Origin of the sequence: Lysinibacillus sp. FSL W8-0992 (assembly GCF_038008685.1) — a bacterium.
In the GTDB taxonomy this organism is placed as follows: Bacteria; Bacillota; Bacilli; order Bacillales_A; family Planococcaceae; genus Lysinibacillus.
In genome coordinates this window covers 4,322,816-4,380,486 of record NZ_JBBOZQ010000001.1, presented here as the reverse complement: position 1 = coordinate 4,380,486, position 57,671 = coordinate 4,322,816, and the positions used below count along the sequence as shown (strand labels likewise).

56 protein-coding genes (1 of these 56 cut by a window edge) are annotated in these 57,671 nt (G+C 37.4%); 41 read left to right on the top strand and 15 right to left on the bottom strand.

Features of this window, described 5'->3' with window-relative positions:
• Positions 1 to 647, top strand: partial view of a Cof-type HAD-IIB family hydrolase gene (locus NSQ74_RS21850; protein ID WP_340826082.1) — the 3' portion only. The gene continues 124 nt to the left of window position 1, outside the view; the window shows 647 of its 771 coding nt (coding positions 125-771); its start codon lies beyond the left edge, outside the window; the stop codon is at positions 645 to 647.
• 170 nt (positions 648 to 817) lie between these two features.
• On the opposite strand, the gene NSQ74_RS21845 is transcribed toward NSQ74_RS21850, so the two are convergent.
• A complete protein-coding gene (locus NSQ74_RS21845; protein WP_340826081.1) occupies positions 818 to 1,579 on the bottom strand; it encodes a DeoR/GlpR family DNA-binding transcription regulator in 762 nt (253 codons plus the stop codon).
• Between the two features lie 147 nt (positions 1,580 to 1,726).
• On the opposite strand from NSQ74_RS21845, the gene NSQ74_RS21840 reads away from it, so the two are divergent.
• The 5 genes from NSQ74_RS21840 to phnX are packed head-to-tail and all read left to right on the top strand — an operon-like array spanning position 1,727 to position 6,976.
• Positions 1,727 to 2,479, top strand: a complete 753-nt coding sequence (locus tag NSQ74_RS21840; RefSeq protein ID WP_340826080.1) for an ABC transporter ATP-binding protein — start codon at positions 1,727 to 1,729, stop codon at positions 2,477 to 2,479.
• The gene (locus tag NSQ74_RS21835) at positions 2,472 to 4,100 is read left to right on the top strand and encodes an ABC transporter permease subunit (RefSeq protein ID WP_340826078.1); all 1,629 of its coding nucleotides are present in this window, start codon (positions 2,472 to 2,474) and stop codon (positions 4,098 to 4,100) included. The genes NSQ74_RS21840 and NSQ74_RS21835 overlap by 8 nt, the downstream gene beginning before the upstream one ends.
• Positions 4,100 to 5,083 carry an extracellular solute-binding protein gene (locus NSQ74_RS21830; protein ID WP_340826077.1) on the top strand — a complete coding sequence of 328 codons (984 nt, stop codon included), beginning with the start codon at positions 4,100 to 4,102 and terminating at the stop codon, positions 5,081 to 5,083. The genes NSQ74_RS21835 and NSQ74_RS21830 overlap by 1 nt, the downstream gene beginning before the upstream one ends.
• A 14-nt stretch (positions 5,084 to 5,097) precedes the next feature.
• Complete coding sequence (gene phnW / locus NSQ74_RS21825; protein ID WP_340826075.1) at positions 5,098 to 6,198, top strand: 2-aminoethylphosphonate--pyruvate transaminase; 1,101 nt, start codon at positions 5,098 to 5,100, stop codon at positions 6,196 to 6,198.
• A complete protein-coding gene (phnX, locus tag NSQ74_RS21820) occupies positions 6,188 to 6,976 on the top strand; it encodes a phosphonoacetaldehyde hydrolase (RefSeq protein ID WP_340826074.1) in 789 nt (262 codons plus the stop codon). Before phnW ends, phnX begins: the two co-directional genes overlap by 11 nt.
• Positions 6,977 to 7,213: 237 nt before the next feature.
• Here the strand turns inward: phnX and def are convergent, their stop codons facing one another.
• Complete coding sequence (gene def, locus NSQ74_RS21815) at positions 7,214 to 7,771, bottom strand: peptide deformylase (protein ID WP_340826072.1); 558 nt, start codon at positions 7,769 to 7,771, stop codon at positions 7,214 to 7,216.
• A gap of 395 nt (positions 7,772 to 8,166) precedes the next feature.
• Here def and pdhA point away from each other — a divergent pair, with 395 nt between their 5' ends.
• The 7 genes from pdhA to NSQ74_RS21780 all read left to right on the top strand — a co-directional run bounded on the left by pdhA (position 8,167) and on the right by NSQ74_RS21780 (position 15,333).
• A complete protein-coding gene (gene pdhA, locus NSQ74_RS21810) occupies positions 8,167 to 9,282 on the top strand; it encodes a pyruvate dehydrogenase (acetyl-transferring) E1 component subunit alpha (RefSeq protein WP_340826071.1) in 1,116 nt (371 codons plus the stop codon).
• A gap of 3 nt (positions 9,283 to 9,285) precedes the next feature.
• The gene (locus NSQ74_RS21805) at positions 9,286 to 10,263 is read left to right on the top strand and encodes an alpha-ketoacid dehydrogenase subunit beta (RefSeq protein ID WP_173477915.1); all 978 of its coding nucleotides are present in this window, start codon (positions 9,286 to 9,288) and stop codon (positions 10,261 to 10,263) included.
• Positions 10,264 to 10,310: 47 nt separating this feature from the next.
• Positions 10,311 to 11,663 carry a dihydrolipoamide acetyltransferase family protein gene (locus NSQ74_RS21800; protein ID WP_340826069.1) on the top strand — a complete coding sequence of 451 codons (1,353 nt, stop codon included), beginning with the start codon at positions 10,311 to 10,313 and terminating at the stop codon, positions 11,661 to 11,663.
• A 4-nt stretch (positions 11,664 to 11,667) separates the two neighbouring features.
• Complete coding sequence (lpdA, locus tag NSQ74_RS21795) at positions 11,668 to 13,083, top strand: dihydrolipoyl dehydrogenase (RefSeq protein ID WP_340826068.1); 1,416 nt, start codon at positions 11,668 to 11,670, stop codon at positions 13,081 to 13,083.
• A gap of 122 nt (positions 13,084 to 13,205) precedes the next feature.
• Positions 13,206 to 13,988, top strand: coding sequence for an SDR family NAD(P)-dependent oxidoreductase (locus NSQ74_RS21790; RefSeq protein ID WP_340826066.1), 783 nt, complete (start codon positions 13,206 to 13,208; stop codon positions 13,986 to 13,988).
• A gap of 231 nt (positions 13,989 to 14,219) precedes the next feature.
• The gene (locus NSQ74_RS21785) at positions 14,220 to 14,663 is read left to right on the top strand and encodes a CidA/LrgA family protein (RefSeq protein ID WP_340826065.1); all 444 of its coding nucleotides are present in this window, start codon (positions 14,220 to 14,222) and stop codon (positions 14,661 to 14,663) included.
• The gene (locus NSQ74_RS21780; protein WP_340826064.1) at positions 14,656 to 15,333 is read left to right on the top strand and encodes an LrgB family protein; all 678 of its coding nucleotides are present in this window, start codon (positions 14,656 to 14,658) and stop codon (positions 15,331 to 15,333) included. The genes NSQ74_RS21785 and NSQ74_RS21780 overlap by 8 nt, the downstream gene beginning before the upstream one ends.
• Positions 15,334 to 15,400: 67 nt before the next feature.
• Here the strand turns inward: NSQ74_RS21780 and NSQ74_RS21775 are convergent, their stop codons facing one another.
• Positions 15,401 to 15,997, bottom strand: coding sequence for a class I SAM-dependent methyltransferase (locus NSQ74_RS21775; RefSeq protein ID WP_340826063.1), 597 nt, complete (start codon positions 15,995 to 15,997; stop codon positions 15,401 to 15,403).
• Between the two features lie 190 nt (positions 15,998 to 16,187).
• On the opposite strand from NSQ74_RS21775, the gene NSQ74_RS21770 reads away from it, so the two are divergent.
• Positions 16,188 to 16,976, top strand: coding sequence for a helix-turn-helix domain-containing protein (locus tag NSQ74_RS21770; protein ID WP_340826061.1), 789 nt, complete (start codon positions 16,188 to 16,190; stop codon positions 16,974 to 16,976).
• A gap of 321 nt (positions 16,977 to 17,297) precedes the next feature.
• Here the strand turns inward: NSQ74_RS21770 and NSQ74_RS21765 are convergent, their stop codons facing one another.
• Positions 17,298 to 18,767 carry an aminotransferase class I/II-fold pyridoxal phosphate-dependent enzyme gene (locus NSQ74_RS21765; protein ID WP_340826057.1) on the bottom strand — a complete coding sequence of 490 codons (1,470 nt, stop codon included), beginning with the start codon at positions 18,765 to 18,767 and terminating at the stop codon, positions 17,298 to 17,300.
• Between the two features lie 146 nt (positions 18,768 to 18,913).
• Between NSQ74_RS21765 and NSQ74_RS21760 the strand changes: the two genes are divergently transcribed.
• Together NSQ74_RS21760 and NSQ74_RS21755 are read left to right on the top strand one after the other, a co-directional pair.
• Complete coding sequence (locus NSQ74_RS21760; protein WP_340826055.1) at positions 18,914 to 19,873, top strand: NAD(P)H-dependent flavin oxidoreductase; 960 nt, start codon at positions 18,914 to 18,916, stop codon at positions 19,871 to 19,873.
• Between the two features lie 21 nt (positions 19,874 to 19,894).
• Entirely contained in the window at positions 19,895 to 20,182 is a 288-nt protein-coding gene (locus tag NSQ74_RS21755; protein ID WP_340826054.1) for a UPF0223 family protein, read from the top strand.
• A 530-nt stretch (positions 20,183 to 20,712) separates the two neighbouring features.
• Here the strand turns inward: NSQ74_RS21755 and NSQ74_RS21750 are convergent.
• Positions 20,713 to 21,339, bottom strand: coding sequence for a YktB family protein (locus NSQ74_RS21750; protein WP_340826052.1), 627 nt, complete (start codon positions 21,337 to 21,339; stop codon positions 20,713 to 20,715).
• A gap of 123 nt (positions 21,340 to 21,462) precedes the next feature.
• On the opposite strand from NSQ74_RS21750, the gene NSQ74_RS21745 reads away from it, so the two are divergent.
• Both NSQ74_RS21745 and NSQ74_RS21740 read left to right on the top strand, forming a co-directional pair.
• Entirely contained in the window at positions 21,463 to 21,660 is a 198-nt protein-coding gene (locus NSQ74_RS21745; RefSeq protein ID WP_340826050.1) for a hypothetical protein, read from the top strand.
• A gap of 331 nt (positions 21,661 to 21,991) precedes the next feature.
• The gene (locus tag NSQ74_RS21740; RefSeq protein ID WP_340826049.1) at positions 21,992 to 22,789 is read left to right on the top strand and encodes an inositol monophosphatase family protein; all 798 of its coding nucleotides are present in this window, start codon (positions 21,992 to 21,994) and stop codon (positions 22,787 to 22,789) included.
• Positions 22,790 to 22,845: 56 nt separating this feature from the next.
• Here the strand turns inward: NSQ74_RS21740 and NSQ74_RS21735 are convergent, their stop codons facing one another.
• Positions 22,846 to 24,144, bottom strand: a complete 1,299-nt coding sequence (locus NSQ74_RS21735) for a hypothetical protein (protein WP_340826048.1) — start codon at positions 24,142 to 24,144, stop codon at positions 22,846 to 22,848.
• A 148-nt stretch (positions 24,145 to 24,292) separates the two neighbouring features.
• Between NSQ74_RS21735 and NSQ74_RS21730 the strand changes: the two genes are divergently transcribed.
• On the top strand, positions 24,293 to 25,819 hold the full coding sequence (locus tag NSQ74_RS21730; protein ID WP_340826047.1) for an AbgT family transporter: 1,527 nt from the start codon (positions 24,293 to 24,295) through the stop codon (positions 25,817 to 25,819).
• A 13-nt stretch (positions 25,820 to 25,832) separates the two neighbouring features.
• Positions 25,833 to 27,026 (top strand): amidohydrolase, encoded by a 1,194-nt coding sequence (locus NSQ74_RS21725; RefSeq protein WP_340826046.1) that lies wholly within the window; start codon positions 25,833 to 25,835, stop codon positions 27,024 to 27,026.
• Between the two features lie 224 nt (positions 27,027 to 27,250).
• Here the strand turns inward: NSQ74_RS21725 and NSQ74_RS21720 are convergent, their stop codons facing one another.
• A complete protein-coding gene (locus tag NSQ74_RS21720) occupies positions 27,251 to 27,436 on the bottom strand; it encodes a DUF5325 family protein (protein WP_340826045.1) in 186 nt (61 codons plus the stop codon).
• Positions 27,437 to 27,579: 143 nt separating this feature from the next.
• On the opposite strand from NSQ74_RS21720, the gene typA reads away from it, so the two are divergent.
• From typA to NSQ74_RS21695, 5 genes are all read left to right on the top strand, one after another.
• Positions 27,580 to 29,421 carry a translational GTPase TypA gene (typA, locus tag NSQ74_RS21715; protein WP_340826044.1) on the top strand — a complete coding sequence of 614 codons (1,842 nt, stop codon included), beginning with the start codon at positions 27,580 to 27,582 and terminating at the stop codon, positions 29,419 to 29,421.
• Between the two features lie 33 nt (positions 29,422 to 29,454).
• Positions 29,455 to 29,853 (top strand): YlaH-like family protein, encoded by a 399-nt coding sequence (locus tag NSQ74_RS21710; RefSeq protein ID WP_340826042.1) that lies wholly within the window; start codon positions 29,455 to 29,457, stop codon positions 29,851 to 29,853.
• A 285-nt stretch (positions 29,854 to 30,138) separates the two neighbouring features.
• Positions 30,139 to 31,131 (top strand): ABC transporter substrate-binding protein, encoded by a 993-nt coding sequence (locus NSQ74_RS21705; protein WP_340826040.1) that lies wholly within the window; start codon positions 30,139 to 30,141, stop codon positions 31,129 to 31,131.
• On the top strand, positions 31,132 to 31,899 hold the full coding sequence (locus tag NSQ74_RS21700) for an ABC transporter ATP-binding protein (RefSeq protein ID WP_340826038.1): 768 nt from the start codon (positions 31,132 to 31,134) through the stop codon (positions 31,897 to 31,899).
• Positions 31,892 to 32,686: an ABC transporter permease gene (locus NSQ74_RS21695; protein ID WP_340826037.1), complete on the top strand. Its 795-nt coding sequence runs from the start codon at positions 31,892 to 31,894 to the stop codon at positions 32,684 to 32,686. Before NSQ74_RS21700 ends, NSQ74_RS21695 begins: the two co-directional genes overlap by 8 nt.
• 228 nt (positions 32,687 to 32,914) lie before the next feature.
• On the opposite strand, the gene NSQ74_RS21690 is transcribed toward NSQ74_RS21695, so the two are convergent.
• Together NSQ74_RS21690 and NSQ74_RS21685 are read right to left on the bottom strand one after the other, a co-directional pair.
• A complete protein-coding gene (locus tag NSQ74_RS21690; protein WP_173477893.1) occupies positions 32,915 to 33,118 on the bottom strand; it encodes a YlaI family protein in 204 nt (67 codons plus the stop codon).
• Positions 33,119 to 33,130: 12 nt separating this feature from the next.
• On the bottom strand, positions 33,131 to 33,631 hold the full coding sequence (locus NSQ74_RS21685; protein ID WP_340826036.1) for a peptidyl-prolyl cis-trans isomerase: 501 nt from the start codon (positions 33,629 to 33,631) through the stop codon (positions 33,131 to 33,133).
• 182 nt (positions 33,632 to 33,813) lie between these two features.
• On the opposite strand from NSQ74_RS21685, the gene NSQ74_RS21680 reads away from it, so the two are divergent.
• The 3 genes from NSQ74_RS21680 to pyc are packed head-to-tail and all read left to right on the top strand — an operon-like array spanning position 33,814 to position 38,783.
• Positions 33,814 to 34,095 (top strand): YlaN family protein, encoded by a 282-nt coding sequence (locus NSQ74_RS21680; protein ID WP_173477891.1) that lies wholly within the window; start codon positions 33,814 to 33,816, stop codon positions 34,093 to 34,095.
• Between the two features lie 60 nt (positions 34,096 to 34,155).
• Positions 34,156 to 35,337, top strand: a complete 1,182-nt coding sequence (locus NSQ74_RS21675; protein WP_340826034.1) for an FtsW/RodA/SpoVE family cell cycle protein — start codon at positions 34,156 to 34,158, stop codon at positions 35,335 to 35,337.
• An 11-nt stretch (positions 35,338 to 35,348) separates the two neighbouring features.
• Positions 35,349 to 38,783 (top strand): pyruvate carboxylase, encoded by a 3,435-nt coding sequence (gene pyc / locus NSQ74_RS21670; RefSeq protein WP_340826033.1) that lies wholly within the window; start codon positions 35,349 to 35,351, stop codon positions 38,781 to 38,783.
• A 407-nt stretch (positions 38,784 to 39,190) separates the two neighbouring features.
• Here the strand turns inward: pyc and NSQ74_RS21665 are convergent, their stop codons facing one another.
• A complete protein-coding gene (locus NSQ74_RS21665) occupies positions 39,191 to 40,114 on the bottom strand; it encodes a COX15/CtaA family protein (protein ID WP_340826032.1) in 924 nt (307 codons plus the stop codon).
• Between the two features lie 336 nt (positions 40,115 to 40,450).
• Here NSQ74_RS21665 and cyoE point away from each other — a divergent pair, with 336 nt between their 5' ends.
• From cyoE to NSQ74_RS21630, 7 genes are all read left to right on the top strand, one after another.
• A complete protein-coding gene (gene cyoE, locus NSQ74_RS21660; RefSeq protein WP_340826031.1) occupies positions 40,451 to 41,368 on the top strand; it encodes a heme o synthase in 918 nt (305 codons plus the stop codon).
• 96 nt (positions 41,369 to 41,464) lie between these two features.
• Positions 41,465 to 42,553 (top strand): cytochrome c oxidase subunit II, encoded by a 1,089-nt coding sequence (coxB, locus tag NSQ74_RS21655; protein WP_340826030.1) that lies wholly within the window; start codon positions 41,465 to 41,467, stop codon positions 42,551 to 42,553.
• A 41-nt stretch (positions 42,554 to 42,594) separates the two neighbouring features.
• Positions 42,595 to 44,478, top strand: a complete 1,884-nt coding sequence (ctaD, locus tag NSQ74_RS21650) for a cytochrome c oxidase subunit I (RefSeq protein WP_340826028.1) — start codon at positions 42,595 to 42,597, stop codon at positions 44,476 to 44,478.
• On the top strand, positions 44,478 to 45,104 hold the full coding sequence (locus NSQ74_RS21645) for a cytochrome c oxidase subunit 3 (RefSeq protein WP_340826027.1): 627 nt from the start codon (positions 44,478 to 44,480) through the stop codon (positions 45,102 to 45,104). The genes ctaD and NSQ74_RS21645 overlap by 1 nt, the downstream gene beginning before the upstream one ends.
• 1 nt (position 45,105) lies before the next feature.
• A complete protein-coding gene (locus NSQ74_RS21640; protein ID WP_340826026.1) occupies positions 45,106 to 45,450 on the top strand; it encodes a cytochrome C oxidase subunit IV family protein in 345 nt (114 codons plus the stop codon).
• Positions 45,451 to 45,776: 326 nt separating this feature from the next.
• Positions 45,777 to 46,706 carry a cytochrome c oxidase assembly factor CtaG gene (gene ctaG / locus NSQ74_RS21635; RefSeq protein ID WP_340826025.1) on the top strand — a complete coding sequence of 310 codons (930 nt, stop codon included), beginning with the start codon at positions 45,777 to 45,779 and terminating at the stop codon, positions 46,704 to 46,706.
• Positions 46,707 to 46,741: 35 nt separating this feature from the next.
• Positions 46,742 to 47,203, top strand: coding sequence for a DUF420 domain-containing protein (locus NSQ74_RS21630; protein WP_340826024.1), 462 nt, complete (start codon positions 46,742 to 46,744; stop codon positions 47,201 to 47,203).
• Positions 47,204 to 47,220: 17 nt separating this feature from the next.
• Here the strand turns inward: NSQ74_RS21630 and ytvI are convergent, their stop codons facing one another.
• Positions 47,221 to 48,294, bottom strand: a complete 1,074-nt coding sequence (gene ytvI, locus NSQ74_RS21625) for a sporulation integral membrane protein YtvI (RefSeq protein ID WP_340826023.1) — start codon at positions 48,292 to 48,294, stop codon at positions 47,221 to 47,223.
• 197 nt (positions 48,295 to 48,491) lie between these two features.
• Complete coding sequence (locus NSQ74_RS21620; RefSeq protein ID WP_173477879.1) at positions 48,492 to 48,893, bottom strand: YugN family protein; 402 nt, start codon at positions 48,891 to 48,893, stop codon at positions 48,492 to 48,494.
• Between the two features lie 147 nt (positions 48,894 to 49,040).
• Here NSQ74_RS21620 and NSQ74_RS21615 point away from each other — a divergent pair, with 147 nt between their 5' ends.
• Positions 49,041 to 50,147, top strand: a complete 1,107-nt coding sequence (locus NSQ74_RS21615; RefSeq protein ID WP_340826022.1) for a CAP domain-containing protein — start codon at positions 49,041 to 49,043, stop codon at positions 50,145 to 50,147.
• Positions 50,148 to 50,452: 305 nt separating this feature from the next.
• The gene (locus NSQ74_RS21610; RefSeq protein WP_340826021.1) at positions 50,453 to 51,925 is read left to right on the top strand and encodes a UDP-N-acetylmuramoyl-L-alanyl-D-glutamate--2,6-diaminopimelate ligase; all 1,473 of its coding nucleotides are present in this window, start codon (positions 50,453 to 50,455) and stop codon (positions 51,923 to 51,925) included.
• On the opposite strand, the gene NSQ74_RS21605 is transcribed toward NSQ74_RS21610, so the two are convergent.
• Positions 51,909 to 52,406, bottom strand: coding sequence for a PaaI family thioesterase (locus NSQ74_RS21605; RefSeq protein ID WP_340826019.1), 498 nt, complete (start codon positions 52,404 to 52,406; stop codon positions 51,909 to 51,911). The genes NSQ74_RS21610 and NSQ74_RS21605 overlap by 17 nt on opposite strands.
• An 86-nt stretch (positions 52,407 to 52,492) precedes the next feature.
• Between NSQ74_RS21605 and NSQ74_RS21600 the strand changes: the two genes are divergently transcribed.
• Both NSQ74_RS21600 and NSQ74_RS21595 read left to right on the top strand, forming a co-directional pair.
• Positions 52,493 to 52,939: a YlbF family regulator gene (locus NSQ74_RS21600; protein WP_340826018.1), complete on the top strand. Its 447-nt coding sequence runs from the start codon at positions 52,493 to 52,495 to the stop codon at positions 52,937 to 52,939.
• A 316-nt stretch (positions 52,940 to 53,255) separates the two neighbouring features.
• Positions 53,256 to 54,308, top strand: a complete 1,053-nt coding sequence (locus NSQ74_RS21595) for a tartrate dehydrogenase (protein WP_340826016.1) — start codon at positions 53,256 to 53,258, stop codon at positions 54,306 to 54,308.
• Between the two features lie 61 nt (positions 54,309 to 54,369).
• On the opposite strand, the gene NSQ74_RS21590 is transcribed toward NSQ74_RS21595, so the two are convergent.
• Positions 54,370 to 55,275: a glycerophosphodiester phosphodiesterase gene (locus NSQ74_RS21590; RefSeq protein WP_340826015.1), complete on the bottom strand. Its 906-nt coding sequence runs from the start codon at positions 55,273 to 55,275 to the stop codon at positions 54,370 to 54,372.
• A gap of 225 nt (positions 55,276 to 55,500) precedes the next feature.
• Here NSQ74_RS21590 and NSQ74_RS21585 point away from each other — a divergent pair, with 225 nt between their 5' ends.
• Positions 55,501 to 55,773 (top strand): YlbG family protein, encoded by a 273-nt coding sequence (locus NSQ74_RS21585; RefSeq protein WP_340826014.1) that lies wholly within the window; start codon positions 55,501 to 55,503, stop codon positions 55,771 to 55,773.
• Between the two features lie 2 nt (positions 55,774 to 55,775).
• On the opposite strand, the gene NSQ74_RS21580 is transcribed toward NSQ74_RS21585, so the two are convergent.
• Positions 55,776 to 56,165 carry a DUF7147 family protein gene (locus NSQ74_RS21580; RefSeq protein ID WP_340826012.1) on the bottom strand — a complete coding sequence of 130 codons (390 nt, stop codon included), beginning with the start codon at positions 56,163 to 56,165 and terminating at the stop codon, positions 55,776 to 55,778.
• A gap of 57 nt (positions 56,166 to 56,222) precedes the next feature.
• On the opposite strand from NSQ74_RS21580, the gene NSQ74_RS21575 reads away from it, so the two are divergent.
• Positions 56,223 to 57,644 (top strand): RNA polymerase II, encoded by a 1,422-nt coding sequence (locus tag NSQ74_RS21575; protein WP_340826011.1) that lies wholly within the window; start codon positions 56,223 to 56,225, stop codon positions 57,642 to 57,644.
• Positions 57,645 to 57,671 lie beyond the last annotated feature (27 nt).

Here is a 57,671-nt window from a genome sequence, read left to right as displayed (position 1 = left end):
CTGGACGTGCACCTTTTATGATTCACTCATTGTTAAAAGAGCTTGATATTAATACGTATGTGACCTTCAATGGACAATACGTTGTTTATCGTGGCGAGGTTGTCTATACAAATGGCGTTGAAAAAGATGAGTTAGCGAAAATTATTGCCTTTGGTGAAGCGCGAAACGAACCAGTTGTTTTTTTAGACGACAAGCGCATGATTGCGTCAGTTGGAGGGCATAACATGGTATCCGAAAGTCTCGATACTTTAAAATACCCATATCCAGAACTAGACTCATCTTATTATATGCAGAACGATGTTTATCAAACACTGATCTTTATGGAAGAGAAAGATGAACATTTGTATTACGAAGCTTTTCCAAATGTTCAGTTTGTGCGTTGGCATCAATATTCTTGTGATATTTTGCCTAAAGGAGGCTCGAAGGCTGCAGGAATCGAAAAAGTGCTCACAAAAATGGGTCTAACATTAGATGATGCAATTGCTTTTGGTGATGGTATTAATGATATTGAAATGTTAGAGGCTGTTGGTACGAGCATAGCGATGGGGAATGGCCATGAAAGAGTAAAGGCAGTTGCCTCACATATTACAGATCATGTAGATGCGGACGGTCTTGCAAAAGCAATGCGTTATCTGAGAATTATATAAGTGCCAGGCACCCAAACAATTCTGAATTTTACCCGTAAAATATATTTAAAAATCCAATAAGACTCCTGCGGGAACGCACGTAACGTAAGTCGCAACAACCTTTGTGTTAGCGAGGGTTGCGGCTTACGTCGTGCCTGTTAGAGTGTCAGGCACTCAAACAATTCTGAATTTTACCCAACTTCAACAATCTCCAGCTTAATTCCTGCCTCATTATACTGCTTTAGCATATCTTTAGAGAGCTTGTTATCGGTAATAATCTTGTCGACCTGATTTAACGGGCACACTTGAATCGCTACATCTTTATTAAATTTAGAAGAATCCGTTGCAACATAAACCGTTTGTGATATATTAATGAGCTGTTTCCTCGTCATCGCCTCTTCTAGACTGAAATCGGATATTCCTTTTTCAAGCGTTACGCCACTTGCGCATATAAACGCCTTATTAATATTTAGATGCTCGAATCGGAAAAGGAAATCATTAGAAGTGACCGACTTTTCTGAATGACGTATCTTTCCGCCGATAATCATTACTTCAATATTAGAGCCGATTAAATCAAATGCCACAGGTAGAGAATTCGTAACAACTGTTAGTTTTTCCTTTCCTAAAAGGAATGGCGTCATCTGATAGGTTGTTGTACCACTATCAATAAATATGCAGTCACCATCATCTACTAAAGATGCGCAAGCTTTTGCGATAGCGATTTTTTCTGTTAGTTGTTGCGTCAATCGATTGTCCATTAGCCCTTCGACAGGTTCAATATATTTTACGCCCCCATAAAACTTCTCGATTTTCTTCTCTTGTACAAGTAATTGAATATCTCTTCGGATAGTTTCCATTGATACATTAAATTCTTTTGTCAAGGTAACTAATTTCACTACCTTGTTATTGCGCACGTATTGCAAAATATGTTGCTGCCTTTCTAATGTATACATTTAATCACCTCTATTTGTTATTTACTCAAAGTAGTAATGACTTTGTCAACAGTTGGTCAGAATTTACTCAACATTTACACAAACATGTTATTTCCCTTTACAAATTGCCACTATACTGTGAGTAACAACTCAAAAGGAGTGAGCGATTTGTTGGAACTAAGAAATATTTCAAAAAGCTATAAAAATAAAAAAGTTTTAAAAGATATAAATTTAACAATTGGCTCTGGCGAAATAGTTTCTTTATTGGGGCCGAGTGGTTGTGGCAAAACAACATTACTCAACATTGTTCTAGGTCTTACAGAGCAAACGAATGGGCAACTTTTTTACAATGGACAAGATATATCGAAACAATCCATGCAGGAACGGGGATTTAATATCGTTTTCCAAGATTTCGCGTTATTCCCACATTTAAATGCTTACGACAATATCGTATATGGCTTAAAAAATAAAAAACAGCAAATGACAAAAAATGAGATACAAGAGTATGTTGATTTTTTAGAACTAGCCCCACATTTACATAAGAAGATTCACGAATTATCAGGTGGGCAGAAACAACGTGTATCAATTGCTAGAACACTCGTGATGCAACCGAAAATATTATTACTAGATGAACCATTAAGTGCGCTTGACGGGGTAATCAAGGAATCGATTAAAGAGCGCATTAAGTCGATTGCACGGCAATTTAATCTAACGACAATTATCGTGACCCATGATCCTGAAGAGGCGCTTACGTTATCAGATAAAGTACTAATTATTAATGAGGGCACTGTTTCACAATATGGTACACCTCATGAAATATTAAAAACACCAAAAAATCAATTTATCGAAGACTTTATCTTAAGGCAACTTCACATTAAACGTCATAACATTTACCAACTGTTTGGAGAATCCTATGCTTAAAACTAATAAAATGGTGAAAATTTTGTTTATCCCTGTTGCCTTCTTTTTTCTCTTCTTTTTAATTGTGCCTTTGCTTTATATGTTTTGGCAGTCCTTGAAAAAAGGCAATAGCATAACGTTACAAAACTATGTAGAAGCATTACAGAGTGTTGAAATTCGTGAAGCGTTTCTCAATAGTTTTCAAGTGTCATTTGTAGCTGCTATTATCACGACTTGTTTAGCGTTTGCATTGGCTTATGCATTACATTTTACGATGATGAATCGGCATGTAAAAAAACTTGTGCATGTAGGAATAACATTGCCGATGTTGTTGCCGACAATCACCTATGGTTTTGTACTGATTTATACATTTGGCAATCAAGGCATTATTACAAAATTAGTAGGTCAGCCTATAGTGACTATTTATGGATTTAATGGATTGTTAATTGGATATGTACTTTACACATTACCTGTTGCCTTTATTTTAATGCAAAATTCGATGCAATACATTGATAAACGGTTTTTGCTCGTTTCCATGCTGATGCATGATAGACCGTCACGTCGATTTTACCATACCGTACTTCGTCCAATGCTAGGAACAATTGGTGGAGCTTTTATATTAACGTTTATTTTAAGCTTTACCGACTTTGGAATACCAGCGTCGGTAGGTGGAAGTTATAAAGTGATCGCTACAGAGCTTTATCAAGCAATGCTTGGCTCTATCGTGCGATTTGAGCAAGGATCGGTAATTTCTGTATTGATGCTTGTGCCTGCTGTACTTGGGATCGTGATACTAAGTTTGCTAGATCGATTTAATTTTCAATACAAGCATGCTAGTCAAAGTGAGCTAGTAGTACATCGTCTGCGCGATAGTACATTTACAGTGCTTTCATTACTATGTGTGAGTTCGATTTTTATCATCTTCTCGACAATGTTCATCGTGCCATTTACAAAAGGGTATCCATATGACTTTAGCTTCACATTGGAACATATACGAAATGTTTTAGCAGAAAAAAACTTAACTAGAGTTTATTTGAATTCACTCATCGTTGCTTTCTTTACAGCCGTTTTAGGTGTTTGTATAGCATTTGTCTCAGCGCTTCTAAACGTCAGAACGCCACTGAAAGGCAGGAAAACGATAGATATTATGTCAATGGTTACGAACACCGTGCCTGGGATGGTTCTTGGTCTTTCTTATTTATTTTTCTTTAATGGAAGTTCGTTAAAGGGGACCTTCTTCATTATTATTGCCTATACTGTCGTTCATTTTTTTACAACACCGTATTTGATGGCGAAAAACTCTTTGCAAAAAATGGACCCTACATGGGAAGTAACGGGGGAATTGCTAAAAGACTCCTGGATTCAAACAGTGGTACGCGTTATTTTACCAAATATCCGTCCTACTATTTTTCAAATGTTTAGCTACTATTTTTTAAATGCCATGGTGACTGTTAGTGGGGTAATTTTCCTTGTCAGTACGAAAACAATGCTTGTCTCCACGCGCATAAAAGAACTTCAGCATTTTGCGAAGTATACAGATATTTTTGTTCTCTCCATTTTTATTTTATGCACAAACCTCATTGTGAAATTAGGTTGTGATTATATAACAACAACTAAAGAAAAGGTTAAGGAGATGGAATGATGAAAAAGTCAACAATCATGATGTTAGGTACTGTTAGTTCTGCAATTGTATTAGCTGCATGTGGTAGTGCAGAGGCTGATGCAAACAAACAAGTAATCATTTATTCGAATGCAGATGATGAAGCAATTGAGGTAATGCAAGCGACATTAGATAAGGAAGGCTATGAAGGCAAGTATATCATCCAATCTTTTGGGACATCTGAATTAGGTGGAAAAATGATGGCAGAAGGTACTGATATTGAAGCGGATGTTGTAACGATGGCTTCGTATTTTATAGAAAGTGCTCAAACATCTAAATCCATGTTTGTTGACCTACCCTCTGACTTAAAGCCAAAGGATGGTGGATCAACCTATGCACTTCCGATTTTAGGGAATGTAGGATCAATTTTTATTAATACAGATTTATTGGCACAAAAAGGACTACCTGTCCCGAAAACAATAAAGGATTTAACGAACCCTGAATTTAAAGATTTAGTTTCATTTCCTAATATTCTAGACTCATCTACAGGTTGGTTATTAGTACAAGCGATTATGAATGAATACGGAGAAAAAGAAGGGAAACAAGTATTAGCGGATTTAATTAAAAACGCAGGTCCTCATATTGAAAGCTCTGGCTCTGGTCCTATTAAGAAGGTAAAAACAGGTGAAGTGGCAGCTGGGTTTGGGTTACGGATTCAAGCAATTGATGCAAAAAATGAAGGCTTACCAATTGATTATATTGACCCTACTGAAGGCAACTTTACGTTAACAGAATCTGTTGCTGTTGTAGATAAAGAGGGCGATGAAGCGTTGGCAATTGAAATGGCAAAGGTAATAGCGACAGAGGCACGAGCAGATTTGTTGAAACAATACCCGGTAGCGCTTTACGAAGGTGAGCAAGTAGATGATGAATATGTACCACAGTATTTGAAAAAGTGGGATACAACTTTAACTGTCGATTTATTAGAAAAACATCAAGCATTCTTTAAAGAAGCACAACAATAAAGGGGCATAACGACATGAATAACTACAAATTATTAACACCAGGTCCATTAACAACAACAGATGCAGTAAAAAAGGAGATGCTAATGGATCGCTGTACATGGGATGACGACTATAAGCAAGTTACACAAACAATACGTAAAAAGTTAGTAGAACTAGCGCAAGTAGATGAAACAAATTATTCAGCAGTACTAATGCAAGGAAGTGGTAGCTTCGTTGTTGAGTCTGTACTAACAACTACTATCGGTGATGCAGATAAAGTTCTTATTTTAACAAATGGTGCTTATGGGGAACGGATAGTCGAAATGGCGAAAGTACTTCAGTTACAGCATATCGTTTATAGTGTCCCGTATAATGAACAACCATCACCGTTAGAGGTGCGAAATATACTAGAAAATGATGCTGCTATTACACATGTCGCTGTTGTACATTGTGAGACGACAACAGGGATATTAAATCCCATTGATGAAATAGGAGAAGTCGTTCATTCGTTCAATAAAACATTTATTGTAGATGCGATGAGTAGCTTTGGTGGTGTGCCGATGGATTTGTCAAACGGTCAAATTGACTTTTTAATTAGTAGTGCTAACAAATGTATTCAAGGCGTTCCTGGTTTTGGTTTTGTCATCGCGAAAATTGAAGCGTTAGAAAAATGTAAAGGAACGGCCAAAAGCGTTGCATTGGATTTATACAATCAATGGGAAGTGATGAAAGTAGATGGGAAATGGCGTTTTACATCACCGACACATGTTGTAGCAGCTTTTGCCAAGGCACTTGAGGAACTAGCTGAAGAAGGTGGAATTGAGGCGCGCTACAAACGCTATGCTAAAAACAATCTAATGCTGCGTGAAAGATTGTCGCAATGTGGATTTAAGGCTTATATTTCTGAGGAAGTTCAATCACCTATTATTACAACGTTTTTATATCCATATGAAGCATTTTCTTTCGATCATTTCTATCATGAGATGAAAAAAGCTGGCTTTGTTATTTATCCAGGGAAATTAACTGAATTCGATACATTCCGAATTGGGAATATAGGGGATGTTCACGAGGAAGATATTAATACATTATGCAATGTTATTGAAAACTATATGGCGGTGAAAAATAATGAAAATTGAAGCGGTAATTTTAGATTGGGCAGGTACGGCGGTTGACTTCGGATGTTTTGCTCCAGTAAATGTATTTCTTACAATTTTTGAAGATGCAGGTGTAACGGTGACGCTGGAAGAAGCGCGTAAACCTATGGGAATGTTAAAAATTGATCATATTCGAACAATGCTTGAAATGACTAGAATAAGTGAGGCTTGGGAACAAGTGTATGGACGAGCATATACAGAACAAGATGTACAAGCGTTATATTCACAGTTTGAAACGAAGTTAATGGAATCACTAGCTATGTACACCGATCCAATCCCACATGTAATAGAAACGGTTAATCATTTAAAACAGGCAGGCATAAGTATCGGCTCTACAACAGGCTATACGAAATCAATGATGGAAGTAGTGACGCATCACGCTGCGGAAAAAGGATATAAGCCTGATTATTTAGTGACACCAACTGATGTAGGAGATAAAGGGCGTCCGTATCCTTATATGATTTTTAGAAATATCGAGGAACTTGGCATTCAAGCAACGAAAAAAGTAGTAAAAGTAGGGGATACTACTTCGGATATGCAAGAGGCATTAAATGCAGGGGTTTGGGCTGTAGGTGTCATCATCGGTAGTTCAGAAATGGGTTTAACAGAACAGGAGTTTATGCGTTTATCTGCTGAAGAGCGAGCGGATGCTATCGAAAGAACAAAAGCTGTTTTTGAACAAGCAGGTGCGCATTATACCATTCAAACAATGCAAGAACTGCCTGCACTAATTGAAACAATTAATGCACGATTAGTTTAAAATAAAGCTCTTAAAGCGAAAAAGTGTTAGATTGACTGTCATCAATCTAACACTTTTTGCAATAAATAAAACTTTGCAGAGAGCAATAGTTGATGGTAGCGGAGGCGGCGACTCCTGCGGGAACAGCACACAATGTAAGACGCAACAATCCCGCGCGTTAGCGAGGGTTGCGGCTTACGGTGTGCCCGCGGAAAGCGTCCGCCGTAGCGGACATCAACCAATAGCCACTAGCTTGTCTTAGTCGCGTTCGTACGGTACAGCGTTTGGAATTTCAGCAAACGGATTTTTTTCATTGATACGATCATAAAACATGACGCCATTTAAATGGTCTAATTCGTGCTGGAATGCAATAGCTGGTAAGCCTGATAGGCGCATTTTTTTCTCTTCACCGTCGATTGTTTTAAATTTCACTGTAATGCGTGCATGACGAGGCACGTAACCAGGTACATTACGATCAACAGATAAGCAGCCTTCGCCCGTTGGCAGGTAGGTATTTTCAACAGAGTGGCTAACAATTTTAGGATTGATAGCAACAAAGCTAAGTTGTTCGCCGTTTTCGTCTTTCAAATGAAGAGCGAACATTCGATGTAGGCTGTTTACTTGATTAGCAGCTAAACCGATGCCACTACGCAAATCATACTTATCAGCTATTTCAGGATCTTGGCTGTTAATTAAAAATTGAAGCATATCTGTAGCAAGCTGTTTTATTTCATCAGTTAAAGGGAATAGAACTTCCTCTGTTTTTGTGCGGAGAGTCGGATGGCCTTCGCGAATAATATCATCCATTAAAATCATGAGTAAATCTTCCTTTCAATCTTTGTATTACCTTACTTATAAGTATACATCACCTATCAAAACATGCACATGAAAAAAGACTTTATTTGAATAAGCTTAAAAATATTTTATGTTGCTATTAGATTATAGAGAACTGGGGTATTCTACTATTGGTAATTATGTATTGAAACGTAATGTTTGTGCGCTTGATGAATGTTGTTGTAATACAGATTTTTGAGGTTAGTAACACAGTATAGGACAGTCTGTAATAATCGTTTTTGTAGAAAAATTCTTTGGTATTAGGCGTAATATATGATTGACCGACAGTATTTTATTCAGTATACTGAGTGCTAAGAATAAGTTGTACTAGTTTAAAAGTGATTTATTTTAATACAGTTGAAAGGGAGATGTGACAAATGAGCAAGAAAAACAATAATATTTTTGATCCAAAACAAACGCTAACTGAAATCGAAGAAAAGTTTGAAATGTTTCAAATTTTGAACGAAGAAGGCGAAATTATAAATGAAGAGGCAGATCCGAAATTATCAGATGAAGAGTTAGTTGAGTTAATGACGCGTATGGTATATACACGTATTTTAGATCAACGTTCCATTTCTCTTAACCGTCAAGGTCGCTTAGGCTTCTATGCACCAACAGCAGGTCAGGAAGCATCACAACTTGCTTCTCATTTTGCATTAGAAAAAGAAGATTGGATTTTACCGGGTTACCGTGATGTACCACAAATAGTGTGGCATGGTTTACCGTTAGATAAAGCATTTTTATTCTCACGTGGTCACTTCTTAGGGAATCAAGTTCCTGAAGGCGTAAACGTACTAGCTCCACAAATCATTATTGGTGCTCAATATATCCAAGCTGCTGGGGTGGCACTTGGTATTAAAAAACGAGGTAAAAAAGCAGTAGCAATTACTTATACAGGTGATGGTGGTTCATCACAAGGCGATTTCTACGAAGGTTTAAACTTTGCTGGTGCATTTAAAGCGCCTGCAATTTTCATCGTACAAAATAACCAATTCGCGATTTCAACACCACGTGAATTACAAACAGCTGCAAAAACAATTGCACAAAAAGGTATTGCAGCAGGTATTCCAAGTGTTTTAGTTGATGGTATGGATGCGCTTGCAGTTTATGTTGCAACTCGTGATGCACGTGAACGCGCAATTAATGGTGAAGGTCCAACTTTCATTGAAACAATGTGTTACCGTTATGGCCCACATACTATGGCTGGGGATGATCCAACACGTTACCGTACATCAGATACAGATAACGAATGGGCTCAAAAAGATCCTCTAGTTCGTTTCCGTAAATACTTAGAGGGTAAAGGTTTATGGGATGAGAAAAAAGAAGAGGCTGTTATCGAGCGCGCGAAAGAAGAAATTAAAGACGCAATCAAAAAAGCTGATGCTGCACCTAAACAAAAAGTTACAGAGTTAATGGAAAATATGTATAAAGGCGAAATGCCATCTAATTTAAAAGAACAGTATGAAATCTACAAAGAGAAGGAGTCGAAATAACCTATGGCACAAATGACGATGATTCAAGCAATTACAGATGCTCTTCGCACAGAATTAAAGAATGATGAAAATGTTCTTTTATTCGGAGAAGATATAGGCGTCAACGGTGGGGTTTTCCGAGCAACTGAAGGCCTACAAAAAGAATTTGGTGTTGACCGTGTATTTGATACACCATTAGCAGAGTCAGGTATCGGTGGGTTAGCGATCGGTCTTTCTCTTCAAGGTTTCCGTCCAGTTCCAGAAATTCAATTTTTCGGTTTCGTATATGAAGTAATGGATTCTATCAGTGGGCAATTAGCACGTTTAAGCTACCGTAGCGGTGGTGTGTATAATGCACCTGTAACAATTCGTTCTCCATTCGGCGGCGGTGTGCATACACCAGAAATGCACTCTGACAGCTTAGAGAGTTTAATGACAGCTCAACCAGGTTTAACAGTAGTTGTACCATCAACACCTTACGATGCTAAAGGTTTACTTATTTCTTCTATTCGAAATGATAATCCAGTTATTTTCTTAGAGCATTTAAAATTATATCGCTCATTCCGTGAAGAAGTACCTGAGGAAGCATACGAAATTCCACTAGGTAAGGCTGATGTAAAACGTGAAGGTAAAGATTTAACAATTGTTGCATATGGCTTAATGGTACACGAAAGCTTAAAGGCTGCAGAAGAACTAGAAAAAGAAGGACATTCTGTAGAAGTTATTGATTTACGTACAATTCAACCAATTGATATTGAAACAATCATTGCGTCAGTTGAGAAAACAGGCCGAGCAATCGTTGTTCAAGAGGCACAAAAACAAGCAGGTATTGCTGCGAATGTTGTCGCTGAAATTACAGAACGTGCAATTTTGAGCTTAGAAGCTCCTGTTCTTCGTGTAGCAGCACCGGATACAGTGTACCCATTCCCACAAGCTGAAGGTGTTTGGTTACCGAATTTTAAAGATGTAATGGAAACAGCGAAAAAAGTTTTAACATTCTAATGTAACTTGCATATTTGAAGAAGAGCAAAGAGAAAGGATGGGTACACATGGCATTTGAATTCAGATTACCGGATATTGGCGAGGGTATTCACGAAGGCGAAATTGTAAAATGGTTCGTTAAAGCTGGGGATACAGTAAAAGAAGACGATATCCTTTGTGAAGTACAAAATGATAAAGCAGTCGTAGAAATTCCTTCACCTGTTGAAGGCAAAGTAGAGGAAATATTAGTAGCAGAAGGTACAGTTGCTGTTGTTGGCGATGTATTAATTCGTTTAGATGCTCCTGGTTATGAAGATTTGAAGCTAAAAGGTGACGATCATGCGGAAGCGAAGACAGAGGCACAAGTGCAGTCAACTGCTGAAGCTGGTCAAGATGTAGCAAAAGCGCCTGCTGCTAAGGAAGAAGCTCCAAAAGCTTCAGCAACAGCGGAGGTAGCAGTAAAGCAAGAAACAACTGATAGTACGAAACGCATCATCGCTATGCCTTCAGTTCGCAAATTTGCTCGAGACAATGATGTTAATATTCATGAAGTATCGGGTACTGGCAAAAATGGTCGTATTTTAAAAGAAGATATTGAGAATTTCTTAAATGGTGGTGGAGCAGTACAGTCTGAAGAAGCTGAAGCTCCAGTTGCAAATGAGGAAGCAGTTGCTCAACAAGAAACTGCACCAGCTGCACCTGTTGTTCTTGAAGGCGACTTCCCAGAAACACGTGAAAAAATGTCTGGCATTCGTAAAGCAATTGCTAAAGCAATGGTGCATTCAAAACAAACTGCACCACACGTTACACTAATGGATGAAGTTGATGTAACAGCTCTTGTAGCACATCGCAAAAAATTCAAAGATATCGCAGCTGAAAAAGGTGTGAAATTGACGTATTTACCATACGTAGTGAAAGCACTTATTTCAACTTTACGTGAATTCCCAGAATTTAACCGCTCATTAGATGATGCAACACAAGAAATCGTTCAAAAGCATTACTACAATATTGGTATTGCGGCGGATACTGAAAAAGGCTTGCTAGTTCCAGTTATTAAGCATGCTGATCGCAAATCGGTATTTGCGGTTTCAAATGAAATTAATGACTTAGCAACAAAAGCACGTGATGGTAAACTTGCACCACATGAAATGAAAGGTGCATCAATGTCTATTACGAATATCGGTTCTGCAGGTGGTCAATGGTTTACTCCAGTAATTAACCACCCTGAAGTAGCTATTTTAGGTATTGGTCGAATTGCAGAAAAACCTGTAATAAAAAATGGTGAAATTGTAGCTGCACCTGTGTTAGCATTATCATTGAGCTTTGATCATCGCATGATCGATGGAGCCACTGCGCAAAATGCTTTAAATCACTTAAAGCGTTTGTTAAGTGAGCCAGAATTATTATTAATGGAGGCGTAACAAAATGGTAGTAGGAGATTTCCCAATCGAAACAGATACTCTTGTCATTGGTTCAGGTCCTGGAGGATATGTAGCAGCAATTCGTGCAGCTCAAACTGGCCAAAAAGTAACAATCGTTGAAAAAAATGTACTTGGTGGTGTGTGCTTAAACGTAGGTTGTATTCCATCAAAAGCGTTAATTTCAGTTGGTCACCGCTTTGAGCATGCTAAACATTCAGATGACATGGGTATCATCGCTTCTGATGTGAAACTAGACTTTTCAAAAGCACAAGCTTTTAAAGACAGCGTTGTTAAAAAATTAACTGGCGGTGTTGAAGGCTTACTTAAAGGTAATAAAGTTGAAATTGTACAAGGTGAAGCATATTTCGTTGACGCTAATTCAGTGCGTATCATCAATGGTGAATCTGCTCAAACTTACACATTTAACAATGTGATTATCGCAACAGGTTCTCGTCCAGTTGAAATTCCAACTTTTAAATTCTCTGATCGTGTCCTAAACTCTACTGGCGCACTTTCTTTACAAGAAGTACCTGGTAAATTAGTTGTTATCGGCGGAGGCTACATCGGAACAGAACTAGGCTCAGCTTATGCAAACCTAGGTTCACAAGTAACAATTATCGAAGGCGGCAAAGACATTTTAGCTGGTTTCGAAAAACAAATGACACAAATCGTGAAAAAAGGCCTTAAAAAGAAAGGCGTTGAAATTGAAGTAAACGCATCTGCAAAAGGCGTTGAAGAAACAGAAAACGGCGTAGTTGTAACATATGAAGTTGGCGGAGAAGAGAAAAAAGTCGAAGCTGATTACGTATTAGTAACTGTTGGTCGTCGTCCAAATACAGATGAAATGGGTCTTGAAGGTGTTGGAATTGAATTCGGCGAACGTGGTCTAATTAATGTTGACAAACAATGCCGTACAAACATTCCAAACATCTATGCAATTGGTGACATCGTAGCGGGTCCACAGCTTGCACATAAAGCTTCTTATGAAGGTAAAGTTGCTGCTGAAGCAATCGCTGGCGAGAAATCAATCGTAGATTATTTAGCTGTTCCTGCTGTATGCTTCACTGATCCAGAAATGGCGACAGTGGGCTATAACGAAGATCAAGCTAAAGCTGAAGGTATTGAATATACTGCAGCAAAATTCCCATTCGCAGCAAATGGTCGTGCTCTTGCATTGAACCAAACAGAAGGTTTTGTGAAACTAGTTGCGCGTAAAGAAGATGGCTTATTAATCGGTGCTCAAATCGTAGGTGCAGGTGCATCTGATATGATCGCTGAAATGGGCTTAGCAATCGAAGGCGGCATGACTGCTGAAGATATCGCGTTAACAATTCATGCTCACCCAACATTAGGTGAAATTACGATGGAAGCTGCTGAAGTATTACTAGGCAACCCAATCCATATTGTAGCAAAAAAATAATTTAACACAGATACACGACTATAAAGCGTATGCGCTTTATAGTCGTTTTTTTGTATAATTCTACTAATTTTGATACAGTAAAACTATTGAATGACTATTCGAAAAAATAGGGGTGGGACGAAATGGAATTAGGCTTAAAAGGAAAAGTGGCGATTATTACTGGGTCAAGTAAAGGTATAGGCTATTATACGGCGATGCAGCTAGTGAAAGAAGGCGCGAAGGTAGTTATAAGTGCACGTGGCGAAAAACAGCTACAAGTGGCCGCTGGATGCATTAAAAACGAAACGGGCGAAGATGTGTTATTTGTTCCAACGGATATCACAAAGGAGAAAGATTGTAAGAGACTAATAGAGCGTACAATAGAGCATTTTGGGCGTATTGATATTGTTATTAATAATGCAGGTACAGCGTCAGCACATCCATTTGAAACGGTTAGCAGTGAAGTGTGGCAATCTGATATTGACTTAAAAGTATTTGGTGCTATTAATTGTTCCAAATATGCAGTTCCACATATGCGAAAGGTTGGCGGTGGAGCAATTGTTAATGTAACGGCAGTTATGGCTAAAACGCCACCAGCAAGTTCACTTCCTACAACAGTTAGCCGTGCAGCTGGACTAGCTTTAACGAAAGCGATGAGCAAGGACTTAGGGAAAGATAATATCCGTGTGAATTCAGTGTGTATTGGCTTAATTCGAAGTGATCAAATTGAGAAGCTATGGAAAAAAGAAGCATCAGAGTTAACTTGGGAAGACTATTCGCAAAAAGTCGGTCAAACGATACCACTTGGCCGCGTAGGGGAAACACAAGAAGCTGCCAATGTCATTACTTTTTTAGTATCAGATGCAGCGAGTTATGTGACAGGTACTGCTGTTAATATAGACGGCGGTTCAGGACACGCCTTATAGTTTAACGACAAATACCGATAAGCAAAATGCTCTAACATATTTACGTTTTTCATCCCATTAAGTAACATAAAAATGCAGAAAAAACTGTGCTATTAAGACGATATTGAATGAAAAGGAGCAACCTATTAAGTTTTAGGTTGACTCCTTTTTCTATTGTTTTTCTAAAATTATAATAGACAGAAAATTCCTGCAGTTGTAGAATAAGCGTAATAGGGGGTGAAAAGAGGCGAAATGTTGAACGAAAAATTTACTATGATATTAATGCGTGCTGTCCGTATTATTGTTCAAATTGGGATTCTCAATATTTTTTATTATATTGGTGTGGGCATTGTTTCGTACTTGCATATTCCGCTTCCTGGAAGTGTAATTGGATTACTGTTATTAGCACTTTTACTCAATTTTAAAATAATTAAAGTAGAATACATTCAAGATGGTGCTGGTTTTTTAATTGGCGTTTTAACATTGTTTTTTATTCCAGCAACGGTTGGTATTATTGATTATCCAGAATTAATGTCCACAACAGGTCTGTTCATTATTTTAGCTGTAATTGCCAGTACACTAATTTCCATTTATTTAACAGGAGTGCTGACCCAACTGATTGAAAAAAGAGAATTAGCGAAGAAAGAAAAAGAAGTAAATGTTGAAGACGGGAAGGGAGAATTATCTGTTGATTGAACTTATAGTTGTACTTGGTACGATAGGGCTGTTCGTTTTATTTACAAAGCTTTATCAACGGTTCCCACATCCTATAATGATTCCTTTAGTGACAACAACTATTGTCAGTGCTGTTATTTTAGTTGTCTTTAATATTCCGTATTCAACCTATATGGTAGGTGGGGAATGGCTTCAAAAAATGCTCGGTCCAGCTGTTGTTGCACTTGCATATCCACTTTATAATCAAAGAGCCATTATTATGAAATATAAGTACTCCATTCTTTCGGGAATAATGCTAGCAATGGTTACCGGATTACTTACAATTTTTATATTGTTAAAATGGATCGGTGTAAAGGATAGTTGGATGCTAACAGCCTTGCCTAAATCTTTAACAACACCTGTAGGTATGCAAGTAAGTGAAACGATTGGCGGAATTCCTCCTTTAACAGCAGTTTTTGTTATGATTGCAGGTTTTGTTGGAGCTATTATTGGACCGTTAGTTATCAAATATGGAAAAATTGATTCTGCTGTTAGTAGAGGTGTAGCGATAGGAAGCGCCTCGCATGGTGTAGGACTTGTTAAACTTAGAGAGTATGGTGAACAAGAATTATCAGTTGGCTCGCTTTCTATGGGGTTAACAGCGATTATAGGAGCGTTTCTATGTCCGCTCTTTGTTTATCTATTTATGTAATAAAAGGCCCTTTACAAGATATAACGTGTGCTTGTAAAGGGATGGGTCTTTTCGAAATGTAGCTTGTCTAATCTTTTTCAATTATTAATTGAATGGTATGTGCTAGACCAGTGTGTAAGCTACCTTCATTTCGTGTTTGTTCGCCTGTAAAGAAATGAATAATTTTATAGGGCTGACACCAAGTAAGAACAGAAATAGGATTATATAATAAATTTAAATTCTGTGGGCCTCCTGTGGCATATGGTAGTTGATATGTGGAGTATAATTCCATCATAATGCGGCCGCCAGGTTTAACAGAATGAACTATACGTTTAAAAACGGCATGCTGCTGTTCTACAGGAAAATGACCAAAAACCATGACTGCGGCATCAAATTTTTCTATTGGTAATTCATCTTGCAGTAAATCTACAAGTTGAGTATTAACAGTAACACAATGCTTTCTTGCTAGCTGTGCCGTTTTCTCAAGACCGCTTTTAGCATAATCGAATGCAGTTACTGTATGCCCTTTAGATGCTAAAAAAACCGCATTTCTACCTTCGCCTTCAGCATAGGCTGCTACATTTACATACCCCTTTAAATAATCTACATAGTTTTCTATAAATGCATTTGGTTGTTCACCATAAACATATTCTGCCGTTTTAAAACGTTCATCCCATGTATTCATTCAATTCACTCCCTTTTTAAATATTGTAAGTAATGTCCAATACTTAATCTAATTTTTCGCTTCGTAATATAGAAATTGCGCCAAATAACATAGTTGCAACTTGAAGTTGACAAAGTGCACTCCCTGAAAAATGGAATTAGTAGAATTGTTTTAATAAAATTTAATTAATAACAGAAAGGGGAGTCAAGATATGACATTTAGTGAAAAACTTTTTAAATTAAGAAAAGAGAAAGGTTTATCACAAGAGGCACTAGCTGAAAAATTAAATACTACTAGGCAAGCTATTAGTAAGTGGGAAAATGGTCAAGGTTTTCCTGAAACAGAGAAACTTTTAATGCTTGGTAATGTTTTCGAAGTGTCAATAGATTACTTGCTAAAAGATACTATTGAACATAGCCATGAAGATAGCAATGGTTATTATGTAAGTAAAGAAATGGCGGAAGGTTATGTATTATCTCAACGTAAAATTTCCAAATATTTCGCTATAGGTTTTAGTCTACTTATCATATCCACTATACCTTATTTCCTTTTTAAACAAGATCCATTAATTTATACCATTCTCATTACGATTATTGTTGTTCTTGGAATCGGAATGATTACAGCGGGCTTTATAGAGGAAGATCGGTATTCAATTCTTAAAAGAGAAGCATTAGTATTTGACCAAAATTATTTAAAAGAATTGAGCATAAGATACGAAGAGGTTAAGAAAAAAAATACGGTGATTATGGTAGTGGGAGTTTGCTTAATTGTAGCAGGTGGTATTTCCTTTTTATTAGTAAAAAAAGAATTTGTAGCACCAGAAGTTTTAATGCCTTATTATCCATTGTTAATTGCTTTCATTGCAGTTGGTGTTTACATGTTAATTCGTATATTATCAATTATCGATTCTTATCGAATACTGGTGAAAAATAAGGAACATATTCAACGCTTAAGTAATACAGTGCTGCATAAATTGAGAAAAAAATTAAATAACTTCTAACCATTACAGTGAACAGGTTTAGTAAACATAATTAGGATTTATGAAGAACTGGTAACTGAATACTATGAGACATTAAAAAGCTACCTCTTCTATAGTTACAAGGGGTCAGAGTGTCGACAAAAGGTATCAAGAAATTTAACTTGATACCTTTTATCTCGTTGATTGGAGTGGGAGCGGCGTCTCCTGCTTAGTGCGCATAAACCGCGCGCTAGCAAGAGTTGCAGCTTACAGTGTGCTGAGCGGAAAGCTGTAGCACGTAACTGAAATCAACAACACTTAAGACTGTATTTAGAAGAGGTAGCTTTGAAGTTTTAAATTATTTTAAATAATCGCTCTGCGTTCTTTAATAACACGAATCGTTTTTAATGTTGTATCTTCTGGTCCTTGAACTGGTAAACCAGCTTCAATATTCATTTGAATGTAATGAATATTTTCTTGCGTAATTATTTCCCCGGGAATAAAAATTGGAATTCCAGGTGGATAAACCATTATGAATTCAGCGCAAATACAATTATCCGCATCTGCAAGAGGTACTACCTCTGTATCTGCATAAAATGCATCACGAGGTGACATTGCAAGTGCTGGGATTTCAGGTACATTGACTACTGCTTCTGTAATGGCAGCTTCTGAATCGAAAGCTTTTGACATACGACTTAATGCATTAATAAGAAGATTAATTTCTTTTTTTGTATCTGCTAATGTCACTAAACATAAAATGTTATATAAGTCTGATAATTCCACTTCGATATTCGCATTGTGACGAAGCCATTCCTCAGCTTGATGGCCTGAAATACCTAAGTCTTTTACACTAATTAATAGCTTCAATGGATCCATATCAAATGTTGCTGATGAGTGAAGTTTTTCCTTACCAGCACATTTTAAATGTGGAATTTGGTTAATGCGTTTACGTGCATCTTTTGCTAAACGAAGTGCATCACCAATTAAATCATAGCCATGAATTGCTAGCTGACGACGTGCTGTGTCAAGCGATGCAAGTAATGGGTAGGATGTTGATGTTGTTGTGAGCATCGAGAAGACTGCTTGTACACGTTTTGCGGAAACTAGTCCCTCACGTACATTTAAAATTGAAGTTTGCGTCATAGAGCCTCCAAGCTTATGTACGCTTGTTGCAGCCATATCTGCGCCAGCCTCCATTGCAGAGTAGGGTAGCTCGTCATGGAATTTAATGTGTACCCCATGCGCTTCATCGACAACGACTGGTATATTACGACGATGGACAATTTCGACAATGCGTTTTAAATCCGCTGAGAAGCCGTAATATGTTGGATTAATGACTAGAACAGCCTTAGCGTCTGGATAAGCATTTAATGCCTTTTCAACCGCTTCCGCTGAAATACCATGAGAAATGCCATATTCGCTATCTACTTCAGGATGAATAAAAATAGGAATGGCACCAGCAAAAACAATCGCTGACATAATGGATTTATGAACATTCCGTGGTACTAGAATTTTATCACCTGGACCGACGACGGTCAGGATCATCGTCATAATGGCGCCACTAGTACCTTGTACGGAAAAGAATGTATGATCAGCACCAAAAGCTTCTGCAGCAAGTGCTTGTGCATCCTTGATTGCACCTTTTGGTGAATGTAAGTCGTCTAGTGGAGCAATGTTAATTAAATCGATTGATAAAACGTTGTCGCCGACGAATTCTCGGAAAGCAGGATCCATACCGTGCCCTTTCTTATGGCCTGGAATATGGAACTGAATTGGATGTCTGTTCCGATGTTTTAGTAATACGTCGAACAATGGAGTCTCTAATTGTGACAACGCAGGTACCACCTCACTTTTATAATATCTAAGAAAACAAATGAATTATAGCACCTAACGACATGAAAAAATAGACTTTAATTAAAAAAATAAAGGGATTTTTTCATGATTACGAGAAGTTAGTATGGTACGAAAGGAGAGATTCGATGAATTGGGAGACACGTATCACCGAACTTTTAAAAATAAAATATCCAATTATTCAAGGGGGATTAGCTTATTTAGCTTATGCAGATTTAGCAGCCGCGGTGTCGAATGCTGGCGGTCTAGGGCAAATAACTGCTATGAGCTTACGAGATCCAGACTTATTGCGTGCAGAAATCCATAAAGTAAGAACATTAACTGATAATCCATTTGGAGTGAATTTTGCTATCGGAATGCATGGCACAGGCTATGAGGATATGGTGCGAGTAGCTGTTGAAGAAAATGTACCCGTTGTCACAATGACAGGTGGAAATCCAGCTCCGATATTTGATTTACTTGAAGGAACAAATATAAAAAAACTTGTACTTGTTGCAGCTCGTAGACAAGCTCAGAAAGCGGAAGAGCTAGGTGCAGATGCAGTAATGGTAGTGGGACAAGAAGGTGGTGGACATCTTGGTCGTGACGATGTCGGGACTATGGTGCTTGTACCACAAGTTGTAGATAGTGTGAAAATTCCTGTGATTGCGTCTGGTGGTATTGGTGACGGTCGTGGCTGGATGGCAGCACATGCACTCGGTGCAGAAGGCATTGAAATGGGGACACGCTTTATTGCTACAAAGGAATGTGTAGATGCATCACAAGCATATAAAGAGGCGTTACTCATTAGTTCAGAGGCAGATACAACTGTTATTAAGCGTTCTATTGGGGCACCAGCAAGAGCGTTACGCAGTAATTTCACAGAGAAAATTTTAGAAATAGAGCGTGAGACACCTACTTATGAAGCATTGAAAGATTATATTAGTGGGAGTGCTAATAAGCGTTTTATTTATGATGGAGAAAAGGATGCAGGCATTGGTTGGGCAGGACAAGTTACAGGAATGATTCAAGATATTCCAACAGTGGACGAGCTCATTACACGAATGGTTGCAGAAGCGGAAAGTATCCGGGTAAAATGGGGACAGTAATGTAAAGGTGGTAAAGTCCAAATGGAATATTCTTATCCGTTTTCAATTGATTGGTCGACTGAAGAGATTGTTGATGTTGTTAAATTTTTTGAAGGCATCGAGCTTGCTTATGAAAAGGGCATTAAACGTGAAGTGATGATGGCAAAATATCGTCGCTTTAAAGAAATTGTTCCTTCACAAGCTGAGGAAAAAACAATTTTCCGAGAATTTGAAGAAGCAAGTGGCTATGTAAGCTATCCAGTTGTGAAACAAGCAAAAGAGGCAGCTGATGGAACGTTAATTAAAGTAGTTCCAAAGCAACGACGTTAAAATCGTCGCGGCCAAAAGTGAGAATGGTGTGCTAGGATATTTCCTAGCATGCCTTTTTAGTTAAGAAAAAACCCGCAAAGCTTTCTGTAGGAACCGTTATTAACGATAATACAACTAACTATGCAAAAACTCTGCTTAGCCTGTGCCTACGAAAAGCGAAGCGGATTTCTTATAGCATTTTTATTTGAAATTTTATTAAATCACTATGTGAAATATTGTGTTAATTAATGAAAATTTGCATAAACTACAGCAATATCGATTTCTGTAACAAAATGTTCACGGACGATCGTTCAATACCTCGTCCACACGCTCAATGCGATAGAACTAATGTCAAATGATATAAAAATTATCATACCCTCAATATGCATCGTCAATACATCTTAAGCTGTGCTGAGCATTTCCTCAAAAGACCTACATTAAGACCTCGTCCATATGTGTAAAACCTTATAAAATTCGGGTTTCACAATCTTTCGATTATACTTGTTCAAGTAAGATTTTTATTCCACATTTTTATGATGAGACTCGACAAATTATTTTCCTTGAATAATTTTATAAATAGGAAGTAATGTTTGGAATGTTTCTTCTGTCAGTTGTTGGAACTGTTTAACAGACATTTTTATCGCTTCTTCTTTTGGAATATGACGTCCAACTAAAAATTCCCCTTTTTTAACATCACGTAGACGTATAAGCAATTCTTCTAATTGTTCTTCTTTAGCGTCTTGTAAGGAAATCGCAGCAGGCGACATATGATCCCCAGAAACAATAAATTCATCCGGAAGCTGTTGTAACAAGGTTTTGTTGGCTAGCAAACGCTCTGCCATTAAATTTTTTTGCGGTGCTTCATAAATAATAGCCAAGACGATGAATAAATGTGTGCTCCAAAGACCAATCTGAAAGTGAGGCAACGCTTTATAACCTCTTTTATAAGGAGCGAATGCAACCCAACTGTCATTTGGTGGATTAACCGTTCTGCGGGCGTGTTTTGCTACATGGGGATAAAATTCTTCCCCTAGGTGGCTGGAAAAGAAGGCGGAGAAGTTTTCTCCTAGTTTATTGAATTTTGGTCGTACACAGGATTCTAAAGCATCCATCCGTTGTTCTAAACCGTTTATTTGAAAAACATTAAAGTCTTTATTAGTCCATTTTAAGGTAGACATTTTTAGTAACTCCTTTCGATTATAAGGTTTATTTTATTAAAAAAATGGGAAAAAATCTTATAACAAGAACTTTATCGAATAGTATAAGGTTTTGTAAAAAAATAAAAAAGGGAAGTGACTTTTATGAAACAAGTCGTAAAAATTATACGTAAAGTTGACATTGAAAAGCAATATGAACGCATTCTACAATTAGAAATTGATTATGAATTAGCCTCACTATTTTCAGCGATGAATGAGAAAGATGAGGGTGAAATAGCGAAAAGTAAAAAGCGACTAGTCGAAATACAGATGGAGCTGGAAAGTTTGCACGCCTATGCGTAAAAAAAAATTAACCCCCATATAAAATCACTTGCTGAATATTCTGACAGCAGGTGATTTTTGTTGTTATAAAGGTTAAAATAGACAATATATCATAATAGAATTTATTGTTTTCATTTTTTAGTGCGTGACATTGCACATTAAATGGTCTGAAAGGTGTAATATAATACATAACTCACGCTTTCTGTTAATGGGTATACTATTTTGATGACTAGAAACGGGTTAATGTATGTATTGTGTAGCGTACAGTAGCTATGTCGCTCGAATGGTAAGGACTAGCAAAATACGTTGTGCAAGAGCGTGAATGTTTTCTATATTCGAGGGGTGGGTTTTTATGGATTTAAAGCAAATCGATCAATACGCGAAAAGTATCATTGTTGAAGCAGCTAAACGTATTCGTAATGCATTTTCATATAATTTAGTGATCGAGACAAAATCGAATGCGAATGACCTTGTTACAAATATAGACCGAGAAACAGAATTATTTTTTATTGAAAAAATTAAATCTTTTGACCCTACCCATAAAATTTTAGGCGAAGAGGGAATGGGAGAAAAAGTCGAATCGTTAGATGGTGTTGTATGGATTATTGATCCGATTGATGGAACAATGAATTTTGTAAAGCAACATCGTCACTTTATGATTTCTATTGGCATATTTATTGATGGTGTAGGGAAACTTGGTTACATATATGACGTAATGCGTGAAGACTTATTCAATGCAGTTGCTGGAGAAGGTGCTTGGTATAATGCATCACCGCTGCGCAAATTACAGCCTGTGAAAATTGAAGAATCTGTTATTGGCATTAATGCACATTGGGTAGCACCAAATCGACATATACATCATGAAAAAGTAATAGAATTAGTTCGAAAAGTGCGAGGTACGCGTTCTTATGGCTCCGCTGCAATGGAAATTGCCTTTGTTGTCAGTGGGAAACTAGATGCCTATGTGTCGATGCGACTATCTCCTTGGGACATCGCTGGAGGAATAATCATTGCACAAGAAGTTGGAGCTATCACAACAAATTTACATGGGGAAGGCTTTGATTTCCTGCATCAGGATACATTTATTATTGCTAACCCTGCCATTCATCAAGAATTATTAGGAAAATATATTGTGCCTTATGATGTATAGCTTTTACATAAAAAACTGTTTAGGAATATTTTCCTAAACAGTTTTTTATGTAAAAGCTAATATAAATTGAGTTGATAGTATTTTTTTGGACGTCCCCGTGTAGTTGAAGTAAGACTTGGTAATTCGACCGCTAAATTCTTTTCATGGAGTTGTTTTAAAATGCGGTTTGCAGAGCGCACAGTGATGCCTAAATGTGTGCTTAACAGTTCCCCGTTGACGATAGTTGTTGCTAATTTTTCCATAACAGCCTCGATTTTTTGCAATTGCAATAAAGGGATATCATGGGCAGCGCTTAATTTTTTTAAGCACTGCTGTTTTTCATTATCAAACTGCAATAAAGCTCCGTATAGTAACGGACCAATTTCTTTTGCATTTTCAATAATATAGCCCTGTGTTTCCTTTGAAGAACAGAGTGTTGCAGCCTTTTTTGCGAAATTCTGACTTTCGATTAGAGAGTTACCAATACCCCATCCTATTTTTACAGGAAATAGTAATTTTTCATCTAAAAAATCTACGAGTTGACAACGTGTATAATCATTGGTTGTCATTAAAAATTGCTTATAGGTTGTGATGATGGCGATATAAGAAGCTTCCCGATGCACTATAAAGGTGCTGTCATACAGTTGCTTAAAATCTAAAATGGCTTTGTATAAAGCAATTTGCCGATACTCCAATTCATCTATATTGGATTTATCTATCGGAATTAAAATATGTACAACGACTACTTTATTTTGCTCAAGTTGGCGAAGGTGTAGCTGATTTACCAACTGATCCAATGTTAATTGCATGGCATGGAGTGATGGATGAAAAGCGATAAACGGTATATTTTGGTGTGCCAATCGCTCCCGCATCTCAGCAATACGAGTAAAACTTAAATCTACTTTATTGTCGCGATGTAACTGAATATGCCAGTTCCCAACTTTATCTATAATATCGTTGCTTGCGTACTCATTCATAGTTTGACTAAAAAGATAAGGCTGTCTTCCCATTGACCATTCATGAATGCCGAGATAGTCGTTTTCCTCATAACAAAAATCAATGGCAATTCGATTCATAGCAATTTTATTCTCATAAAATAACTCTGTTAAAGCACGGTAAAAATCACGTTCTGAAATATCAAAATAGAGCATAGGTATACCCATGTTTGGAAAATTTGTTTGTGTAAAAAAGTATGGAATTTGCCCGCTAAAAAGTGCACCGTCTCCAGCTGTTAAATGTTGCTCTATCAGTGTATATAAATGTTCATAATCTGTGTAGGAATGGTAATGGAATTCGCAAAAAGATGGTTTAATTTTTTCAAGTTGCTGTACCCATGAGAGGGATAATTTAGCAGTGAAAACATTAATTTTATACATAGTATTATCTCCTTAATTTTAAATTAAATATTGAAAATATTCTAAAAATATGGTTTCTTTGTATTAAGGACACATGCTATCAATGTCTTAAAATAGTGTTAGATTGAATAGCATAAGTCGAATTTTAAAAATAGAAGGAGAGGGATTTATGCAAAAAAAATCAGACACTCTAAAGAAATCTTGGATTGATAAACTGCTAGATAACATTGAAAGGGCAGGTAATAAATTGCCTGATCCAATTACGCTATTTATTATTTTAGCAGGTATTGTGCTTGTTTTATCATGGATATTATCCATTTTTGGTATTTCAGCGGTTCAACCTGGCACTGAAAATGTCATACAAGTAAAAAATCTGTTGAGTCAAGAAGGTCTTATATTAATTTTAACGCAAATGGTATCGACATTTACAGGTTTTGCTCCTTTGGGATTAGTAATCGTAACAATGATTGGTATTGGTTTAGCAGAGCAAACAGGACTTATTTCAGCTGTTATGAAAAAGCTTGTAATGTCAGCTCCTACAAAATTAATTGTGCCATTTATTATTTTCACAGGTTTAGTTGGTAATCTAGCTGCTGATGCAGCATTCATCATTTTACCGCCAATTGCAGCAATGATTTTTATGAGCATTGGCCGAAATCCACTTGCAGGTTTAATTATTACATATGCAGCCGTAGCTGGGGGCTTTAGTGCCAATATTTTAATTAGTTCACTAGATGTATTATTACTAGGAATTACTGAATCCGCAGCGCATATTGCAGACCCAGAATATACTGGACGAGCAACAATGAACTATTACTTTTTAATTGCTTCGACGTTTTTATTAATCGTCATTGGTACATGGGTTGCGAAAAAGTTTACAGAGCCTCGCTTTGGCATATTTGAAGGCAAGGTTGAAAAGTTAGAGCCACTAACCGCTTTAGAAAAACGTGGTTTATTATGGGCAGGTATTGTTACAGTCATTTATATTGTAGTAATTGCATTTACGGTCATTCCGTCGAACGGTCTTTTACGCGATCCTGAAACAGGTGGCTTTTTAAATTCACCGTTCATGTCAGGCATTGTACCGATTATGTTATTTTTCTTCCTTTTACCTGGTCTTGCCTATGGTATTGCGGCAAAAGAAGTGAAAAATGACAAGGAAGTTGCTGAGAAAATCTTTAAATCAATTTCTGATATGGCTCCATTTATTGTCTTAGCATTTGCTGCTTCACAAATGATTGCCTTTTTCAACTGGAGTAATATCGGTGCCATATTAGCTATTAAAGGTGCAGAACTTTTACAAGCATTAAATTTTACAGGTTTACCGATGATGATAGGATTTGTATTAATTTGTGCGTTCGTTAACTTATTAATCGCCAGTGCATCTGCAAAATGGGCATTACTTGCACCAATTTTCGTACCAATGTTCCTATACTTAGGCTATTCCCCGGCTGTAACGCAGATGGCATATCGTGTAGGGGACTCAATTACAAACCCAATTACACCGATGCTACCGTATTTCGCCATTTTGCTCTCATTTGCCAAGCGCTACGATAAAAATATCGGAATTGGTACACTCATTTCAGCGTTACTACCGTTTTCTGTGTTCTTTGCAATCGGATGGATTCTACTGTTTGCCATTTGGTTCTTACTTGGTTTACCACTTGGACCTGGAGATTATATATACTTAAAATAAGGAGTGTTAATCTATGACAGTTTTACAGCAAGAGCAACTAATTGATTTATTAAAACAATATGAAGAGGAAATGATACAGCTTCGTCGTCATTTCCATGAAAATCCTGAACTTTCGTTTGAAGAAGTTGAAACACCGAAAACTATTGCGGCATTTCATCGCGCATTAGGACATGACGTACGCGAAGGTGTTGGTGGCAATGGTGTTGTGGCGAAATTAGTAGGCGGTAAGCCAGGAAAAACAGTAGCATTACGTGCAGATTTCGACGCTTTAGCTATTACAGAAGAAACAGCTTTGCCTTTCCAATCAAAAATTAAAGGGCGTATGCATGCTTGTGGACATGATGGACATACAGCTTCATTATTAATTTTAGCGAAGGCATTTAATCAAATGAAAGACAACTTAGCTGGAACAATTGTGTTTATTCATCAACATGCAGAGGAACTTGCACCAGGTGGAGCGAAATCAATGATTGCGGATGGTTGTTTAGAAGGTGTGGATGTTATTTTTGGTACACATTTATGGGCACCAACAGAACTTGGAAGGGTGCAGACAGCAATCGGCCCATTTATGGCTGCGGCTGATGGTATCTACATTAAGATTAAAGGAAAGGGTGGTCATGGCTCAAACCCGAGCGATACGAAGGATTCAATCTTGCTTGCAGCGCAATTTATTACAAACTTACAACAGCTTGTGTCTCGTCGTATAAATCCATTGCGTCCGGCGGTAGTATCGGTAGGTCATATTGAGGCATTAAATCCTTTTAATGTAATTGCAGACCAAGTCTACATGAAAGGAACTGTACGTACTTTCCATGAGGAGGAGCGCGATTTACTAGAACGTGAAATTGAGGAGCTATTAAAGGCAACATGTTATTTAACAAAGGCGGACTATGAATATGAGTATCGTCGTGGTTACCCACCAGTTGTTAATCATGCTATAGAAACAGAACATGTAATGGCATCTGCAAGAAAAGTAACAGATGTGACGGCGGTTGAATTTGTAGATCCAACTATGGGTGGTGAGGATTTTGCATACTATATAGAGGAAATTCCAGGGGCATTTTTCTTTACGGGAGCAAAAAATCCAGAATGGGAGGAAGTATATCCCCACCATCATCCAAAATTCGATATTGATGAACGCTCATTGCGCATTGCAGCAAATGTTTTAGGCCAAGCAACTTTAGATTACCTAGCAAAAGACCATTAAAGAAAAGTGTCACTTGTTTGATTGAATGCTGAGGAGATAGTTGCAAAGCGTTAAATAATATTTTTGAGCAATAGGAATTATAAACAAACACGAGTCATTGTCTACAATGGACAATGACTCGTGTTTTCTACAGTATGGAAGGAGTTGCCCAATAAAGTACAGCTCCTACTGTGATAATGTGTCATTTTGGACACATAAATGTTGTTAGTAAGCGAATACTAACATTAAAGTAAGCCTTGTTCTCGCAGTTTACGCTTCATTTTAAATGCTGTCATGAAAATGACACAAGTAGCGACAATGCCTGCTATTACACCAAATGTATTACTTGCTGCTACTGAATACCCGATAGAACACATTGCTAGTACAGCTGCTAGTGCATAAATGGCCATTACGATTTTTCCACGATTCATAATCGAGCGCCCCCTAATTTATAATAAATTTGTGATTGAAAATATTTTTTTAGAATGATAGAAATTCTAATAAGGACATTTACATCCTTCTTGTGCTATAATATCACAGTTAAACATTCGAAAAAAGAATATGGAGTGGAATAATGACAAACTTACGTCAAGATCTTCGCAATATCGCAATTATCGCCCACGTTGACCATGGTAAAACTACTTTAGTCGACCAATTATTAAAACAATCAGGTACATTCCGTTCAAACGAACGTGTTGAAGAACGTGCAATGGACTCTAATGATATTGAACGTGAACGCGGTATTACGATTTTAGCTAAAAATACAGCAGTAAACTATGAAGGAACTCGTATCAACATCCTTGATACGCCTGGACACGCTGACTTCGGTGGTGAGGTAGAACGTATTTTAAAAATGGTAGACGGCGTTTTACTAGTTGTCGATGCGTATGAGGGTTGTATGCCACAAACACGTTTCGTACTTAAAAAAGCATTAGAACAACGTTTAACACCAATCGTTGTAGTTAACAAAGTAGACAAAGATTCTGCTCGTCCACTAGAAGTAGTAGATGAAGTGCTTGAATTATTCATCGAGCTAGGTGCAGATGACGATCAATTAGACTTCCCAGTTGTTTATGCTTCAGGTGTAAATGGTACAGCTTCGTTAGACGCTGATCCATCTAAACAAGAAGAAAATATGAAATGTCTATTTGAAAAAATCATTGAGGCGATTCCAGCACCAGTTGATAACTCAGAAGACCCATTACAATTCCAAGTAGCTTTACTTGACTATAATGACTTCGTTGGACGTATCGGTATTGGCCGTGTATTCCGCGGTACAATTTCTGTAGGTCAACAAGTTGCACTGATGAAATTAGACGGTACAGTGAAAAACTTCCGTGTAACAAAAATCTTTGGTTTCTTCGGTTTAAAACGTGAAGAAGTAGAGACAGCAAAAGCTGGTGACTTAATCGCCGTTTCAGGTATGGAAGATATCAACGTAGGTGAAACAGTTTGTCCAGTTGAACACCAAGAAGCGCTTACGCCTTTACGTATCGATGAGCCAACTTTACAAATGACTTTCTTAGTAAACAATTCTCCATTTGCAGGTCGTGAAGGGAAATGGGTTACTTCTCGTAAAGTAGAAGAGCGTTTACGTGCTCAATTACAAACGGACGTTTCTTTACGCGTTGAAGATACGGATTCTCCAGATGCTTGGACAGTTTCAGGTCGTGGTGAGCTTCACTTATCTATCCTGATTGAAAACATGCGTCGTGAAGGTTTCGAATTACAAGTATCAAAACCTCAAGTAATCGTGCGTGAAATCGATGGTGTGAAATGTGAACCATTCGAACGCGTTCAAATCGATGTACCTGAAGAAAATGTTGGTTCTATTATTGAATCTATTGGTACACGTAAAGGTGAAATGCTTGATATGGTTAACAACGGCAGTGGTCAAGTTCGTTTAACGTTCTTAGTACCAGCTCGTGGATTAATCGGTTATACAACTGAATTTATGTCGATGACAAAAGGTTTCGGTATTATCAACCATACGTTTGATTGCTACCAACCATTATTACCAGGAAAAATTGGTGGTCGTCACCAAGGCGTACTCGTTTCAATGGAAACTGGTAAATCAACAACTTATGGTATGATGCAAATTGAAGACCGTGGTACACTGTTCTTAGAGCCAGGTACAGATATTTACGAAGGTATGATTGTTGGAGAAAATACTCGTGACGCTGATATCACTGTAAATATTACAAAAATGAAACAAAAAACAAACATCCGTTCAGCAAATAAAGACCAAACGAATGTTATTAAAAAACCACGTATTTTATCTCTAGAAGAAGCTCTTGAATACTTAGGTGATGATGAGTACTTAGAAATCACACCAGAATCTATTCGCCTTCGTAAAAAAATTCTAGATAAAAACGAACGTGAGAAAGCAGCGAAAAAATTAAAAAACGCTGAATAATAATTTTCCGCTGAAATGAAAGGAAGAGGAGTCTTGGATATAAAGTCCGCTTTATTGGGTGAACTAAATGTTATTCAAGTTGCTACACCTGTAAATGCGGAGGAAACAACAAAGGTTTATGAAAGAATGGCTGGTATAACAAGATTTTTATATGAAAATTTACCGAGCTATGAAGTTGCAGGCTATGTTGTATTCCTTCTAGTGTTTGCACTTTCTGCAATAGTCTATAAATTAGGCTTTGCAAAAAAGTTAAAGCTATCTCAAAATATTGTCATTTATGTGTTCCTATTTTTGGGATGTATTATGTTGACATTTTTCGCGTTATTCCTACCTATGATTGAAGGCCTCATCGTAGCGGCGTTAATTTTAATTGTATACAAAACACGTATGTGGCGAGAAAAAAGAGAAGAGCAACAAGCTGCCAATCAATGAGAGTAGCTTGGCTCCTTTACCGTAAACAGTCTTAGCATTTATTTGCTAAGGCTGTTTTCTTTTTCTATCGTTAATAAAATAGTTCGATTGTTGTTTGCTAGTTTCAAATAAAGGGCAGAAAACGATTTGGACAAATATGCGTGTTTGAATAGATTCTTCATTATAGCGCATTCGAAAAGGGTTTATTTTCCATTATATTTTTATTAAATATGGTAGGCACCGAAATCTTTGTATGTGAATAAGTTAGTCTCGATAGGCTATTTATCAAATCAAGGAGGAAATGGAATGCGTTGGCTTAAAAAAGGTTTGTTATTTAGTGGTATTGCTTTGTTGCTCCTTTCGTTGGCAGCGTGTAATAAAGCTGAGCTAGAAAAAGTAAAAGTCGGAGAAGTGACGCGCTCGATTTTCTATGCGCCGCAATATGTAGCGCTTGAAAAAGGGTACTTTGAAGAAGAAGGCCTTTCCGTAGAGCTACAAACTATTGCTGGTGGCGATAAAACGATGACAGCGTTACTATCTGATGGTATTGATATTGCTTTGGTTGGATCTGAGACATCTATTTATGTCACTGCTCAAGGTGCCAATGATCCGATTCAAAATTTTGCGCAATTAACACAGACAGATGGCACATTTTTAGTAGCACGTGAAAAGATGGAGAATTTTTCATGGGATGATTTAAAAGGATCTACATTTTTAGGGCAACGTAAAGGTGGAATGCCACAAATGGCTGGCGAATTTGTCCTAAAAAAGCATAGTATTGATCCTACGAAAGATTTGACACTTATTCAAAATATTGATTTTGCGAATATTGCTACAGCTTTTGCTTCTGGGACTGGGGATTATGTACAGCTATTTGAACCGACAGCAAGTGTATTTGAAAAAGAAGGTAAGGGCTATATTGTTGCATCATTTGGTACAGAATCAGGTCATTTACCATATACATCCTTCATGGCAAAAAGTAGTTATTTAAAGGATGATGCTAAAACAGTGCAAGGTTTTACAAATGCGCTGAAAAAAGCACAAGATTTTGTACAGGAAAAAAGTTCAGCAGAAGTGGCAAAAATAATTCAACCATACTTTGAAAATGTAGACGTTTCTTTAATTGAAACAGTAGTAGAGCGCTATAAATCACAAGGCTCCTACGCAACAGATCCGATTTTGGATGAAGAAGAGTGGGATAATTTACAAACAATAATGGAGGAAGCAGGTGAACTTCCTCAACGAGTAAAATATGAAGACCTTGTAAATACGAAGTTTGCAAAAAAGGCTGCGGAGTAAATGGATTTTTTAAAACTAGAACATATTCACCATAGTTATTACTCCAGTACGCAGGCGAAGGAAGTTTTACGTGACATTAACCTAAATATTCGTGAAGGTGAATTTGTTTCCTTTATAGGGCCAAGTGGCTGTGGGAAAACGACTTTATTGTCTATTATTGCTGGGTTGTTTCCTGCAACAGAGGGCAAGGTATTTATTGATGGGGAAATCATCGCACCACACAATCAATCGCTTATTGGCTATATGCTTCAGCAGGATTATTTATTTCCGTGGAAAACGATTGAGGATAACGTCACAATTGGTTTGAAAATAATGCAGCGGGATAAAAAGACGCATAAAGTAACTGCAAATGCGCTCTTACAAGAAGTTGGTTTACCTCATGTCGGAAGTTATTATCCGAGAGAATTGTCAGGAGGAATGCGTCAACGCGTTGCACTAGCAAGGACATTGGCAGTTAATCCGAAAATTTTACTGCTAGATGAGCCGTTCTCAGCACTTGATTATCAATCTAAATTAAAGCTTGAGGACTTAGTTGTCGAAACATTAAAGGCCTATCAAAAAACCGCGATTCTTGTCACACATGATATTGGTGAGGCAATTGCGATGAGTGAACGAGTTTTTCTCTTCTCAGCCAATCCTGGTACGTTACACAAAGTGTTTGAAATACCTTCTGCGTTACAACAGCTATCCCCGTTCGATGTAAGGCAGCATCCAGCATATACAGAAGTATTCCAAACGATTTGGAAGGAGCTGGAGAGCCTTGGATAACACATTGTTTAAACAGTATCAACAATTGCTAAAAAAGGAAAAACGCTTTGTTCGATTATATCAAATAATTATTTTGATCGTCTTTTTTGGAGGGTGGGAGTTACTATCAAGGCTTGAATGGATTGATCGTTTAATCTTTAGCTCGCCCACAAATGTATGGCATACCTTCATTGAAAAAGTAAGTGACGGCACGCTAACATTACATGTTGGTGTGACGTTAATGGAAACAGTTATCGGCTTTATTGCAGGTACATTATTAGGGACTTTGATTGCAACTCTTCTATGGTGGTCTCCGATGTTATCAAAAATACTTGATCCATATCTAGTTATTTTAAATGCAATGCCGAAAGTAGCGTTAGGACCGATTTTAATTGTAGCGCTTGGCCCAGGATATTTTTCGATTATAGCAATGGGTGCACTAATTTCAATCATTATTACAACAATTGTAGTTTACACCGCCTTTAAAGGTGTTGACCCAAATTATAGTAAAGTATTGCAAACTTTTGGAGCGACTCGTTGGCAAACTTTCAAAGAGGTTATTTTGCCCGCGTCATTTCCAACAATTATTTCGACTTTAAAAGTGAATGTTGGATTATCGTGGGTAGGTGTTATTGTCGGTGAGTTTTTAGTTGCTTCAAAGGGACTTGGCTATTTAATCATTTATGGTTTCCAAGTATTTAACTTTAATCTTGTCCTTATGTCACTGCTCATTATCGCTTTCTTTGCGACAATCATGTATCAAGTTGTCGAATTGATCGAAAAAGTGATTATTAAAAATAATGGATAATTAAAAAACGCAAAACCTGTTTTCATAAGGTTTTGCGTTTTGTGCTGTTGATTTCCACTTCAGGCGTGCGCTTTCCGCGGGCACAGCGTAAGCCGCAACCGTCGCCAGTGCGCGGATTGTTGCGTCTTACGTAGTGTGCGTTCCCGCAGGAGTCTAAGTGGATTTTTACTTGTTATTAAAATACCGTACAGGCAAAGAATTCAGAATTGTTTGAGTGCCTGGCACTTATTAAAATTCTTTATCCATTTGTGGTGAGGTACGATAAAAACGGAAGTTACCCGTTTCAATTCTCGTCACCGTATTTTCTTTAATACGATCGTGGCATGTGTCGCACATATACGTATGAATTGGGCGATTACGTAGTTTTTTTGCTAACGGTAAATCATCATCTAACTGGTTAATAGTATCGCAAATGACACATTTTACGCGCATCGCATTCCCTCCCTATTCCGCACGAACGGCTAATACATTTTTGATAGGGTTGTCAACATTTGAACCGTCTCCAAATAATATATGGACAGGGCCATCTTCGGATAAAGGTTTGCCATCCTGGCTGTATTTAAAAATTAATGTCTGTGCTTCTGCAATTGTAAATGCATGTTCTTCGCTGTCTTTGCATTCAATGACGATTTTTGTCGCCTCTGGTTTAAGTTCAGCATTTTTCAAGAAATGACTTAATTCGATACCGAATGTACCTGTTTCCATCCCTTTACGATCGAATTTTCGTTCTGATTTTAAAGTTGGTGGGAAAGTAGCACCTTCCATAATTTCGCGTGACCAGTGAGCACCGACTTCACGCATATATTTTGTATCCGCATCTTCCTCTACTTCTCTTGCTTGGAAGTACGTATTTAAGTCTAGTTTACGATCGTCAAAAATCCAAACAGTTGGATCTAATGTAAGCTGATACGAAACTGCACCCTTGATAGGAATAATTGTTTCCATAATAGAAATCCTCCTCAAATCTTGTATATCCATGAATTAGTATAACGCTAATGCAAGGAGATAATAAAGAAATATAATTTGGATTCTTTATTTTCCTACGAAGACACTTGCATTTTTATCGACTAAAAGATAAACTTTATTAAGATAGAATCGAAGAAATATCAGATAATGGGGGCGTCCTCATGGATACGAAATCACAAACTTCCTTTCAAGAGAAGGCTTTGGAGCTTTTAGTAGCTGATGCAGATAAAATTGCTCGCCTCATTCGAGTACAAATGGATCATTTAACGATGCCACAATGCCCTTTATATGAAGAAGTATTAGATACACAAATGTTCGGCCTTTCACGTGAAATTGACTTTGCTGTGAAGCTTGGACTTATTGAACGCGATAAAGGCAAAGCAATTCTCGATTCACTCGAGAAAGAACTTTCTGTACTACATGACGCGTATACAGACAAATAAAAAGAAAAAACTCAAACGCTGCTTGCGATTTGAGTTTTTTTACTAGAACGAGGTTTTCCAATGAAACAATACTTAAAACGATATGCTCAAAATTTTGATTATCCATTATTTTTTACTGTCTTGTTGTTAAGTTTATTTGGGTTAGTGATGATTTATAGTTCGAGTATGATGGTTGCAATTGTACAAAAGGAACAAGCACCTGATTATTTTTATCAAAAACAACTAATTAATTTAGCTGTCGCGTCTTTAGGTTTTTTGGTAGCAGCATTTTTCCCTTATAAGCATTATGCAAATAAGAATATTATGTTGTTACTTACGATAGTATTAATCGTTCTCTTTACATGGGTAAAAGTAGCGGGTAATGGTGCAGAGCAAGTAGGATCTCAAAGTTGGATTCATGTACCGGGATTCGGGAATTTTCAGCCTTCTGAATATGCGAAACTATTTATAATTTTATATTTTGCTGCAGCATTTTATCGAAAATCCCAAAAATATACATTTGAAAAGCTACAACCAACAGAAATTTTTTATCCAATTTTCCTATGGATTCTTGTTGTTGCTGGTGTGGCATTTGAAACAGATTTAGGTGCTGTCATTATTTTATGTGGCATTGCAGTATCCGTTGTAGCGGCAAGTGGTATTCCTTTTAAAACGTTTTGGAAGTTTTTTGGCGTATTAGGTGCATTTGGTGCAGCCATTCTTGGTATGCTTTGGCTCTTTAAGGGCGAACTATTAAAAGGGAACCGTAAAGGACGTATCGAGTCTTATTTTAATCCGTTTGATTATGAAAACGGGGTAGGTCACCAAGTTGTCAATAGTTATTATGCAATTGGCGGTGGTGGTTTAGAAGGTCGAGGGCTCGGTCAATCTATTCAAAAATTAGGGTATCTACCTGAACCACAAACCGATTTTATTATGGCAATAGTTATGGAGGAACTTGGTATATGGGGCGTGTTAATCGTCTTAGGTGGTTTAGGATTTATAGTATATAAAGGTTTTTCTATCGCATTACAAACAAAAGATCCGCTAGCACGTATGATAGCGGCAGGTATTGCTAGCTGGATAGCTTGGCAATCGTTTATTAATCTTGGGGGTGTAACCGGGTTAATCCCGTTAACCGGTGTCACGCTGCCTTTCATTAGTTATGGCGGGACATCTATAATTTTGCTATCTTTAGCTATGGGAATATTGGTCAATGTTTCCATGTTCGAAAGGGTAGAAAGAAAGAAATCACAAACATAAGGGGGATACCTATGGAATCAATCAACAAAATCCTTGTAGCCAATCGGGGAGAAATTGCAATTCGAATTTTCCGTGCGTGTACGGAGCTCAACATTAACACTGTCGCTATATATTCACGTGAAGACAGTGGGGCATTCCATCGCTTTAAAGCAGATGAGGCTTATTTAGTAGGGGCAGGCAAGAAGCCCATCGATGCGTATTTAGATATTGAGGGCATCATTGCAATCGCTAAGGATGCAGGCGTTGATGCGATTCATCCAGGGTATGGTTTTTTATCAGAAAACGTGGATTTTGCACGTCGTTGTGAGGAAGAAGGAATTTTATTCATTGGCCCAACTTCGCAGCATTTAGATATGTTTGGTGATAAGGTAAAAGCACGTGAACAAGCTATTAACGCAAATATCCCTGTCATTCCAGGTACGGATGGTCCAGTTGCTTCTGTAGAAGAAGTACAAGCTTTTGGTGAACAATATGGTTATCCGCTTATGATTAAAGCCTCTTTAGGTGGCGGTGGACGTGGAATGCGTGTTGTACAAACAAAGGATGACGTTGCGTCTGCTTATGAACGTGCCAAATCAGAGGCAAAAGCAGCCTTTGGTTCGGACGAGGTTTATGTAGAAAAATGCATTCTCCGACCAAAGCATATTGAAGTTCAAATTATAGGCGATAAAATGGGCAATATTGTGCATTTATATGAGCGTGATTGCTCTATTCAACGCCGTCATCAGAAGGTTGTAGAAATTGCACCATCGAATTCGATTTCAGAAAATTTAAGAAATAAAATTTGTGATGCTGCGGTTCAGCTAATGGAAAATGTCTCGTACATAAATGCAGGGACAGTGGAATTTTTAGTTGCAGGCGATGATTTCTATTTCATCGAGGTTAACCCTCGCATTCAAGTAGAACATACTATTACGGAAATGATTACAGGTATCGATATTGTACATGCTCAAATTAAAGTAGCTGCGGGCTACGGCTTGCATAGCGAGGAAATTCATATTCCACAACAAGCGGATATTCCGATGATTGGTTATGCAATCCAATCGCGTGTTACAACAGAAGACCCAGCTAATGACTTTATGCCGGATACAGGAAAGTTAATGGTATATCGTTCAAGTGGTGGTTTTGGCGTTCGTTTAGATGCGGGTAATGGCTTCCAAGGTGCCGTTGTAACACCGTACTATGATTCGTTGCTCGTAAAAATTTCAACTTCCGGTATGACGTTTAAAGAAGCCGCTGCGAAAATGGACCGAAACTTAAAAGAATTCCGTATTCGAGGGGTAAAAACAAATATTCCGTTTTTAAATAATGTAGTAACACATAAAAATTTTATAGAAGGCACGTTTGATACAAGCTTTATCGATACAACGCCTGAATTGTTTAACTTCCCTGTGCGCCAAGACCGCGGAACAAAACTGCTAAGCTATATCGGTAATGTGACGTTAAATGGTTTCCCAGGGGTGGAAAATAAGGCGAAGCCAATTTTTGCTCAGCCTATTAAGCCACTAGTAGACTTGAATGGACAGCCACTGTCAGGTACAAAACAAATTTTAGATGAACATGGTGCAGATGGGCTGACAAAATGGATTTTAGAACAGCAAGATGTATTATTAACGGATACAACGTTCCGTGATGCACATCAATCCTTACTGGCCACACGTGTACGTTCTCAAGATATGTACCAAATTGCAGATGAAACAGCACGTATGATGCATAACTTCTTCTCGCTAGAAATGTGGGGAGGCGCAACATTTGATGTAGCATACCGCTTTTTAAAAGAAGATCCATGGGAGCGTTTAGCGAAGCTACGTGCGCAAATACCAAATGTACTATTCCAAATGTTGCTACGTGGGGCAAACGCTGTAGGTTATACAAACTATCCAGATAATTTAATTCGTGAGTTTATCGCAGAGTCAGCTGCATCTGGCATTGATGTATTCCGAATTTTCGATAGCTTAAACTGGATTAAAGGTATGGAAGTAGCGATTGATGCGGCAAGAGATGCAGGAAAAATTGCTGAAGCTGCGATTTGCTACACAGGAGATATTTTAGATGATGGACGTGCGAAATACTCTGTGCAGTACTACAAAGATATGGCGAAGTCTTTAGAGGCGTCAGGAGCCCATATTTTAGCGATTAAGGATATGGCTGGGCTATTGAAGCCGGAAGCTGCATATCGCTTAATTTCGGAGTTAAAAGAAGCGACAAGCCTACCTATTCATTTGCACACGCATGATACAAGTGGCAATGGTATTTATTTATATGCAAAAGCGATTGAAGCAGGGGTAGATATTTTAGATACAGCACTCGGCGCAATGGCAGGCTTAACGTCACAGCCAAGTGCAAACTCACTGTACTATGCGATGAAGGGTAGCCAACGTGAAATTCGTGCCGATATTGAATCGCTTGAAAAGCTTTCATATTACTGGGAGGATGTTCGTAAATACTATAAAGATTTCGAAAGCGGCATGATCAGTCCGCATTCTGAAATTTATGTCCATGAAATGCCAGGTGGACAGTACAGTAACTTACAGCAGCAAGCTAAGGCTGTTGGACTTGGCGATCGTTGGGATGAAGTAAAACGTATGTACTCACGTGTAAACTTATTATTTGGAGACATCGTGAAAGTAACACCATCATCGAAGGTGGTTGGTGATATGGCTTTATTCATGGTGCAAAATGATTTGAATGAAGAAACGGTTATTTCAAGAGGGCAAACAATTGATTTCCCAGATTCAGTTATCGAATTATTCCAAGGATATATAGGGCAACCACACGGCGGCTTCCCTGAGGAGCTTCAAAAAGTAGTATTGAAAGAGCGTGAGCCAATTACTGTTCGTCCAGGTGAGCTGTTACAGCCAGTTAACTTTGAACAGCTAGAGGAAGTATTGGCGGACAAATTAAATCGTCCTGTTACGAAGAAGGACATACTTGCCTATGCACTGTACCCGAAAGTATTTGAAGAGTATGCTAAAACTGTAGAATCGTTTGGGAATATTTCAGTTTTAGACACACCTACGTTCTTATACGGATTAAAGCTAGGCGAAGAAATTGAAGTAGAAATTGAAAAAGGTAAAACGTTAATTATTAAACTTGTATCGATTGGTGAGCCACAGCATGATGGTACACGTGTTATGTACTTCGAGTTAAATGGTCAATCACGAGAGCTTGTCATTCAAGATATGACAGTAGAAGTGGATGGCAGTATAGCACTGAAGGCTGACCCAAGCAATCCAAATCAAATCGGGGCGACAATGCCAGGTACTGTTCTGAAGGTCGTAGTATCAAAGGGCAGTCCAGTAAAACGTGGTGACCACTTGTTAATTACCGAAGCCATGAAAATGGAAACAACTGTACAAGCACCAAAAGACGGTATAGTGAAAGAGGTCTATGCAATTGCGGGCGATGCCATTTCAACAGGCGATTTATTAATTGAAATTGAATAATTAATGATAGAAGAAGGTTATTAGTTTGCTGCTATTGCATACTAATAACCTTTTTTCTTATAAAAAAGAATAGTAGGAAGTGCTCAAGAAATAATATAGTACAAAACCCTATAAAAATAGTTTTAATAGTAAAAAATATTTCACTATTATAATAGTAGAAATTCACTTTTTTTGACTTAAGGTATAAGCGGTTTATTGTTTGCTGATGCTGTTGTTGTATTATGTCCAATTTCTTATCGAAGATTTTATAATCGAAGTAAACATTTAGTCTTTTCCTTCGTATCAAAAAAGTAATATAAATTAGCTGTTTCTTAGCAAAGTTCGTGCATGTGGGTTATTTAATTTTGGATGAGGAGTAAGTGGGGTAAATGAAAAAAGACTCGACAGAGCCGAATCCTTTTCTAAAATTATTTATTTTTTTCATTATAATTGCTACGTGCTACAAGCATAATCATGTAACAAAGGAGACCAAATAAAAGTGAAATGAACAATGAATGCAATAAAGCTACTGTTAAATTCAATCTAGTAAGGACTACTGACATACCAGCTAAAACTTGTAATATAACTATGATGAAAGCGGTAATCCAGCCATAATAAATAACACGTTGTTGTTTGTATTCTTTTATAGCGTGCCAAGTTATGTATGTAATCCAAATGAAAATAATGATAGCTGCAAGTCGATGTCCCATTTGTACCCATTCGTACATATTGTTTGGTGAGGCAAACGGTGTTTCGTTGTAGCAAAATGGCCAGTCTGGGCATACTAAACTAGAATCTGTATGTCGAACGAGTGCCCCTGTATAAACGACCAAATAAGAATAAATTGTGACAGCAATTGTATGCCAACGTAGTTTTTTCCCAATAAATACGTTATCTGCATCAAACTTTCGATCAACTTCAAATACAATCATAGAAAGAATAAGAACGGCAGCAAAAGAAATAAGTGAGATTCCAAAGTGAAGTGCTAGAATGAAGTCTCCTTGTCCCCATAATACTTGAGCTGCTCCAATTAGTGCCTGTGCGATTAAGAAGAACATCGATAAAAAACCTAAAAATTTTACTTCACGAATATGCCCAAGTTTCCGCCATGTCCAAATTGTTAAGACAAGAATTGAAATTGATACGACTCCTGTTACAAGACGATGCGAGAATTCGATTAATACTTCTGTTGTAATTTCTTTTGGGATAAGAGATCCATTACAATCTGGCCAGTTTCTACCGCAGCCTAAACCACTATCTGTTTTAGTAACGAGTGCCCCGCCTAGTAAAATAAGGAGCATTCCCACTGTAGCGGCAACAGCAAACCACTTCATATACCTGTTGTGTTGCATAAAATGAGTCACCTACTTTATCTATCAATATTACATGAAAGTAATGTTTCTGCTACTAGATGATATCTAAAATACGTTTAAAAAACAACTTGTAAGGAGTAGGTAGTTTTAGATGTTGATTCCATTTCACAAATTGTTCATAATTTCGTGCTTTAACCTTCACAATTCATTTTAGAAAATGATTTACTATAGATATGTTGTTTTTAATTATATTTCTAGACAAAGCTAATTTTTACAACTTCATCTAAATTTCACTAAACGTCTAGAAATCAATCGCAAATTTCGCTATAGTTATTGTTAGCGGAATATGCTTACAAAAATGAAAGGAGAGGTAACATGTCAAACGGTCGTACGTTTTCAGCTACTAGAAATACTGATCCAGGAACTTCATCCGTTGTAAAAGATTTCTTAGCACTGATAAAAATTGGAATCGTTAACTCGAATCTTGTCACAACGTTTACAGGGATGTGGCTAGCATTTCAATTTACTGGTAGACATTTCTTGCAAGAGCTTGATGTTATAGTTTGTATCATGCTTGGTGCTGCATTAATTATTGGCGGTTCTGGTGCAATGAATAATTTCATTGATCGAGATATTGACCCAATAATGAAACGCACAAAGTCAAGACCAACAGTGACAGGTAGATTTAAGCTGAACTTTGTATTGACTATTGCCCTCTCATTTTTAATTGTAGGTGAAATTTTGTTATTTACGGCATCATTTGCGGCCGGCATGTGGGGACTAGTTGGAATATTCGCTTATGTTGTTCTATATTCAATGTGGTCAAAGAGGAAGCATGTTAGTAACACGATTGTTGGAAGTATTTCTGGGGCGATTCCACCTGTAATTGGTTTTGCAGCAGTTGAACCTGCACTTGGCCCAGGAGCACTTGCCCTATTTCTTATCATGTTTGTATGGCAGCCACCGCATTTTTATGCGCTTGCTATGAAACGTACTGAAGAATATCGTGCAGCTAATATTCCAATGCTACCAGTTGTAAAAGGTTTTAAACGAACGAAGTACTCAATGTTTTTCTGGATTCTTTTATTATTACCGCTACCGTTCCTTTTACCTGAGCTTGGAGTTGGATTCTTAGTGCTTGCGACTACTTTGAACGTAGGCTGGTTATTACTAGCTTTAAAGGGCTTTACCACAAAAGACGATATGAAGTGGGCAAATAAAATGTTTATTTATTCATTGAATCATATGACCATACTATTTGTGGCTATCATAATATTTGCGGTATTCAGCTAATTTGGAATTCTTTCTTTCACAAGAATTCATATAGATAGAACCAATGTCCTAGGTACACATGAAAATACAACAAAGAAAGAGGGGTTTAATTAAGCTATGATGAAAGGGCTTAAAAAGTGGCGTCTTTTTTCACTTCTAGCAGTGATGATGGTTTTCCTTTCTGGTTGTGGTGAAGAGTATATTTCTGCACTGAAACCGTCTGGTCAAGTAGGTAAAGAACAATTCAACCTATTAATGTTGGCTACTGGAATTATGACGTTAGTTGTAGTAATAGTATCTGTAATCTATTTACTTGCATTCTTAAAATTCCGCCGATCAAAAGTAGGCGAAAACGTTATTCCTAAGCAAGTGGAAGGTAGTCACACACTTGAAGTAATTTGGACAGTTATTCCAATTATTTTATTATTAATCTTAGCTGTACCGGTTGTTACTGCTACTTATAAATTTGCAGATGTTGCTGCAATGGACGAAGTAGATGCTGAAGGTAATAAAACTGCCCTAACAGTAAATGTAACTGCAAAACTATACTGGTGGGAGTTTGAATATCCAAACCAAGGGATTGTAACAGCACAAGAATTAGTTGTACCAACAGGTCAAAAAGTTTACTTTAACTTAAAAGCTGCTGATGTTAAGCACTCATTCTGGATTCCCGCGATTGGCGGTAAAATGGATACTAACGTAGAGAACTTAAACAAATTCTATTTAGTATTCGATAAAGAATCAGCAGATCTTAAAGATGGCGTATTCTATGGTAAATGTGCTGAGCTATGTGGCCCTTCACACGCACTAATGGACTTTAAGGTAAAAACAGTTAGCCCAGATGCATTCGATGCTTGGGTAGCTAGCATGAAAGCAACTGAAGGACAAACTGCTTCAAAAGATTCAACTGATCTTGGTGAAGCTACATTTGCTAACAGCTGTTTAGCTTGTCACGCTGTATCTGGCGTAGGTGGTACTGGTGGAGTAGGTCCTAACTTAACTACATTCGGTGACCGTAACCGTGTTGCAGGTTTCTTAGAACATACTGAAGAAAACGTACAAGCATGGATTAAAAACCCAGGTGATTTTAAACCAGGTAACTTAATGATGAATCCAGATGGTACTGCACCAATCTATGGCGATTTATCTGAAGAAGAAATTCAAGCTCTTGCAACTTACATCATGGGCTTATCAGTAGAGAAATAATTTTTCGTTTTATGTAACAAACTTTGAGGGAGGTAAAAGTTGTGAGCTCATATACACAGAAAAAGGGCTTTGGAGCAGCTGTCTGGGATTACATTACAACTGTTGACCATAAAAAGTTAGCTGTAATGTATTTATTAGCCGGTACATTGTTCTTCGCTATCGCTGGTTTTGAAGCGTTATTAATGCGTATTCAGTTAATGAAACCAAATAACGATTTCGTTTCAGCTGGTTTTTTCAATGAATTATTAACGATGCACGGAACGACAATGTTATTCCTTGCCGCGACTCCATTACTATTCGCATTTATGAACATGCTTGTACCATTACAAATTGGTGCACGTGACGTTGCATTCCCGTTCCTTAACTCTTTAGGGTTCTGGTTGTTCTTCCTAGGTGCTGTATTCCTTCACCTATCATTCTTTATGGGTGGCGCACCTGATGCGGGCTGGACATCTTATGCATCATTATCTTTATATTCTCCAGGACATGGTATCGACTTCTATGTACTTGGTTTACAAATTTCAGGGGCGGGTACGTTAATTTCAGGTCTTAACTTTATCGTAACGATTATTACTATGCGTGCTCCTGGTATGACATTTATGCGTATGCCATTATTCACTTGGACTGCTCTAGTATCAAGTGCATTAATCTTATTCGCATTCCCTCCATTAACTATTGGTTTATTAATGATGTTATTTGACCGTATGTTCGGTGGTAACTTCTTTGACCATACAATGGGTGGTAACACAGTAATTTGGGAACACTTATTCTGGATCTTCGGACACCCAGAAGTTTATATTTTAGTATTACCTGCTTTCGGTTTATTCTCGGAGATTATCCCAGCATTCTCTCGTAAGCGTCTATTCGGATACTCTTCAATGGTATTCGCAACAATTTTAATTGGTTTCCTAGGCTTCATGGTTTGGGCTCACCACATGTTCACAACTGGTCTTGGACCAACTGCGAACGCAATTTTCGCTGTTGCAACAATGGCAATTGCCGTTCCAACAGGTATGAAAGTATTCAACTGGATCTTAACTATTTGGGGCGGATCTATTAAAGTTACTACACCAATGCTTTATGCACTTGGTTTTATCCCGTCATTCGTTGCGGGTGGTGTTACTGGGGTAATGCAAGCATCTGCTCCACTTGACTACCAATTACACGATTCTTACTTTATCGTTGCTCACTTCCACTACGTAATCGTAGGTGGTATCGTAACTGCTTTATTCGGTTCAGCGCACTTCTACTGGCCAATTTTCTTCAACCGTATGTTAAACGAAGCGCTTGGTAAATTGACTTTCTGGGTATTCTTTATCGGATTCCATTTAACATTCTTCGTACAACACTTCTTAGGTTTAATGGGTATGCCACGTCGCGTATTCACTTACATGGAAGGTCAAGGTTGGGATCAGTTCAACTATATTTCTACAATCGGTGCATTGATGATGGGTGTAGGGGTTATCTTAATGGTAATTAACTGCTTAATGTCTATCAAAGGTAAACCGGCAGGTCGCGATCCATGGGGCGATGGACGTACTTTAGAATGGTCAATTCCACAACCAATTCCATTCTATAACTTCCGTCAAACACCACTTGTTCGTGGTCTAGATCCATGGTGGATTGAAAAGCAAGAAGGTAATAAAGATGTTACATTTGCTGAGCCATTAGGTGATATTCATATGCCAAACAACTCTGCAATACCATTCGTTATTTCTTTAGGTATGTTTATTGCAGCATTCGGTGCTCTTTATAATCCAGATGCAGATAAACCATGGTCAATTTATGTATTAATTATTGGTCTTGCTATTACATTTGGTGCTATGATTTTCCGTTCTGTTAAGGACGATCACGGCTTCCACTTACACAAAGAAGACATTATTGAAATTGAAGAACAACTTTACGGTAAAGGAGGAAATAAATAATGGATATCAATACTAAATTTACTCCTCATACTTGGCCAGATCATCCTGAACAAGCAACGATGGAAGGTAAAAATAAAGTCGTTGGTTTCTGGATTTTCCTTGCCTGTGAAGTTGTACTTTTCGCAAGTTTATTTGCAACTTACTTAGCACTTAAGAACAAAGGGCCAGCTGGCATGGAGTTCACAACACAAGGTTTATTTGAATTACCGTTAGCATTTGCAATGACGATGTTACTATTAACGTCTTCACTGACTTCTGTTTATGCGATTTACCATATGCGTAACTTTAATTACAAAGGTATGCAAACTTGGTTAGCAATCACGTTACTTTTAGGTCTTGGCTTCCTTGCCCTAGAAATTTATGAGTTCCAACACTATGTGCACCTTGGTTTCACTTTTAACCAATCTGCATTCGCAACTTCGTTCTATACGCTAGTAGGTACACACGGTTTCCACGTAACTTTAGGTTTAGTATGGATTACAACATTACTTATCCGTAACGCTAAACGTGGACTTAACTTGTACAATGCGCCTAAATTCTTTGTGGCTGCATTATACTGGCACTTTATCGACGTTGTTTGGGTATTTATCTTTACAGTAGTATACTTGATGGGAGTGATCGGATAATATGTCATCACATGATACACCTGTAGTTGCTAAGTCTCAAGCGCAATTCGAATATGATCGTCATCATAATGCCGTTCATATGCGTAAACAAGTAATCAACTTTGCGATCATGATTTTCTTTACGTTTATCGCGTTCGCTGTAGTTGCAGCTGGTTTTTCTAAATACTTAATAGCACCATTTGTTCTATTGCTAGCTGGCGTTCAAGTTGTTCTTCAACTTTATGCTTTCATGCACTTAGAAGATAAAAAAACACACTTCGGTGGTGTTATTGCATTCTTTATGTGGATGGGTGTATTAATCGCATTTACATTCTTCTTAGCATTTTTAACAATTATTTGGTGGTAATCACCAAAAGGCATGTTCTCTGCTCTTCGCAGAGACGTGCTTTTTTTGTTTTGCTAATAGAATGTAGTACTGGTAAATTGTTCACCGTTCGTTCATTGCAGTATAGCTGTAAGCGTTTTATAATAGGGATACTGAGTTTTATTGTCTCTGTCTAATCGTGCCCGTTTTTATAGTGCTAGCGTTTTAAAAAAAACACGATATTCGCTAGAGGCGTAACTTTATTTTGTAAATGTTTGTTTCTAAGATAAGTAAAACATTTTGGCGTGCATCACTCGCTTAAGGCGTTAGGAATGTATGCTGGAAAAAGTTAAAGGAGCGCGTATTGTATGCCACTTAGTATATTTGGTTTCCAAGCTTTATGGAGCCCGTATTTAATAGGAGTTCTCGTTTTTATAACAGCGATTTACTTTTTAGTGACAACGAAATGGCGTAAAGATTTTAAAGTAAGTGAGCCATTGAAAAAAAGTGAAGCAATTTATTTTGTATTGGCAATGATTACGATTTATATTATTAAAGGATCTCCGATTGATTTAATGGCCCATATTATGTTTACGATGCATATGGTGCAAATGGCTATTCTTTTATTACTTGTGCCAATTTTCTTAATTAAGGGTATTCCATGGTGGGTGTGGAAAGTTGCAATTGAAGCGCCTGTTGTCAAACCTTTATTTAAAGTGTTAACATTACCAGTGGTTGCGATATTTGTTTTTATAGGTTTATTTTCTATCTACCATTTACCATCAGTATTAGACTACATTAAATTAAACGAAACATTACACGGTACTTATACATTTGTATTATTTGTTTCTGCTGTTTTAATGTACTGGCCTCTAATTCAAAAAATACCAGATAGTGCTGAAATGAAACCTTTGCATAAATTAGCGTATATTATTGCCAATGCGGTTTTAATTACTCCTGCATGTGCTTTAATCATTTTTGCGCCTAATGCTATGTATGAAACATATACGAGTGGTGAAGCTTGGCTCAAAGCAATGGAGCTATGTGTACCAGCCTCAACATTATCGGGCTTGTCTTTATCTGGACCAGAGTTATTTACAGATATGACGCCTGTTGCGGATCAGCAACTTGGTGGTGTTCTTATGAAAATATTACAAGAGATTATTTTTGGTGTTTTAATCGGCGCTATCTTTACAAAATGGTACCGTTCTGAGCAAAAGGACCCTGATAAAATTACTGCCGATGCATTAAAAGCACACCAACAGAAATGGGAAAGAGAACATCAACATCAGCTGTAATAATTGAAATTTATTTTGTATAAGGAGTTTTGTGAATGGAATTGCAAATTTTGCCTACTATTAGTACATCATTTATTGTAATAAGTGCTGTACTTGTAGCAATTGGTTGGGGCTTAATTATAAAGGGAAAAGTAGAAGCACATAAAAAGGTTATGTTAGCTGCTGGTGTTGCTGCACTTTGCTTCTTTATCATCTACGCTTCACGTACGGTCTTTATTGGTAATACAGCTTTTGGTGGCGGTGAGGATTTAAAACCTTACTATACATTCTTTTTAATATTCCACATTACATTAGCAACAGCTGGAGCCGTATTTGGACTAGTTAGTATTATATCAGGTTTAAAAACAAACATTAAGCTTCATAAGCGAATTGGACCAATCACTAGTATTATCTGGTTCTTTGTAGCAGTAACAGGTGTTATGGTGTACATGTTATTGTATATACTATTTGAGCCAGGTGAAACAACATCTGTTATTAAAGCGATTTTAGGATTTTAACACAAAAATCTCCCTCCTTACTCTTGAGAAGGTGGGAGATTTTTTATAGAAGACTGATTAAATAAAGAAAGAGCAACGACAACGAGTAATGGGCCGATTAAAATACCGAGAAAACCAAATACTTTAAAGCCGATAAACATCGCGATAAAAGTGGAGAGCGAAGAAAGACCAATTTTATCACCAATAATTTTAGGCTCAATCATACGGCGTATTAAGAAAAGTACGACTGTCAGCACAACTAAGGCAATAGCAAAGACATAATCACCAGTAAATGCTTTGTAAATTGCCCACGGGAACAGTAAAATAAATGAGTCTAAAAAGGGAATAACATCTAATAGTACAATTAGAAGTGCTAATATAAACGGAAAAGGCGTTTTTAATAAAAAAAACGATATTAAGGCTACGGCAAATATACAAATTCCAACAAGTAATTGCGCTTTAATAAAGCCAAATAATGCAACTTTAACACGCTCTCCGATAAAAAGTATTTTTTGATGGTAATGAAAAGGGATAGGTGCCATTAGTCTCTTGTTAATCGATGGTAAATCTAAAAGAAGCATGTATAACACAATCCAATAAACGAAAATATCAAACAAAAGTGATGGTAAATGGGAAAGTAACGACGACCAATCATTAATATTTGTTAAAGAAAGTGCAAATTTTTCAATGGAGGATAACCCTCGTTCAATTATTAATTGAATTTGTGTCACAAGATCAAGTGGCAAATGATACGTATAATTAGCTAGCTTAGATTGAATTTGAATCCATAGTGCTGATAATTGGTTGAGATAATCTGGAATATGAATAATAAATGACGAAAACTGTTTCCAGCTTATATAACCTAAGAGAATACATAGTAGTAATGTTATGCAAAAAAAGAAAACTAAAAAAATGGAGACAATGATTTTACGCTTTTTTCGAAAGCGTTCGCTCATTCGAATAATAAGAGGCTCTAATAATAGTGCGGTTACATAGGCAAGAAGGATAGGAAAAGATAAGGATAAAAACCATAGTATAATTAATCCTATGGCGATGACAATTATAGGATGACGAAAAAAGGGTCTTTTAAAAAATTGTATCAAGTATCTCACCTACATCATTTGAAAGATACCGTTAGTATGAGGAGAAATAATTTTTTTACTCAAAATAAAAAAGACTGGACCACCAGTCTTTTCTTGATAATTATACATATAAATTCTGTAAACATGAATTTGTTGTTGCATTAATACCATTGTTTTGGTCATTACTATGCAAAGACATTGGCTTTACGTTGTTGCTAAAGCGCTAATTACGCGTTAACAGTTTCCAACGCTTTTTTGTTAGAAGGAGACTCAACTACGAATGCTTCTAAGTCTAATCTTACTTTTTTTAAGATTTCATCACATTTTTTTACAAGATGAGCTGGGAAAACTTCATCGTCACCATACTCAACACCATGTGGATAGTAGTATTTACCAAGAGCTGGTTTCATTAATGTTAAGACAGCATCATGTGCTCCAACATCACCAGATTGCGCATATGCGAATACGCGTAGGTAGTAACGGCCTTCACGAGTATCGAAACGACGGTCAAAAGTCATGCGTTCGTAATCCCAAGCACCATCACATTCTAAACCATTATTTTTCATAATGTTTTCAATCAGTTCTTGGTCAGCTGTTAAATTCTCAAGGTTAGTATTCTCAAAATACATCTAATAATCCTCCTTTAGCTTTTCGTACATAGTATACGCTCATTTTTATAATAGAGCATATTCGACATTGTTGCAATGACAACATTGTGTCAACACGTTTACAATTGATATAATAACTTACAATAATGGGGAAGAAAGGAGTCGTTTATGAAAGCTTTATTTCGCATTTTAATTGCCTGTGCAACGATTGCGTTTATCGGCTTTATGTTCTTTAATACGCCTAAAGAAAATGAGCCACTTGAAGGTCCAAATGCCAATTCAAATATTATTCCGAAAACAGAGCTGGAGCAACCAGAAGTTGGAGCGATGACACGTCCGCAAAGTGGTATGTCGACATTAATTGGCCAAGGAATTCAAGTTGTCTTAGAACAATATGGTGAACCGGCAAGGAAAGAGCCTTCATCATTTGGTTACGAATGGTGGGTTTATAAAACAAGTGTGTCAACATTTTTTATGCTTGGCGTGCAAAACGATATAGTGACACAAGTATACATAGCGGGTGATAAGCTAGATGCTACACCTTTTAAAATAGGTCAGAAGCGGGACGATATTTACCGAATGACGATTATAGATTATGAAGTAGCTGCCAATGTGGGGGAAAATATTTTCATTTTCTCTATGAGTGAGGAAGATATGCAGACTAGGCTACTAATAAAATTTGATGGACTATTTGCACAGCTTTATATTGATAGAGAAACGAGTGCACTACAAGGTGTTCGCTTTACGGATAGTGAGACGCTCGTACTACATCAGCCTTATGAAATGATTTATCAAGGTGAGCTTGTTAGTCCGACGCCGCCATCCTCGTTTTTACAACAAGATATTAATGAAGCAAGTACTGCACAGCTTGATGATTTAATTAATGTCACGCGCGTTCATCATGATTTAGCTCCATTGGAACTTGATGCAAAACTAGAAGAAGTAGCAAAATTGCACAGTGAAGATATGAAAGTGCAAAATTTTTCAGGTCATGAATCACCAACAAATGGCGATTTAAAGAAACGTTTAGACACACATGAAATTGCTTATAGTGATGCGAATGAAAACCTCGCGACAGCATACTTTGATGCGATTGAGGCAATGCATGGCTGGCTCAATTCACCTGAACATCGCAAAGTAATTTTAAACGATAAATTTTCTGCTGTAGGATCAGGTGTCTTTTTAAATTACTATACTCAAATTTTCGTGGAGCCATCGAAGCAAAAAGATGATAGTGAGGAATCTGTTGAGGATACAGAAGAAGCAGTTCAATAAGTGCCAGTCACTCAAACAATTCTGAACTTTGCGAGTAGGATATTTACGATTAAGAAGCCTATATTATTTTAGGTAACTCTATAATTTAATCAGTCTCAAAAGATTGTCTTGATTAATTCAAGACAATATTTTTTTGTCTAAAACAGGAAAAATCAAATGGCTAATATTTTTCGTATTGGTGAATGGCTTGCAACTTTCGACGTTTACAATAGCCTACTTAAATGGCATTTGGAGGCTCCTGCATTTTTCGTCACACCGTTACAAAAGCCGTCATATGATAGAGAACTGAAAGGAGGAATGAGACATTGCAATTAGCTGAGCTATTGAAAGATTGGCCATGTAGTGTAACTGGTGGATCCATTCGTACAATAATTACCGGTGTAGAGGATTATGCACAATCGGTGAAACCTGGAGATATTTTCATTGTCCGAAAAGGAAAAAAGACATCTGGCAGTCGCTTTGTAAAAGAAGCACTGGCAAGAGGAGCTGCCGCTGTAGTATCCGAGGAAAGTATTGCAATACCATTCAGCGATCAGAATATTCCTTTCGTTTGGGTACCGAATACCGCTTTGTTTTTATCTTATGCAAGTGCAAAACTAGCTGCTTTTCCGGCTGAAGCATTATCGGTTATTGCCATAACGGGAACTAATGGAAAAACAACGGTAAGTCATTTTGTAAGCCAATTACTAAAAGCTTTACATAAAAATGTAGCAGTTATTGGAACAGTAGGCTTCTTCGTTAATGGGCAAAAACAACAAACAGAATATGAGCAGTTAACAACATTACAAGCAAAAGAGCTGCATCCTATTTTAAAACAATGTGTTCGTCAAGGTGTTACACATGTTGTTTTAGAAGCTTCCTCAATGGGATTGCAACAGCATAGACTTGATCATTGCGATATTGATTGTGGGGTATTTTTAAATTTATCAGAGGATCATTTGGAAGACCATGGGGGACTAGAAGCGTATAAACGTGCTAAAAAGAGGTTAGCGGATTTATCAAAAAAAATTGTGTTAAATGGAGACGATAATTTTTGCCGCTCCGTTGGTATTTACGACAAGAAAAAATCATGCTCATTCGGCTTTGACAATCACAATGATTTACATATCCAAATTGTGAGTGAAACTATTGGAAAAACCGTACTATGTTTGCAAACGACAACGAGTGAGCACATTATTGCCATTCCTTTTGTTGGTAAGTATCATGTGCAAAATGCAGTAGCTGCATTAATGGCTGTGTGGCGTTTAGGTTTCACTATTGATGAACTAGTGGAGCATATGTGGGGACTTAAATTACCAGAAGGTAGACTGGAGCGAATAGAAAACCTACTTGGTATTGATGTGTATGTAGATTATGCACATACGGCAGAGGCATTGCAGGCAGTGTTACAAACTTTTGATAGTAAGAAGACCATCTACCTAGTGTTTAGCTGCGGTGGCAATAGAGATAAGGCAAAACGTTTTGCCATGGGTGCTGTGGCAAGCAAGTATGCAGATGTTATTTTCTTAACGACTGATAACCCTCGTGATGAGGATCCTATATTAATTAATGAAAGTATTATTGCTGGTTTCTCAGAGCAGCAATATTATGAAATTTTTTTAGACCGGAAAGTTGCGATTCATCAGGCATTGGCAAAAGCGCAAAAAGGAGATATTGTGCTTGTTGCCGGAAAAGGGCATGAACAAACACAACAAATAAAAAATCAAAAATTCCCTTTTTCCGATCAACAATGTATTAAAGATTATTTTGCCTCTGTTATGACTAACGACGCTGAATAACAAAGAACGAAGCGGTGGCAATTGCCAGTTTACGACCAGTTTCATCCTCAATGTCACATTCCATTACAAGTGTTTGACGTCCCTTATGAACAAAACGTCCTCGTGCAACTAATTCTTTATTGGTCGTGGTTGCTATATAGGAGACGTTAATATTTGTTGTTACAACATTAAAGCCTGCTGGAACAGAACGCGATGCGAGTCCGCCCATTGCGGCATCAGCAATTGTTGCAATAATCCCTCCATGTGGCACTTTAATGGTATTGTGAATAACGGGCGTAATAGGTATCCGTACCTCACTACTGTCTGGCTCGAAGTTGCCCACCATATGTAAAGCGGCATTGATATAACGGCGATGTATGCCTTGTTGTTTACCGTGAATACCATTTAGCAAGTGTAGTAAAACTTCCTCATCCTCCGCTGTACTATGTTGTAAAATAGTAGCGAGTAATTCTTCAATTTGTCCTTTAGTTGATGTTGCCAATTTTAAAACTCCCTCTTTTAGAAATATCAATAATGTAAAATTACCACAAAATCTGTTATGATGGGTATTAGATTGGGGGAATTAAAATGATGATAACCTCTGAATGGGCAATCATTTTGGATGAGGCCGATGCGCTTTGCGAAATGATTCTTTCCTCCGAGCCTGCGAATGCGCTAAGGGTAGCGTATAATGCTGTATATAGCGATAGTGAGCTAGTTGAAGCTATTTATGCATTTGGTCGCATGAAGGAGCAATACGAAGATGTACAACGTTTCGGAAAATATCATCCGGATTATCATACAATTATGAAATCGATTCGTCAGCAAAAGCGCTCACTCGATTTAAATGAAAAAATTTCAGCATTAAAGTTAGCTGAAAATGATTTTCAAGATTTACTAGATGAGATAAGCTTACTTATAGGTAAAACTGTATCAGAAGCAGTAAAAGTACCAGTAAGTAATCCATTTTTCGCATCCAATTCTTCATGTGGAAGCGGTTGTGGCTCAGGTGGCTCTTGCTCCTGTTCTGCATAATAGAAGTAGTGTCAAAACGACACTGCTTCATGTAAAGACACAATACCTCTCGAGGTGTTGTGTCTTTTTTTGTGAAAATTCATAACCTAGGAGCAAATTATTTTATATGTAGATGTGATTGGAGTGGAAGGTGCGACACTCCTGTAGCTGAAAAATTAGTTGAAGCCGTGCCTACGGAAAGGGAGCACCTGAATGGAAATCATCGTGTCATATTCTCTACAGGTAGAAGCATGTCAAAAAACACTGCTTCTATTTTTTTTGCAATAAAAATTATATAGTAAATATGTAAGTAAAGTTGGGAAAAGGGGGCAATGAAATGAATACATATCGAATTGCTGTTATTCCAGGAGATGGTATTGGAAAAGAAGTAGTACCAGCAGCGATAGAAGTTTTAGACAAGGTTGCACAATTAGATGGAAGCTTTACATTTGAATGGACAACATTTCCATGGGGCTGTGATTATTATTTAGAAACAGGTAAAATGATGCCTGATAATGGCATCGAACTATTAAAGGGCTATGATCAAATCTTTTTAGGGGCAGTAGGAATGCCTGATCTAGTACCCGATCACATTTCCTTGTGGGGGTTATTAATTAAAATTCGTCGTGAAATGAAGCAGTCTATTAATGTACGTCCAGCGAAGCTGCTACAAGGCTTAGCATCACCATTACGTAATCCGAATGGCTTTGACTTTGTTGTTGTACGTGAAAACTCAGAAGGGGAGTATTCAGAGAGTGGTGGTCGTATTCATAGCGGACAGGATGAAATTGCCATTCAAAATGCAATCTTTACTAGAAAAGCGACCGAACGTGCGATGCGATATGCCTTTGATATGGCTAAAACCCGTCGTCAGCATGTTACTAGTGCAACAAAATCGAATGGTTTAACTTACAGCATGCCATTTTGGGATGAGGTATTTGAAGAAGTTGGTAAAGACTATGAAGCAATTGGACAAGCGACCAACCATATTGATGCGTTAGCAGCTTTCCTAGTGATGAAACCAGAAAATTTTGATGTAATCGTTGCTTCCAATTTATTTGGAGATATTTTAACAGATTTAGGTGGAGCTATTATGGGAAGTATCGGTATTGCTCCAGCAGCTAACTTAAATATTGAACGCGAATATCCTTCTATGTTTGAACCAGTTCATGGCTCCGCGCCAGATATTGCTGGAAAAGGAATTGCTAATCCGCTTGGGCAAATATGGACAGGCAAAATGATGCTTGATTTTTTAGGCTATCAAGAGCTAGGTTCAACGGTGCTAAATGCAATGGAGGCTTCATTGGCGCAAGGTATAAAAACCGGAGACTTAGGGGGAACTGCCACATTACGGGAGGTAACTGATGCAATTTTAGCTCAATTATCTTAATGGCGTTTTATAAAAGATAAAGGTAAGAGCATTTACAATAGTTGCTCTTACCTTTATGTCTTCAATCATGTTCTTGTAGTAATTCAACTGCAACATCAGGTCGATCGGTAATAATACCTTTTGCGCCGTTATTAATTAATTTATTCATCGTAACAGAATCGTTGATTGTCCAATAATGGACAGGGATATTCAAGTTACTTAAAAACTGAATAAATTTCGGTGAATCGAGTGATACGACACCTGATTTTGGAGGAATTTGAAATACGTCTACTTTTGGATGATATAAATGTCCGAATTGACTTGAGAATGAAGCAAATGCTTTGCGCACATCTGATTCACCAGCTCCAAGCGCAACTTGATTTTGTGCATATAAATTAAAACGGTCAATTTGTTCACCATAAAAGCTAGTGACAACGACATGATCCTCTGCATTAAGTTCTTCTATTAATCGCCATAGTTTAGAAGGCATTAAACTACCTTCATACGTATCTGGTGCATCTTTAATATCAATATTGATTAACATATTTGGATAGCTTTCTAGTAATTCACGTAGTGTAACAACGTCAACTTTTTTATCCCGATAAGGAAATTCACCTGCTAAATCTTCAAATTGATAGCCATGATTCAATGCGTTTATTTCTGCTAATGTCATTTCTGATACTGACCCATAACCATCAGTAGTACGTTCTACGGTAGCATCATGGTAAACGATAATTTCTTCGTCTTTTGTTAAGCGAATGTCTATTTCAAAGCCGTCTACACCTAACTGTGCAGATTTTTCAAAAGCAAGCATTGTATGCTCAGGTTCTAAATGTGCTCCGCCACGATGTGCGAGAATGATCGGGCGATCAAATTGTAATGCTTGTTTCCCTTCACGCTGTTGAGGTTTGGAAATAGCTTTACTACCTGCCCAAGCAGCTGCACTGGCTGCTGCTATTGCAATAGCTATCTTCGTTTTCTTACCCATATTCGTCCTCCTTAACAATCAAATTAATATAAAAGGTGCTGGCGAATTCACTTGCAATGTTCAAGCTAAAGCACTTTTATCTAGCATGAGAGAAAGTAAATCTGTCGATAAACGCGCTATGCTTTACCATTATAACGGAAAAATGAGCGTTCTGTCAGCTAAACTCTGTTGCTATCATTTTCCGGTCTATGGTATGCTTTTATGTAAGAAATGAGGGGAAACTATATGAACGAACGACAAGGGCTAATCGTTTACGTCCATCAATTAAAACATGCGAAATCACTTCGAAAATATGGTCATGTTCATTACATTTCTCGTAAGCAAAAGTACGTAGTATTATATTGCAATCGAGAGGACATTGAAATGATGTCAATAAAATTACAACGCCTTCCATTTGTGAAAGACGTTGTAGAATCTTATCGTCCCTTCGTTAAAACTGAGTTCGAAAATGCAAAGCCAGATAAAGCGAAGGAATACGACTATAAAGCGGGGCTATAACATTAGTTTAATGCTGGAATATAGTGATGAAGTCTCATTATTCCAATTAAGTATTGATAAAATAGTTTTGGCTCCGAAAATATAGAAGAGTGCTTTATTTCTACAACAACCGCTTTTCGACCTAGTTGTTCAATACTTTCTTCGAACATAATTTGACGCTTGGAAGGCTTTTCTTCATGGAATGGGATGCCTTCGCGACAAATATAAATCGGCATGAATTTACTTTCTCCGACTGGTTTTAAAGCGATAGCTAAAGAAGCTACCTTTTTATCTTCTTTTGTAGATGTTAGTATAAAGGCTTGGTGAAAGCGACCTTGATTCGTTTTAATAAGTTCAAGTAGTTCATAAACATCGCCATAGCCTTCTCCTAATTCTATAAATTGTTGTGGCATTTAATATTGCACATCCTTTCCAATACACATAGTATCATGCTGCGGGAGGTCAAGCACATGAAATTTGCAGTCAGTTTTTTTTCAATTTTAGTATTAGTCGTATCTGGTGTGTTGTTTTTCCAATATCAGGCCTATTCTTCTGATTTAGAGACAGGAAATGGTGCATTCCATTATTCACAGGAAATTGAGATTGTCTATCGTGAAAATAGTCTAGATATTCGTCACCATTTTAAAAACTTGCCAAATCAAAAGGTGAAAATAAAATGGCCAGAGGATGCAACAAACCCAACGTGTTTTATCGATAACGAAAATAGTTGTAATCGTTTATCAGAGGAAGTTTCCTATTTTGAAAAAGGCGAAACTAAATCACAATCCGTTTCATACATAATCCCAATCGAGGGTGGCTTAAAAGATAAAATGCTGCTTCAAAATGTCTTTGCCACTTTAACGAATGGAGAGGTATCGTATTCTGTCATACATATTTCAACAGATAGTAAAACTGTCGGACAATGGATAACAGGTTTACCTTTAGTAGGTCAGCAACAATTATCGCTTGTTAACTATACGATGTTTAGCGGCAATGGCACGGCGAGTGATTTATATTGGCAAGCTGGTGATTTAAAGGCGCAAGAGCAAACTCCTGTCTTAACAATTTATGCACAGCAGGCAATTTCAAAAGATTTCTTAAAATCACTCGAAAATTTAAAGTTCTTAAATGATGAGCATATAGCGATTGTTCAGGAGAAAAACCCTGTTGCCCAACATGACGAACGATTATTATTTTTACCAACGCTAACAGCACAAGCGGTTGAGCAGGAAGTGATTCTTTCGCAAATTCATTCACAATATACTTTTGAAAATTCACCGGCATGGTTGGCTGAAGTTGTGGCATCCTATTTAGTGAAGGATACGATAGGCTCAGAGAAGACAAAAGAAATTGTGCAAACATTAAAAGACTACATGACAGCAAGCCAACAGTTAGCATGGCAGGAAGCTATGGATAACCTTGGACAAGAACCAATCTCTCCGGTGACAATGGATAAGCTACTTTCAACAGTGTTAAATGGGAAAACTTCTTATTTCCAATTAAATGCAACACTAGAAAATGGTACGTATCCGTTATTAATGGAAGACGAGCGTAGTATTTATGTAGATGGCATTCATAAAAAAGATGTTCATGTTATTTTATATGAAGGTCAAGTATTATACAGTGCCGATACATTACTTCCTTACCTAGGATATACAGCAGGAGAAGGGAAGAACGGTTATTATGTAAATAGTGACAATCGAACATTCCGTTTCCCGAAAGAATCTGGTTTCTACGTGTTCAATCAACGTAGATATTCCACAATTTCTGATCCAATTATTAAAATTGTTGATCATTATTATGTAGAAGAAGCTTGGCTACAACGACTATTTTTAGTAGAACTACAAAAAAGTGATGGTCGAATTCAAGTTTTAACACAAGAACAAGAATAATTTTTTGCAGCGGAGGAGTTCTTTCGC

Coding starts and splice junctions, on each gene's coding strand:
- NSQ74_RS21585 (WP_340826014.1), top strand. CDS start 55,501: ATGAACGAACGACAAGGGCTAATCGTTTACGTCCATCAATTAAAACAT.
- NSQ74_RS21575 (WP_340826011.1), top strand. CDS start 56,223: ATGAAATTTGCAGTCAGTTTTTTTTCAATTTTAGTATTAGTCGTATCT.
- NSQ74_RS21755 (WP_340826054.1), top strand. CDS start 19,895: ATGGAATATTCTTATCCGTTTTCAATTGATTGGTCGACTGAAGAGATT.
- NSQ74_RS21600 (WP_340826018.1), top strand. CDS start 52,493: ATGATGATAACCTCTGAATGGGCAATCATTTTGGATGAGGCCGATGCG.
- NSQ74_RS21830 (WP_340826077.1), top strand. CDS start 4,100: ATGAAAAAGTCAACAATCATGATGTTAGGTACTGTTAGTTCTGCAATT.
- NSQ74_RS21800 (WP_340826069.1), top strand. CDS start 10,311: ATGGCATTTGAATTCAGATTACCGGATATTGGCGAGGGTATTCACGAA.
- NSQ74_RS21730 (WP_340826047.1), top strand. CDS start 24,293: ATGCAAAAAAAATCAGACACTCTAAAGAAATCTTGGATTGATAAACTG.
- NSQ74_RS21580 (WP_340826012.1), bottom strand. CDS start 56,165: ATGCCACAACAATTTATAGAATTAGGAGAAGGCTATGGCGATGTTTAT.
- NSQ74_RS21735 (WP_340826048.1), bottom strand. CDS start 24,144: ATGTATAAAATTAATGTTTTCACTGCTAAATTATCCCTCTCATGGGTA.
- cyoE (WP_340826031.1), top strand. CDS start 40,451: ATGTCAAACGGTCGTACGTTTTCAGCTACTAGAAATACTGATCCAGGA.
- NSQ74_RS21590 (WP_340826015.1), bottom strand. CDS start 55,275: ATGGGTAAGAAAACGAAGATAGCTATTGCAATAGCAGCAGCCAGTGCA.
- pyc (WP_340826033.1), top strand. CDS start 35,349: ATGGAATCAATCAACAAAATCCTTGTAGCCAATCGGGGAGAAATTGCA.
- def (WP_340826072.1), bottom strand. CDS start 7,771: ATGATTTTAATGGATGATATTATTCGCGAAGGCCATCCGACTCTCCGC.
- NSQ74_RS21630 (WP_340826024.1), top strand. CDS start 46,742: ATGGAATTGCAAATTTTGCCTACTATTAGTACATCATTTATTGTAATA.
- NSQ74_RS21750 (WP_340826052.1), bottom strand. CDS start 21,339: ATGTCTACCTTAAAATGGACTAATAAAGACTTTAATGTTTTTCAAATA.
- NSQ74_RS21845 (WP_340826081.1), bottom strand. CDS start 1,579: ATGTATACATTAGAAAGGCAGCAACATATTTTGCAATACGTGCGCAAT.
- NSQ74_RS21760 (WP_340826055.1), top strand. CDS start 18,914: ATGAATTGGGAGACACGTATCACCGAACTTTTAAAAATAAAATATCCA.
- NSQ74_RS21620 (WP_173477879.1), bottom strand. CDS start 48,893: ATGTATTTTGAGAATACTAACCTTGAGAATTTAACAGCTGACCAAGAA.
- NSQ74_RS21615 (WP_340826022.1), top strand. CDS start 49,041: ATGAAAGCTTTATTTCGCATTTTAATTGCCTGTGCAACGATTGCGTTT.
- NSQ74_RS21770 (WP_340826061.1), top strand. CDS start 16,188: ATGACATTTAGTGAAAAACTTTTTAAATTAAGAAAAGAGAAAGGTTTA.
- NSQ74_RS21675 (WP_340826034.1), top strand. CDS start 34,156: ATGAAACAATACTTAAAACGATATGCTCAAAATTTTGATTATCCATTA.
- NSQ74_RS21835 (WP_340826078.1), top strand. CDS start 2,472: ATGCTTAAAACTAATAAAATGGTGAAAATTTTGTTTATCCCTGTTGCC.
- phnW (WP_340826075.1), top strand. CDS start 5,098: ATGAATAACTACAAATTATTAACACCAGGTCCATTAACAACAACAGAT.
- pdhA (WP_340826071.1), top strand. CDS start 8,167: ATGAGCAAGAAAAACAATAATATTTTTGATCCAAAACAAACGCTAACT.
- NSQ74_RS21665 (WP_340826032.1), bottom strand. CDS start 40,114: ATGCAACACAACAGGTATATGAAGTGGTTTGCTGTTGCCGCTACAGTG.
- NSQ74_RS21720 (WP_340826045.1), bottom strand. CDS start 27,436: ATGAATCGTGGAAAAATCGTAATGGCCATTTATGCACTAGCAGCTGTA.
- phnX (WP_340826074.1), top strand. CDS start 6,188: ATGAAAATTGAAGCGGTAATTTTAGATTGGGCAGGTACGGCGGTTGAC.
- NSQ74_RS21645 (WP_340826027.1), top strand. CDS start 44,478: ATGGATATCAATACTAAATTTACTCCTCATACTTGGCCAGATCATCCT.
- NSQ74_RS21690 (WP_173477893.1), bottom strand. CDS start 33,118: ATGCGCGTAAAATGTGTCATTTGCGATACTATTAACCAGTTAGATGAT.
- lpdA (WP_340826068.1), top strand. CDS start 11,668: ATGGTAGTAGGAGATTTCCCAATCGAAACAGATACTCTTGTCATTGGT.
- NSQ74_RS21775 (WP_340826063.1), bottom strand. CDS start 15,997: ATGAATACATGGGATGAACGTTTTAAAACGGCAGAATATGTTTATGGT.
- NSQ74_RS21595 (WP_340826016.1), top strand. CDS start 53,256: ATGAATACATATCGAATTGCTGTTATTCCAGGAGATGGTATTGGAAAA.
- coxB (WP_340826030.1), top strand. CDS start 41,465: ATGATGAAAGGGCTTAAAAAGTGGCGTCTTTTTTCACTTCTAGCAGTG.
- typA (WP_340826044.1), top strand. CDS start 27,580: ATGACAAACTTACGTCAAGATCTTCGCAATATCGCAATTATCGCCCAC.
- NSQ74_RS21640 (WP_340826026.1), top strand. CDS start 45,106: ATGTCATCACATGATACACCTGTAGTTGCTAAGTCTCAAGCGCAATTC.
- ctaG (WP_340826025.1), top strand. CDS start 45,777: ATGCCACTTAGTATATTTGGTTTCCAAGCTTTATGGAGCCCGTATTTA.
- NSQ74_RS21785 (WP_340826065.1), top strand. CDS start 14,220: ATGTTGAACGAAAAATTTACTATGATATTAATGCGTGCTGTCCGTATT.
- NSQ74_RS21685 (WP_340826036.1), bottom strand. CDS start 33,631: ATGGAAACAATTATTCCTATCAAGGGTGCAGTTTCGTATCAGCTTACA.
- NSQ74_RS21790 (WP_340826066.1), top strand. CDS start 13,206: ATGGAATTAGGCTTAAAAGGAAAAGTGGCGATTATTACTGGGTCAAGT.
- NSQ74_RS21700 (WP_340826038.1), top strand. CDS start 31,132: ATGGATTTTTTAAAACTAGAACATATTCACCATAGTTATTACTCCAGT.
- NSQ74_RS21725 (WP_340826046.1), top strand. CDS start 25,833: ATGACAGTTTTACAGCAAGAGCAACTAATTGATTTATTAAAACAATAT.
- NSQ74_RS21705 (WP_340826040.1), top strand. CDS start 30,139: ATGCGTTGGCTTAAAAAAGGTTTGTTATTTAGTGGTATTGCTTTGTTG.
- NSQ74_RS21805 (WP_173477915.1), top strand. CDS start 9,286: ATGGCACAAATGACGATGATTCAAGCAATTACAGATGCTCTTCGCACA.
- NSQ74_RS21740 (WP_340826049.1), top strand. CDS start 21,992: ATGGATTTAAAGCAAATCGATCAATACGCGAAAAGTATCATTGTTGAA.
- NSQ74_RS21745 (WP_340826050.1), top strand. CDS start 21,463: ATGAAACAAGTCGTAAAAATTATACGTAAAGTTGACATTGAAAAGCAA.
- NSQ74_RS21680 (WP_173477891.1), top strand. CDS start 33,814: ATGGATACGAAATCACAAACTTCCTTTCAAGAGAAGGCTTTGGAGCTT.